The sequence below is a fragment of the Anaerococcus murdochii genome (assembly GCF_019957155.1).
Classification (GTDB): Bacteria; Bacillota; Clostridia; order Tissierellales; family Peptoniphilaceae; genus Anaerococcus; species Anaerococcus murdochii.
On record NZ_JAIPME010000002.1, the window covers coordinates 1,095,761 to 1,153,431 of the forward strand.

At 36.9% G+C, this 57,671-nt stretch carries 56 protein-coding genes, 1 pseudogene and 1 riboswitch (2 of these 58 running past the window's edge); of the genes and pseudogenes, 43 read left to right on the top strand and 14 right to left on the bottom strand.

Annotation, left to right across the window (positions count from 1 at the left end; genetic code table 11):
- Window positions 1-12 carry the 5' portion of a peptide-methionine (R)-S-oxide reductase MsrB gene (gene msrB, locus K8P03_RS05660; protein ID WP_223419166.1) on the bottom strand. The gene continues 426 nt to the left of window position 1, outside the view, so the window shows 12 of its 438 coding nt (coding positions 1-12); it begins with the start codon at window positions 10-12; the stop codon falls past the left edge of the window.
- 105 nt (window positions 13-117) lie between these two features.
- Here msrB and K8P03_RS05665 point away from each other — a divergent pair, with 105 nt between their 5' ends.
- From K8P03_RS05665 to groL, 3 genes are all read left to right on the top strand, one after another.
- Complete coding sequence (locus tag K8P03_RS05665) at window positions 118-1,338, top strand: pyridoxal phosphate-dependent aminotransferase (RefSeq protein WP_223419169.1); 1,221 nt, start codon at window positions 118-120, stop codon at window positions 1,336-1,338.
- A gap of 125 nt (window positions 1,339-1,463) precedes the next feature.
- The gene (locus K8P03_RS05670) at window positions 1,464-1,748 is read left to right on the top strand and encodes a co-chaperone GroES (RefSeq protein WP_223419171.1); all 285 of its coding nucleotides are present in this window, start codon (window positions 1,464-1,466) and stop codon (window positions 1,746-1,748) included.
- A gap of 10 nt (window positions 1,749-1,758) precedes the next feature.
- On the top strand, window positions 1,759-3,375 hold the full coding sequence (gene groL, locus K8P03_RS05675) for a chaperonin GroEL (protein ID WP_223419173.1): 1,617 nt from the start codon (window positions 1,759-1,761) through the stop codon (window positions 3,373-3,375).
- A 523-nt stretch (window positions 3,376-3,898) separates the two neighbouring features.
- On the opposite strand, the pseudogene K8P03_RS11305 reads toward groL, so the two are convergent.
- Window positions 3,899-4,825 (bottom strand): annotated as a pseudogene (locus tag K8P03_RS11305) (lactate/malate family dehydrogenase).
- Window positions 4,826-5,004: 179 nt separating this feature from the next.
- Between K8P03_RS11305 and K8P03_RS05690 the strand changes: the two are divergent.
- The 7 genes from K8P03_RS05690 to K8P03_RS05720 all read left to right on the top strand — a co-directional run bounded on the left by K8P03_RS05690 (window position 5,005) and on the right by K8P03_RS05720 (window position 11,305).
- Window positions 5,005-5,382 carry a GntR family transcriptional regulator gene (locus K8P03_RS05690; RefSeq protein ID WP_223419178.1) on the top strand — a complete coding sequence of 126 codons (378 nt, stop codon included), beginning with the start codon at window positions 5,005-5,007 and terminating at the stop codon, window positions 5,380-5,382.
- The gene (locus K8P03_RS05695; RefSeq protein WP_223419181.1) at window positions 5,375-6,469 is read left to right on the top strand and encodes a DUF5808 domain-containing protein; all 1,095 of its coding nucleotides are present in this window, start codon (window positions 5,375-5,377) and stop codon (window positions 6,467-6,469) included. The genes K8P03_RS05690 and K8P03_RS05695 overlap by 8 nt, the downstream gene beginning before the upstream one ends.
- A gap of 154 nt (window positions 6,470-6,623) precedes the next feature.
- Entirely contained in the window at window positions 6,624-7,778 is a 1,155-nt protein-coding gene (locus K8P03_RS05700) for an NAD(P)-dependent malic enzyme (protein WP_223419183.1), read from the top strand.
- Window positions 7,779-8,027: 249 nt separating this feature from the next.
- Window positions 8,028-8,843 carry a Cof-type HAD-IIB family hydrolase gene (locus K8P03_RS05705; protein ID WP_223419185.1) on the top strand — a complete coding sequence of 272 codons (816 nt, stop codon included), beginning with the start codon at window positions 8,028-8,030 and terminating at the stop codon, window positions 8,841-8,843.
- Entirely contained in the window at window positions 8,836-9,627 is a 792-nt protein-coding gene (locus tag K8P03_RS05710; RefSeq protein ID WP_223419188.1) for an MBL fold metallo-hydrolase, read from the top strand. Before K8P03_RS05705 ends, K8P03_RS05710 begins: the two co-directional genes overlap by 8 nt.
- Window positions 9,624-10,436: a tRNA 2-thiocytidine biosynthesis TtcA family protein gene (locus tag K8P03_RS05715; protein WP_223419190.1), complete on the top strand. Its 813-nt coding sequence runs from the start codon at window positions 9,624-9,626 to the stop codon at window positions 10,434-10,436. The genes K8P03_RS05710 and K8P03_RS05715 overlap by 4 nt, the downstream gene beginning before the upstream one ends.
- Window positions 10,433-11,305: an undecaprenyl-diphosphate phosphatase gene (locus tag K8P03_RS05720; protein ID WP_223419192.1), complete on the top strand. Its 873-nt coding sequence runs from the start codon at window positions 10,433-10,435 to the stop codon at window positions 11,303-11,305. Before K8P03_RS05715 ends, K8P03_RS05720 begins: the two co-directional genes overlap by 4 nt.
- A gap of 138 nt (window positions 11,306-11,443) precedes the next feature.
- On the opposite strand, the gene K8P03_RS05725 is transcribed toward K8P03_RS05720, so the two are convergent.
- Window positions 11,444-12,457, bottom strand: coding sequence for a threonine aldolase family protein (locus tag K8P03_RS05725; RefSeq protein ID WP_223419194.1), 1,014 nt, complete (start codon window positions 12,455-12,457; stop codon window positions 11,444-11,446).
- A gap of 234 nt (window positions 12,458-12,691) precedes the next feature.
- Between K8P03_RS05725 and K8P03_RS05730 the strand changes: the two genes are divergently transcribed.
- From K8P03_RS05730 to K8P03_RS05775, 10 genes are all read left to right on the top strand, one after another.
- Window positions 12,692-12,913, top strand: a complete 222-nt coding sequence (locus tag K8P03_RS05730; RefSeq protein WP_209774891.1) for a FeoA family protein — start codon at window positions 12,692-12,694, stop codon at window positions 12,911-12,913.
- Window positions 12,913-13,140, top strand: coding sequence for a FeoA family protein (locus K8P03_RS05735; RefSeq protein WP_209774890.1), 228 nt, complete (start codon window positions 12,913-12,915; stop codon window positions 13,138-13,140). The genes K8P03_RS05730 and K8P03_RS05735 overlap by 1 nt, the downstream gene beginning before the upstream one ends.
- The gene (gene feoB, locus K8P03_RS05740; protein WP_223419197.1) at window positions 13,137-15,284 is read left to right on the top strand and encodes a ferrous iron transport protein B; all 2,148 of its coding nucleotides are present in this window, start codon (window positions 13,137-13,139) and stop codon (window positions 15,282-15,284) included. Before K8P03_RS05735 ends, feoB begins: the two co-directional genes overlap by 4 nt.
- A 37-nt stretch (window positions 15,285-15,321) precedes the next feature.
- Window positions 15,322-15,471, top strand: a complete 150-nt coding sequence (locus K8P03_RS05745; RefSeq protein ID WP_223419199.1) for a FeoB-associated Cys-rich membrane protein — start codon at window positions 15,322-15,324, stop codon at window positions 15,469-15,471.
- 91 nt (window positions 15,472-15,562) lie between these two features.
- Window positions 15,563-16,495: a TIGR01212 family radical SAM protein gene (locus tag K8P03_RS05750; RefSeq protein ID WP_223419201.1), complete on the top strand. Its 933-nt coding sequence runs from the start codon at window positions 15,563-15,565 to the stop codon at window positions 16,493-16,495.
- The gene (locus K8P03_RS05755; protein WP_223419203.1) at window positions 16,480-17,085 is read left to right on the top strand and encodes an isochorismatase family protein; all 606 of its coding nucleotides are present in this window, start codon (window positions 16,480-16,482) and stop codon (window positions 17,083-17,085) included. The genes K8P03_RS05750 and K8P03_RS05755 overlap by 16 nt, the downstream gene beginning before the upstream one ends.
- Before the next feature lie 9 nt (window positions 17,086-17,094).
- On the top strand, window positions 17,095-17,439 hold the full coding sequence (locus K8P03_RS05760) for a zinc ribbon domain-containing protein YjdM (protein WP_223419205.1): 345 nt from the start codon (window positions 17,095-17,097) through the stop codon (window positions 17,437-17,439).
- Between the two features lie 820 nt (window positions 17,440-18,259).
- Window positions 18,260-20,245 carry a transketolase gene (gene tkt / locus K8P03_RS05765; RefSeq protein WP_223419207.1) on the top strand — a complete coding sequence of 662 codons (1,986 nt, stop codon included), beginning with the start codon at window positions 18,260-18,262 and terminating at the stop codon, window positions 20,243-20,245.
- A 105-nt stretch (window positions 20,246-20,350) separates the two neighbouring features.
- Window positions 20,351-20,932: a DJ-1 family glyoxalase III gene (locus K8P03_RS05770; protein WP_223419209.1), complete on the top strand. Its 582-nt coding sequence runs from the start codon at window positions 20,351-20,353 to the stop codon at window positions 20,930-20,932.
- 3 nt (window positions 20,933-20,935) lie between these two features.
- Entirely contained in the window at window positions 20,936-21,970 is a 1,035-nt protein-coding gene (locus K8P03_RS05775; protein ID WP_223419210.1) for an NAD-dependent epimerase/dehydratase family protein, read from the top strand.
- A gap of 33 nt (window positions 21,971-22,003) precedes the next feature.
- On the opposite strand, the gene gltS is transcribed toward K8P03_RS05775, so the two are convergent.
- On the bottom strand, window positions 22,004-23,182 hold the full coding sequence (gltS, locus tag K8P03_RS05780; RefSeq protein ID WP_223419212.1) for a sodium/glutamate symporter: 1,179 nt from the start codon (window positions 23,180-23,182) through the stop codon (window positions 22,004-22,006).
- A 145-nt stretch (window positions 23,183-23,327) separates the two neighbouring features.
- Here gltS and K8P03_RS05785 point away from each other — a divergent pair, with 145 nt between their 5' ends.
- The 10 genes from K8P03_RS05785 to K8P03_RS05830 all read left to right on the top strand — a co-directional run bounded on the left by K8P03_RS05785 (window position 23,328) and on the right by K8P03_RS05830 (window position 31,881).
- Window positions 23,328-24,479, top strand: coding sequence for a glycosyltransferase (locus tag K8P03_RS05785; protein ID WP_223419215.1), 1,152 nt, complete (start codon window positions 23,328-23,330; stop codon window positions 24,477-24,479).
- The gene (locus tag K8P03_RS05790; protein WP_223419217.1) at window positions 24,446-25,267 is read left to right on the top strand and encodes a glycosyltransferase family 2 protein; all 822 of its coding nucleotides are present in this window, start codon (window positions 24,446-24,448) and stop codon (window positions 25,265-25,267) included. Before K8P03_RS05785 ends, K8P03_RS05790 begins: the two co-directional genes overlap by 34 nt.
- Window positions 25,257-26,225 carry a YveK family protein gene (locus K8P03_RS05795; RefSeq protein ID WP_223419219.1) on the top strand — a complete coding sequence of 323 codons (969 nt, stop codon included), beginning with the start codon at window positions 25,257-25,259 and terminating at the stop codon, window positions 26,223-26,225. The genes K8P03_RS05790 and K8P03_RS05795 overlap by 11 nt, the downstream gene beginning before the upstream one ends.
- A complete protein-coding gene (locus K8P03_RS05800) occupies window positions 26,218-26,874 on the top strand; it encodes a tyrosine-protein kinase family protein (protein ID WP_223419221.1) in 657 nt (218 codons plus the stop codon). Before K8P03_RS05795 ends, K8P03_RS05800 begins: the two co-directional genes overlap by 8 nt.
- Entirely contained in the window at window positions 26,874-27,290 is a 417-nt protein-coding gene (locus K8P03_RS05805) for an SH3 domain-containing protein (RefSeq protein WP_223419224.1), read from the top strand. Before K8P03_RS05800 ends, K8P03_RS05805 begins: the two co-directional genes overlap by 1 nt.
- An 81-nt stretch (window positions 27,291-27,371) precedes the next feature.
- On the top strand, window positions 27,372-27,692 hold the full coding sequence (locus K8P03_RS05810) for a hypothetical protein (protein ID WP_223419226.1): 321 nt from the start codon (window positions 27,372-27,374) through the stop codon (window positions 27,690-27,692).
- Window positions 27,693-27,705: 13 nt separating this feature from the next.
- Entirely contained in the window at window positions 27,706-28,776 is a 1,071-nt protein-coding gene (locus tag K8P03_RS05815) for an ABC transporter ATP-binding protein (RefSeq protein WP_223419228.1), read from the top strand.
- On the top strand, window positions 28,776-29,660 hold the full coding sequence (locus tag K8P03_RS05820; RefSeq protein ID WP_223419231.1) for a carbohydrate ABC transporter permease: 885 nt from the start codon (window positions 28,776-28,778) through the stop codon (window positions 29,658-29,660). Before K8P03_RS05815 ends, K8P03_RS05820 begins: the two co-directional genes overlap by 1 nt.
- A gap of 3 nt (window positions 29,661-29,663) precedes the next feature.
- The gene (locus tag K8P03_RS05825; protein WP_223419233.1) at window positions 29,664-30,482 is read left to right on the top strand and encodes a carbohydrate ABC transporter permease; all 819 of its coding nucleotides are present in this window, start codon (window positions 29,664-29,666) and stop codon (window positions 30,480-30,482) included.
- Between the two features lie 97 nt (window positions 30,483-30,579).
- Window positions 30,580-31,881 carry an extracellular solute-binding protein gene (locus K8P03_RS05830; protein ID WP_223419236.1) on the top strand — a complete coding sequence of 434 codons (1,302 nt, stop codon included), beginning with the start codon at window positions 30,580-30,582 and terminating at the stop codon, window positions 31,879-31,881.
- A 53-nt stretch (window positions 31,882-31,934) separates the two neighbouring features.
- Here the strand turns inward: K8P03_RS05830 and K8P03_RS05835 are convergent, their stop codons facing one another.
- The 3 genes from K8P03_RS05835 to K8P03_RS05845 are packed head-to-tail and all read right to left on the bottom strand — an operon-like array spanning window position 31,935 to window position 36,742.
- The gene (locus K8P03_RS05835) at window positions 31,935-33,701 is read right to left on the bottom strand and encodes an ABC transporter ATP-binding protein (protein WP_223419238.1); all 1,767 of its coding nucleotides are present in this window, start codon (window positions 33,699-33,701) and stop codon (window positions 31,935-31,937) included.
- Complete coding sequence (locus K8P03_RS05840) at window positions 33,691-35,559, bottom strand: ABC transporter ATP-binding protein (protein WP_223419240.1); 1,869 nt, start codon at window positions 35,557-35,559, stop codon at window positions 33,691-33,693. Before K8P03_RS05840 ends, K8P03_RS05835 begins: the two co-directional genes overlap by 11 nt.
- Window positions 35,543-36,742: an ArsR/SmtB family transcription factor gene (locus tag K8P03_RS05845; RefSeq protein ID WP_223419242.1), complete on the bottom strand. Its 1,200-nt coding sequence runs from the start codon at window positions 36,740-36,742 to the stop codon at window positions 35,543-35,545. Before K8P03_RS05845 ends, K8P03_RS05840 begins: the two co-directional genes overlap by 17 nt.
- A gap of 169 nt (window positions 36,743-36,911) precedes the next feature.
- A riboswitch (TPP riboswitch) is annotated at window positions 36,912-37,013 on the top strand.
- Window positions 37,014-37,143: 130 nt separating this feature from the next.
- Between K8P03_RS05845 and cytX the strand changes: the two genes are divergently transcribed.
- Entirely contained in the window at window positions 37,144-38,304 is a 1,161-nt protein-coding gene (cytX, locus tag K8P03_RS05850) for a putative hydroxymethylpyrimidine transporter CytX (protein ID WP_223419245.1), read from the top strand.
- Window positions 38,305-38,343: 39 nt separating this feature from the next.
- On the opposite strand, the gene fic is transcribed toward cytX, so the two are convergent.
- Together fic and tyrS are read right to left on the bottom strand one after the other, a co-directional pair.
- Window positions 38,344-38,910, bottom strand: coding sequence for a protein adenylyltransferase Fic (gene fic, locus K8P03_RS05855; protein WP_223419247.1), 567 nt, complete (start codon window positions 38,908-38,910; stop codon window positions 38,344-38,346).
- A 72-nt stretch (window positions 38,911-38,982) separates the two neighbouring features.
- Entirely contained in the window at window positions 38,983-40,236 is a 1,254-nt protein-coding gene (gene tyrS, locus K8P03_RS05860; protein WP_223419249.1) for a tyrosine--tRNA ligase, read from the bottom strand.
- A 382-nt stretch (window positions 40,237-40,618) separates the two neighbouring features.
- Between tyrS and K8P03_RS05865 the strand changes: the two genes are divergently transcribed.
- Entirely contained in the window at window positions 40,619-41,662 is a 1,044-nt protein-coding gene (locus K8P03_RS05865) for a hypothetical protein (RefSeq protein WP_223419251.1), read from the top strand.
- Window positions 41,663-41,784: 122 nt separating this feature from the next.
- Window positions 41,785-42,303, top strand: a complete 519-nt coding sequence (locus tag K8P03_RS05870; protein WP_223419253.1) for a hypothetical protein — start codon at window positions 41,785-41,787, stop codon at window positions 42,301-42,303.
- 123 nt (window positions 42,304-42,426) lie between these two features.
- On the opposite strand, the gene K8P03_RS05875 is transcribed toward K8P03_RS05870, so the two are convergent.
- Both K8P03_RS05875 and K8P03_RS05880 read right to left on the bottom strand, forming a co-directional pair.
- Complete coding sequence (locus K8P03_RS05875; RefSeq protein WP_223419255.1) at window positions 42,427-42,816, bottom strand: pyridoxamine 5'-phosphate oxidase family protein; 390 nt, start codon at window positions 42,814-42,816, stop codon at window positions 42,427-42,429.
- A 223-nt stretch (window positions 42,817-43,039) separates the two neighbouring features.
- Window positions 43,040-43,930, bottom strand: coding sequence for a helix-turn-helix domain-containing protein (locus tag K8P03_RS05880; protein ID WP_223419257.1), 891 nt, complete (start codon window positions 43,928-43,930; stop codon window positions 43,040-43,042).
- A gap of 278 nt (window positions 43,931-44,208) precedes the next feature.
- Here K8P03_RS05880 and K8P03_RS05885 point away from each other — a divergent pair, with 278 nt between their 5' ends.
- The 7 genes from K8P03_RS05885 to rsmA all read left to right on the top strand — a co-directional run bounded on the left by K8P03_RS05885 (window position 44,209) and on the right by rsmA (window position 51,896).
- Complete coding sequence (locus K8P03_RS05885; protein ID WP_223419259.1) at window positions 44,209-45,282, top strand: hypothetical protein; 1,074 nt, start codon at window positions 44,209-44,211, stop codon at window positions 45,280-45,282.
- A 42-nt stretch (window positions 45,283-45,324) separates the two neighbouring features.
- The gene (locus K8P03_RS05890) at window positions 45,325-46,464 is read left to right on the top strand and encodes a hypothetical protein (protein WP_223419261.1); all 1,140 of its coding nucleotides are present in this window, start codon (window positions 45,325-45,327) and stop codon (window positions 46,462-46,464) included.
- A gap of 157 nt (window positions 46,465-46,621) precedes the next feature.
- A complete protein-coding gene (locus K8P03_RS05895; protein WP_223419263.1) occupies window positions 46,622-47,701 on the top strand; it encodes a glycosyltransferase in 1,080 nt (359 codons plus the stop codon).
- A gap of 121 nt (window positions 47,702-47,822) precedes the next feature.
- Window positions 47,823-49,775: a methionine--tRNA ligase gene (gene metG / locus K8P03_RS05900; RefSeq protein ID WP_223419265.1), complete on the top strand. Its 1,953-nt coding sequence runs from the start codon at window positions 47,823-47,825 to the stop codon at window positions 49,773-49,775.
- Window positions 49,775-50,530 carry a TatD family hydrolase gene (locus K8P03_RS05905; RefSeq protein WP_223419267.1) on the top strand — a complete coding sequence of 252 codons (756 nt, stop codon included), beginning with the start codon at window positions 49,775-49,777 and terminating at the stop codon, window positions 50,528-50,530. The genes metG and K8P03_RS05905 overlap by 1 nt, the downstream gene beginning before the upstream one ends.
- Window positions 50,527-51,057 carry a ribonuclease M5 gene (gene rnmV, locus K8P03_RS05910; RefSeq protein WP_223419270.1) on the top strand — a complete coding sequence of 177 codons (531 nt, stop codon included), beginning with the start codon at window positions 50,527-50,529 and terminating at the stop codon, window positions 51,055-51,057. The genes K8P03_RS05905 and rnmV overlap by 4 nt, the downstream gene beginning before the upstream one ends.
- On the top strand, window positions 51,054-51,896 hold the full coding sequence (rsmA, locus tag K8P03_RS05915; protein ID WP_223419273.1) for a 16S rRNA (adenine(1518)-N(6)/adenine(1519)-N(6))-dimethyltransferase RsmA: 843 nt from the start codon (window positions 51,054-51,056) through the stop codon (window positions 51,894-51,896). The genes rnmV and rsmA overlap by 4 nt, the downstream gene beginning before the upstream one ends.
- Here rsmA and K8P03_RS05920 read toward each other — a convergent pair.
- A complete protein-coding gene (locus K8P03_RS05920) occupies window positions 51,882-52,175 on the bottom strand; it encodes a hypothetical protein (protein ID WP_223419275.1) in 294 nt (97 codons plus the stop codon). The two genes, rsmA and K8P03_RS05920, sit on opposite strands and share 15 nt — an antisense overlap.
- Window positions 52,176-52,305: 130 nt before the next feature.
- On the opposite strand from K8P03_RS05920, the gene K8P03_RS05925 reads away from it, so the two are divergent.
- Window positions 52,306-52,533, top strand: coding sequence for a glutaredoxin family protein (locus tag K8P03_RS05925; protein WP_223419277.1), 228 nt, complete (start codon window positions 52,306-52,308; stop codon window positions 52,531-52,533).
- Between the two features lie 51 nt (window positions 52,534-52,584).
- Here K8P03_RS05925 and K8P03_RS05930 read toward each other — a convergent pair whose 3' ends face one another.
- Complete coding sequence (locus K8P03_RS05930; protein ID WP_223419279.1) at window positions 52,585-54,591, bottom strand: DUF2971 domain-containing protein; 2,007 nt, start codon at window positions 54,589-54,591, stop codon at window positions 52,585-52,587.
- A 75-nt stretch (window positions 54,592-54,666) separates the two neighbouring features.
- Entirely contained in the window at window positions 54,667-55,509 is an 843-nt protein-coding gene (locus K8P03_RS05935) for a hypothetical protein (protein WP_223419281.1), read from the bottom strand.
- Window positions 55,510-55,650: 141 nt separating this feature from the next.
- Between K8P03_RS05935 and ilvA the strand changes: the two genes are divergently transcribed.
- Together ilvA and K8P03_RS05945 are read left to right on the top strand one after the other, a co-directional pair.
- Window positions 55,651-56,835: a threonine ammonia-lyase gene (ilvA, locus tag K8P03_RS05940; protein WP_223419283.1), complete on the top strand. Its 1,185-nt coding sequence runs from the start codon at window positions 55,651-55,653 to the stop codon at window positions 56,833-56,835.
- Window positions 56,832-57,671: the 5' portion of a UDP-N-acetylmuramoyl-L-alanyl-D-glutamate--2,6-diaminopimelate ligase gene (locus tag K8P03_RS05945; protein ID WP_449657921.1), read on the top strand. The gene runs 591 nt beyond the window's last position; 840 of the gene's 1,431 nt are visible here — the first part of the coding sequence; it begins with the start codon at window positions 56,832-56,834; the stop codon falls past the right edge of the window. The genes ilvA and K8P03_RS05945 overlap by 4 nt, the downstream gene beginning before the upstream one ends.

A 57,671-nucleotide genomic window follows, 5' to 3' on the forward strand; every position in this document is an offset into this window, starting at 1 on the left:
ATATTTAGTCATAAAATCTCCTTCTTTTTTTAATTCTTACCCAATTTGCCAAGCAAAAACCAAGTCTTATAAAAAAAAATCGGTATAATAGTATAGAACCTAGTAAAGGAGAAAAGTATGACAATGACTATCAAAAAAAGCGGAAATTCTGGTCCAGATCTCGCTTTTTCAATAAATGCCAAGGTTAAAGCTGCAAAGGCTCAGTTTGGCAAGGAAAATGTAATTAACGCAGTTTTAGGAACCTTAGCCGATGATGAGGGAAATATCATAGCCCTTGATTCTTTTTATAAAAGACTTGAGACCATGGATAGGGGACTAATTGCATCCTATGCCCCAATCGAAGGGGAAAAGGCCTTCAGAGAAACAGTCCTCGACCTTCTTTTTGAAGATAATAGGCCTGATGCCTATATGGAAGTAGTTTCCACACCAGGTGGGACAGGGGCCATCAGAAATGGGATTTTTTCCTATGCTGACATAGGTGATCCTGTTATTTGCCACGATTATTTTTGGCAGCCTTACCAAAAAATGTGCATTGAATTTGATAGGGATTTTAGGACCTACAATTTTTTTACCAAAGACTTTAAATTTGACCTAACTGCCTACAAAGCTTGCCAAGATGAAGCCCTAAAAGACCATGACAGAATGGTATCTATTATTAATTCTCCAGGAAACAACCCAACCGGCTATTCGCTTTCAGATGAGGAATGGGATGATGTTATTAAAATTTCTAGGGGAGCTGTAGAAAATGGCAAGAAAATCACTCTAATCATAGATGTGGCCTACATTGAATTTGCAGGTGATGGAGAACAGAAAAAATTCTTCAAGAAATTTTCAAATCTTCCAGAAAATCTCATGGTCCTTGTTGCCTTTTCTATGTCAAAGGCCTACACAGCCTATGGTCTAAGAAGTGGGGCTGTGGTTGGGATTTCAAGTTCTAAGGAGGAAATTGAAGACTTTAAGGACGCCATGGCTACATCTGCTAGGTGCAATTGGTCAAACGGGGTCCACGCTCCACAGCTAATCTTAGTTGAACTTGCCAAGGACGAAAACAAGGGAGAATACGACAAGGAACTTGCATCTTTAAAGGCCATGCTAAAGGAAAGGGCAGATGTCTTTGTAAAAGAGGCTGCAGATCACAAGATTAATATTATCCCATATTTTGGTGGATTCTTTGCCTTTGTTCCAACTGACAGGGCCTTTGAGATTACAGAAAAACTTGAAAAAGAAAATATCTTCACGATCCCATCCGCCATGGGAATAAGGATCGCCCTTTGCGCAACAAATAAGAAAGATATTGTGAAATTAGTTGAAAGACTAGCCTTTTACATGGATAAATAAGACTTAAATGAAAATACTCTTGAAAAAATAAATCCTATTAGTATACTATAACTAGGAGTTAGCAGTCAAAGAGTATGAGTGCTAACAAAAGCTATTATTATTTTATTTTCACAGGAGGAAATAATATGAACTTAAAACCAATCGGAGATAGAATTGTTATAAAAAAAGCTGAAGCTGAAAAAACTACAGCATCTGGAATCGTCCTTCCAGAAAGTGCTCAAGAAAAACCACAATACGCACAAGTAGTTGCAATCAGCGCTGATATAGAAAATGATGAAAAGAAAAAAGACAACCTAAAAGTTGGCGATAAGGTTATTTATTCACAATACGCTGGCACAGATGTTAAACTTGACGGTGATGAATTTATCGTAGTTAAATACAACGACATCTTGGCAGTAGTAGAAGGTTAAGGAGGAAAAAATGGCAAAAGATATTAAATTCGGTACAGACGCTAGAGACGGTCTCGAAAGAGGTATAGATAAACTTGCAAATGCAGTAAGGGTAACCCTTGGACCAAAGGGCAGAAACGTAGTTCTTGACAAGGCTTACGGTGCACCAACCATCACAAACGACGGTGTGACAATTGCAAGTGAAATTGAATTAGAAGATAGATTTGAAAATATGGGAGCCCAACTTGTAAAAGAAGTTGCAACCAAAACAAATGACGTAGCAGGTGACGGTACAACAACAGCTACAGTCCTCGCTCACTCAATCATCAAAGAAGGCCTTAAGAACCTTGCAGCAGGTGCAAACCCAATTGTTTTAAACAAGGGCCTTAAAAAAGCAACAGACATTGTAGTTGAATATATCAAGGAAAACTCAAAAGAAGTTGAAGACAAGCAAGCAATCGAAAACGTAGGAACAATTTCTTCCCAAGATCACAACATAGGCAAGCTAATCGCTGACGCTATGGAAAAAGTTGGCAACGACGGAGTAATTACAGTTGAAGAATCAAAGACAACTGACACCTACCTTGATCTTGTAGAAGGTATGCAATTTGACAAGGGCTACCTATCACCATACATGGCAACAGACAATGAAAAGATGATAGCAGAACTTGAAGACCCATACATTCTTCTAACAGACAAGAAGATTTCAAACATCCAAGAAATCCTACCACTACTAGAGCAAATCGTTCAAGAATCAAGACCACTTCTAATTATCGCTGATGATGTAGACGGCGAAGCCCTAACAACACTTATCCTAAACAAATTAAGAGGAACCTTCAACGTAGTAGCAGTAAAAGCTCCTGGCTATGGTGACAGAAGAAAGGCCATGCTTGAAGATATAGCAATCCTAACAGGTGGCAAGGTAGTAAGTGAAGACCTTGGTATGGACCTAAAGGAAGCTACAATCGACATGCTTGGATCTGCTAAAAAAGTTAAAGTAGACAAAGATAATACAACAATAGTAGAAGGCAAAGGCGACAAAGATGCCCTAGCTGAAAGAGTTGAAAATATCAGAAACCAAGCAAGCAAAGAAGAAAGCGAATACGAAAAAGAAAAACTTCAAGAAAGACTTGCTAAACTTGCAGGTGGTGTTGCAGTAATCAATGTTGGTGCAGCCACAGAAACAGAAATGCAAGAGAAAAAATACAGGATTGAAGACGCCCTATCAGCAACCAGAGCTGCTGTAGAAGAAGGAATCGTAGCAGGTGGTGGAGTTGTCCTAGTAGGAGCCATTGATAAGGTAGAAGAACTTAGAGAAAGTCTAATAGGCGACGAAAAGACAGGCGCCCTAATCATAGAAAGAGCCCTAGAAGCCCCACTAAGACAAATAGTAGAAAACGCAGGCCTTGATGGATCTGTAATAGTAGAAAAAGTTAAAAACAGCGACAAAGAAGAAGGCTACGACGCCTACGAAAACAAATTCGTAAATATGTTCGAAGCAGGAATCGTAGAACCAACAAAAGTAACCAGATCAGCCCTACAAAACGCAGTAAGCGTAGCAGGAATGATTCTAACAACAGAAGCCGCAGTAGCAGACATCCCAAAAGAAGAACCATCAATGGCAGCACCACAAATGCCAATGTATTAAAGACACGCCTGCCCGGCGCTTAGAGGTCCCTCCACGGAGTGGTCGAGCAAAGCTCGATAGCACGCCCTTCCGGCGAGTAGAGGAGCCCCGCGACTATGTCTAACCCCATTTGTGAAACAAATGGTTGGTAGGCTTGATGCGTAGAAGAGTGGTTCACAGCGAAACTAGAGAGAAATCCGGCTCATGGAGTGGCGCGATAGACAATAAGAAATTGTTGAAAAGTTCTTTCTTGTTAGTATAATGATTGTAACCAAGAAGGATAATATATGCCCATGTAGGCACAAAAAAACCAGGAGTTGCCGCTCCTGGTTTTTTATATTTGGCTAGTTATCGCCTTTGCGTCCGTCTAACCATTTGCAGACGTAGTAAACAACAATTTCTGCCATGACGGATATTAAGAAGGATAAAATAATCTCCATGCAAGCACCTCCTTTCTGTTACCAGAATGGATGCGATAAAATAAGCATTATATCATAATTCAAGCAAAACATAAATAATAAAATACCAGCAACTAATGCCGGCCTTAGCTATACTTATATTTCTCCCTGTTAGCCTTCAAAACTTTTTCGGAATGTTTTAGTCTTTCTAGTTCTTCTTCTGTTAATTTTAGTTTGATGGCTTTTTCCATGCCGTTTTTGCCTAGGACGCATGGGGTAGATAGGTAGATGTCGTCAAGATCATACATGCCTTCCATGAGGGTGGCTACAAGTATTACCTTTTTCCTGTCGTTTACTATGGCGTCGATCATGGAACATACTGTATTTCCAATGCCGCACTGGGTGTGGCCCTTGCCGTCTATTACCCTCCAAGCCTTTTCTCTTACGAGGTTTTCAACGTCATCTCTTGAAAAGCTTGCTGGATTTTATTTTAGGTATTCGTCAAATTGAAGGTTATTGATAAAGATATTTGACCAGGCTACAAATTGGCTTTCGCCATGTTCGCCAAGTACAACTCCCCTTACGTCAGCTGGGTCAATTTCTAAAAGTTTGCATAAGGTTGTATTAAGTCTTGTTGTATCAAGGGCTGTACCAGATCCGATGACTCTTTCCTTTGGAAAACCACTTGCCCTGTAAACTAAATCTGCCATTAAATCGCAAGGATTGCCCACAACTATAAAGATGCCATTAAAACCAGCTGCCACAATTTCTTTGACATAGGCTTCTGTGGCGTCTTTGAACATTTCGTATTCTTCAAGTCTGTCGCGGATGCCGTCAAGACTGCCTGTGGCGGTTACGATTATGTCCCTGTCGGCCATGTCCTTGTAGGATCCCCAGCTCATTTTTACATAGTGTGGGTAGAAGCTTGACGCATCCTCAATATCCATGGCTTGGGCCTTGGCCTTTTCTTCGATTATATCATTGTATTTTATGTCAGAAGCTATTCCCATTCTTGCTGCTGTGTAGCCAACTGCAAAGCCTACAGCTCCTGCACCGATTATTCCTAATTTCATATTTTCACCTCGTCAATATTATAACCCAGAAACAAGAAAATGCATAATTTTTTAACAAAGTCCTTTAAACTTTGTCAGGTAATCCGATTTTTATAAAAATAAAAAAGTTTAATAAAACTATTTACATCTTGCTAGTCTTGTTATATAATATATATAACATATGGAACAAAGGAGGGCTTATGTTTTTAGAAATTGATTTTAAATCTGACTTGCCTATCTATGAGCAAATCAGAAGGGGAATAATTATTGGTCTATCCAAGGGCCAAATAAAGCCAGGTGACAAACTACCTTCTGTAAGGGAGATGGCGGAAAATATTGGGATTAATCTCCACACTGTAAACAAGGCCTACAAGCTTTTAGAGACCGACGGCGTCCTAACCATGGACCGTAGGTTTGGAAGTTTGGTTAGTGGGGGAAATTACCCTATGAAAGATTTTGACAGTGAGAAAATGACATCAGAGCTTGACCTTTTAATTGCTATTGCCAAGCTAAAGGGCCTTAGTGAGGAAGAATTTATAGATCATATTAATAAAAAATGGGAGAATAAAAATGACTGAAGCAAGATTTATAGCAGTAAATTATACATTTGTCCTTGTAATGGTTGGCATAATCCAAGTCTTTGTCCAGACTTTTTCTAAAAAAGGCTACACACTTGGAGTTTCTGTCCCAAAAGATATAGGAGAGACAGAAACCATGAAGCAAATTCTAATAGATTATAAGATAATGACTCTGACTTTGACAATTTTTCTTGGTCTTGTCCAGTATTTTGCCTCCTACCTTACAGAGTCAGTTGGCATAATTACACTCGTCTTTTTTATAAGTATTGCCCTTTTGTCTTTACCTCTAATAATTTACAATAAAAATCTCAAAAATATGACACAGGGGCTAAGCCAAGACAAGAGGAAAATCATCGCCATCGACAACAATGAAGGCAAGGCTGACTTAAGGAAAATAATGGCCATTGCCTACGGAGCATCTCTTTTATTAATAATAGGAGTAAGCTTATTTTTATATATAAATTACGACAAAATTGGCGATAAAATCATTATGCACACTGATTTTGAAGGAAATGTTACAGATATGAGGGATAAAACCTACCTCAATGTATTTTACCCAAGCCTAGTAAGTGCAGGAATGCTTTTGATGTTTTATCTGATAAATCTCATGGTTATTAAGGTTAGGCCAAGGATTTCAAAGGAAAACCCAGAAAAATCTTTGGCAAATAGTAGAAAAGCCCAAAAAGTTTGGACCTATTACTTGGGCCTAAATGCCTTTGTCATGACCTTACTTTTTGAAATCGGAGTTAATTACCTAGCCCTAAAAAATACTAGCATTCCTTTGTATATCCTAACTGGTCTTACAATTATATTATCAATCGGTGGTGTGATTTACCTTGGTATCAAGGTAGGAACTGACGGTTCAAGACTTGATAAGATGGAAGATTTTTCATTTGAGGAAGATGACAAGTATTGGATTTTGGGAGCTGGTTTTTATAACAACCCAGATGATCCAGCAATTTTTGTGCCAAAAAGAGTGGGAGTTGGCTATACAATCAATATAGGTAGGCCTTTGGGCAAGTTTATATTAATTCTAACCTTTTCCATCCTTATCTTTTCTCTAGTTTCCATGTTTATATTTAAATAAAATTCTAATTTCCTCCTTGCGGGTAAAGCAGGGAGGATTTTTTATACAATAATTCATATTCATTATTCATCTTGTTAAATAATTGGTATAAAATTTCACAAATCTATGTTATAATTAGGGAAGAAAAGGATTTTATAGATAGGGAGGAAATCTTATGGATGTTTACGAAATAGCACTCAAAAAACATGAAGAATGGCAAGGCAAGGTTGCAACAGAGGTTAAGGCAAAGGTCTTAAATGCGGAAGACCTAACCTACGCCTACACACCAGGCGTGGCAGAGCCTTGCAGGAAAATCCACGAAGATGAAAGCAAGGCATATGTCTACACTTCAAAGGCAAACACAATCGCAGTTGTTTCTGATGGTTCAGCTGTTCTTGGCCTTGGCAATATCGGACCAAAGGCTGCTATGCCTGTTATGGAAGGTAAGGCTGTACTTTTTAAGGAATTTGGCGATGTAAATGCTGTCCCAATCGTCCTTGACACCCAAGACGCAGATCAAATTATAGAGACAGTCAAAAACATTGCCCCAGGTTTTGGCGGAATCAATCTTGAGGATATTTCTTCACCAAGGTGCGTTTATATAGAAAATAAACTCAAGGAAATCCTTGATATTCCAGTCTTCCACGACGATCAACACGGCACAGCCATTGTAACTGTGGCAGCTTTGATAAATGCCCTAAAGATTGTAAATAAAAAGGTAAGTGACATCAAAGTAGTAATTTCTGGAGCAGGTGCCGCTGGCTATTCTATTACCAAACTTCTTCTAGATTTAGGAGTTAAAAATATCATCGCCTGTGATTCAAAAGGCACAATCAACAAAACCCACCTCGAAGGCTCAAACCCTGTTAAGGCCGAGCTTGCAAAGATAACCAACAAAGACAACCTTGTTGGCAGCCTCAAAGAAGCCATCAAGGGATGCGATGTTTTTGTTGGAGTTTCTGCCCCAGGTGTTATTGACGAGGCTGACATAAAAAATATGGCGGCTGACCCAATTGTCTTTGCCATGGCAAATCCAGTGCCTGAAATCGATCCAGCCCTCGCCAAGGAAGCAGGTGCTGCGGTTGTTGCCACAGGTAGGTCAGATTTCCCTAACCAAATCAACAACGTCCTAGCCTTCCCAGGTATTTTCAGAGGTGCTCTAGATGCCCACGCAGAAGAAATCACAGACTCCATGAAACTTGCCGCAGCAAAGGCTCTTGCAGGTCTTGTAAGCGAAGAGAAACTCTCAGCCGACTACGTAATTCCAGGTGCTTTCGAAGAAGGCGTTGCAGATGCAGTAGCAAAAGCTGTAAAGGCTGAAATCAAGTAGACAAAACTTTAAAAGCAAGAAGGGAAATGTTCGGTTGAAATTTCCTGACACATTTCGTCACCCCCCCGCGCCCTTTCGACGACCGGAGGGAGGAGAAATCTTATAAAGGCAAGACCAAGTAAAATATTGATGTTCAAATATCAGACCACCCCAAGCGGGGTGGCTTTTTATGTCCATTTTTAAATTGAATATAGGCCTAAAACTAGTAAAATAATAGGAGTTTGAGAGAAGAAAAAGAAAGTGGATTTAATGAAAAAAGATATAAAATTAATAGCATTTGACATAGACGGAACAATTATTACCGAGGATCTCAGAGTCCTTGAAGAAACCAAAGAAATAATTAAAGATTTAAAGAAAAGGGGAATCCAAATCGTCCTTTGCACAGGCAGGAGTTTTAACGGATTTTACTGGATAAGGGAAGAGCTGGGCCTTATGGACTTTGACGATTATTCAATCACCTGCACAGGTGCCTTTGTCAGGCAAAACGCCACAGGCAAGGCCCTTATCAAAAAGACTTTATCACCAGGCCAAGCACAGCAAATAGCAGCCAAGCTTGATGACGACAAGATTGACGTCACCATCCACACTAGGGACATCCTTTATAACAAGGCAAGAAAGCCAAATAAATATTTCCTAATAGACAAGTATAAGATGAGGATGCCTTGGCTTAGGTATGAGAATATGGAGGACATCCACGATGACTTGGCCAGGGTTTGCTTTGAAAGCGATATTAAAACCCTTGATGAATTTGAAAAAAGATACAAGGACGACTTCAAAGAAGACTATAAGTATATGAGAAATGACCCAACCATCATTGAAGTCCTAAACAAATATGCTGGCAAGTCTGAAACCCTAGCGGAACTTGCGGATATGCTTGAGATTAAAATGGATGAGGTTATGTATTTTGGCGACGGAGCAAATGATGTCAAATCTTTAGAGGCCGTGGGAGTCGGAGTTGCCATGGGTAATGCTGGCGATGTTACAAAAGAGGCCGCTGATTTTGTAATTGACACCAACGACACACCTGCCATTGCAGAATTTTTGAGAGAATATTTTAATGACTAAATTTGTAGTTTTATCGTCAGGATCTTCTGGAAATTCAGTTTTCATCGAACACGACGGGACAAAAATTTTGGTTGATGCCGGCTTTTCTGGTAGGCAAATCGAAAGACTCCTCGAAAGTGTTGGCGAATCGGCAACAAGACTTGACGGAATTTTCCTAACCCACGAGCACGCCGACCATGCCAAGGGTGCGGCAGTCCTTGCCAAGAGGTTTAAAATCCCACTTTATGCCAACAGGGGGACATGGAAGGCCATCCTTCCCAAGACCAAGAATTTCAAGGAAGAACTCATAGGAGAATTTAAGTCCAACGAGTTTTTAAATTTTAAATCCATGGATATTTATCCGATTTCAACCTACCATGACGCCAACGAGCCGGTAGGTTTTATACTTTACCTAGGCAACAAAAAAATTACGCTGCTCACAGATACAGGTGTGATTGACGATAAGATTGCCTACCAAATCAAGGGGTCTGATATTTATTACCTAGAGGCTAACCACGACCTTGAGGCCCTAAAAATTGGCCCTTATCCCTATAATTTAAAACTCAGGGTCATGGGCAAGATGGGCCATTTGTCAAACGACCAGGCCGCAGAAATCCTAGGTGACGCCCTAGAAGGCAGGGGAGAAGCTGTTTTTCTTTCCCATTTGTCAACCACAAACAACACCGAAGAATTATCCAAAATCACTGTCGAGACCTACCTCAAAGGTCTAGGCCTTGACACCGACAAGGATATATCGCTTGAAGTGTCCAAAAGATACGAACCATCAAGGAAAATCATACTATGACAGACATAAAAGAAATTGAAAAATCACTTATAAAAAAATATAGAAAAGAGCTTTGGTCGCCCTTTATCAAAGCGGTCAAGGAATTTAATTTAATCGAAGAAGGTGATAAGGTAGGAGTTGCCATATCTGGTGGCAAGGATTCACTAATCTTAGCCAAACTTATCGAGGAACTTCACAAACATTCACCGGTCAAATTTGACGTAGAATACCTATGCATGAACCCTGGCTACGACGAAGAAAATTTGAATTTACTAAAAGAAAATCTCGCCTATCTTAAAATCCCAGCCAAGATTTACGACTCTAGAGTCTTTGATATTTCAGAGACCTTGGCCGATGGGGGCAATCCTTGCTATCTTTGCGCGAGGATGAGGAGGGGCTTTCTCTATGCCAAGGCAAAGGAACTTGGTTGTAACAAATTAGCCCTTGGCCACCACTTAAACGACGTAATCGAAACTATCATGATCAACGTCCTCTATGCGGGTAATTACAAGACTATGAAGCCAAAGCTAACCGCCCAAAATTTTGATGATATGCTACTTATAAGACCTCTTTATTATCTGAGGGAAGATGATATCATCAGGTGGAGGGACTTTGCGGAATTAAGGGCCCTTGATTGTGCTTGCACAGTCACCAAATCGAGCGAATCCCACACCAGAAAAAAGGTCAAAGAACTTATAGCAGACCTTAGGAAGGATAATCCAAATGTGGAAATGTCTATCCTAAGATCATCAGAAAATGTCAATTGCGACATGGTCCTAGCCTACCAAATAAAGGGCGAAAAACACTCATTCATGGAGGAATTTAAATGATAATCGACCTATTAAAAGTCCTAATTTTATCAATAGTAGAAGGGGTTACAGAATTTTTGCCCGTTTCATCAACAGGCCACCTTATTCTTGTAAACCAATTTGTAAAACTCGAACCAGAAGGCTTTTCAAACGCCTTTAACGTAATTATCCAGCTAGGAGCCATCCTATCTGTAGTTGTCCTTTACTTTGAAAGGCTCAACCCTTGGACAAAATCAAAGATTAGGCTTCCGAAAAATTACGATGAATTAAATGGCCAATCAAAAGCATATTTTATCCTAAGCCACCCAGATAAAAAAACTATAAATTTGTGGTTTAAGGTCATTGTCGGAGTTCTTCCAGCCATGGTCCTAGGTCTTTTATTTGACGACTTGATTGACCAATACCTTTTTAATCCAATGACCGTAGCCGCCATGCTCCTTGTCTGGGGTCTAATAATAATTTTCGTTGAAAAGAGAAATAAAAATATCAAATACGAATCTTTGGCAGACGTCCCATACACAACAATATTGATGATAGGATTTTTCCAATGCTTGGCCATGGTCCCAGGCACATCAAGATCAGCCGCCACAATCATAGGCGCCATGGTCCTAGGCTTATCTAGGCCTGCCGCTGCAGAATTTTCCTTCTTCCTAGCCATCCCAACCATGCTAGGAGCGACACTTTTAAAACTTGTCAAAAACCTAGGAGGATTTTCGGGAAACCAATGGGCCTTAATCCTAATCGGCATGGTCCTATCCTTTATAGTAGCCTTTGTAGTAATCAAGAAATTCCTAGCCTACGTCAAAAAACACGACTTCATACCATTTGGAATCTATAGGATAATCCTTGCAGTAGTTGTTTTTGCCTATTTTCTAATAGTAAATAAATAAGAATAAATAAAAAACGGTATTTTTGACCTGAATTCCTCCATCCGCATCCCGGATTTTGGTTTTTAGGCCATTATTACCGTTTTTTTATTTCTATAAATTTTATCTTTATAAAGGAAGGGCTTATTATATATTATAAAGCTAAATTTCTTCCAAAAATCCTTTGATTTCCTCTTCTTTTGTTCTGAAAGTAGTTACAAGTCTTATAATTTTTTTGTCTTCTTTTTCTCCGGTTATTTCAAATTGTGCGATTTTTTGCCATTTTTCAAGTTGGTTGTCATCCAAAATTACAAAAATTTGGTTGGATTCGAATGGATAGGCTAATTTGTAGCCTTTTTTATCAAGGCAATCCGCTAAAATTTTTGCCATTTGGTAGGCTTTTTTGGATCCCTTTAGGTAAAAGTCTTGGTCTTTGAAGACTGTCTCCCACATGATTCCAGAAATGAAACCCTTGGCCAGCATAGTGCCTTTTTGTTTGATGAGGTTATTCATATCTTTTTTTAATTCGTTATTTACTACCACTAGGGCTTCGCCAAATAAGAGGCCAGCCTTGGTCCCGCCAAGATAGAAGATGTCGCAAAGCTTGGTTAAATCCTTTAGGTCGTAGTCACATTTTTCTGATGCGAGGGCGGCTGCCATTCTTGCCCCATCTATGAAAAGATAGAGGTCATTTGCCCTGCAATAGGCGTAGATTTCTTCAAGTTCTTTTTTCTTATATAAGGTGCCTAGCTCTGTTGTGTTTGAAATGTAGACTTTTTTTGGGACAGTCATATATTCGGTGGTGAAGGTTTGGTAGGATTTTTTGATTGAATCCTTGGTTAATTTTCCGTTTTCTGCTTCAATTAGTTCGATTTTAAGGCCAGTCGCTTCGATAGATCCTGCTTCGTGACCCTCAATGTGGCCTGTATTGGCGGAAAGGATTGAATCTTGTTGGCGCATGCCAGCTGCAGCCCCAATTATATTTGCTCCTGTACCTCCTGGGAGTAAGTAAATGTCTACATTTTCATCTCCTAGGGCTTTTTTTATGAGTTTTCTGGCATTTTCGCTATGGGGATCTGTCCCGTATCCAGGATTTTTTTCGTCTATGGCTTCTTTTAGGGCATCGAGGATTTGAGGATAGCATATTGAGTTATAATCATTTACAAAAAAATACATATTTCCCTCCTTTTTTTTAGTGCTTGCTACCAATATTATATCAAAAATTGTTTAAAAAATTAAAATAATTATATTATAGAACGCTTTCCAGCAGTATATGAAAAGAGATTGCCAAAATATAACAATAATTATTATCAAATAGTATTGATATTCATTATCCCCTATGATATCATATAGCTATAAAGAGAGGTTTTAACTCGATTTACATATATATATGTGTGGAAAGGAGCTTTTATGCCTATCACATTATGTAGTATTGGTGACTTAGTCGAGGTCATCAAAATAAAAGGTGACGATAAGGTCATCAAACACTTGCAAAACCTAGGTTTTGGCAAGGGACGACAAATTAAAGTACAAAGCTTTGACGGAGTTAATTACATATTTTCTATTGATGATAATAGGTTCGCTCTAAACAAAGATTTGGCAAAAAAAATTATAGTTAGAGAGGTTCAATAATGAGTTTTTTGAATGAAGTGCCTATAAAAAGCACAGTCAGGGTAACCAAGGTGGGCGGAGATGGCCCTACCAAGAGGAGGATTATGGATATGGGTATTACAAAAAATACTGAAATCTATATCAGAAAGGTAGCTCCTTTAGGAGACCCTATACAAATTAATTTAAGAGGATATGAACTAAGCATCAGAAAAGATGACGCAAAGAATATAAGTGTGGAAAAGATATGACATTTAGAGTAGCTTTAGCAGGTAACCCTAACTCAGGAAAAACCACCCTTTTCAACGCCCTAACAGGCTCAAATCAAAGGGTTGGCAACTGGCCAGGTGTTACTGTAGATAAAAAAGAAGGTCTTTTAAAAGGCCACAAAGACATTATTATTGAAGACTTACCAGGAATTTATTCCCTATCTCCATATACTATGGAAGAAGTTGTTTCTAGGGAATACCTCCTTAACGAAAAACCAGATTTAATCATCAACCTAGTTGACGGATCAAACTTGGTAAGAAACCTATACCTTACAAGCCAATTATCAGAGCTTGGTATTCCAATGCTTATATCCCTAAACATGATGGATATAGTAAGAAGCAAGGGAGATCAAATTGATGTTGATGCTTTATCTAAGGAAATAAATGCGCCTATAGTCGAAACTATAGCAGCTAGGGAAAAAGGTATTGACGAATTAATCAAAAAAGTCTTAGAGCTTGTAAAGGGCGGGGAAAAACCAAATACTATGGTTTTCGATGCTGAACTTGAAGACGCTCTAGGAGCAATTTCAGAAGACTTAAAACCAATTGTTGGCGAAGATTTTTCTAGGTATTATGCAATAAAGGCTTTTGAAAGTGATGATGAATCAATGAACCACATCACAATTCCTAGTGATGTTTTAGCTAAGATTGAAAAAATTAGAAATGACTTTGAAGCAAAAGAAGATGATGATTGCGAGTCAATCATTACTACAGGTAGGTATGAGAATTTAGCTGAACTTTCTGATAAGGTTCTAGTAAAGGCTCCTGTAAAACCATCTATAACAGATAAGGTTGATAAGATTGTAACTAGTAGAATCTTAGGTCTACCAATCTTTGCCCTTGTAATGTTTTTGGTATTTTTCGGTGCAGTTTATGAACATTCACCAGGAACTATGGGTACTGATGCAGTTAACGGCTTCTTTGAAGATACACTTACACCAGCAGTTGGTGCTTGGATGGAAGGAGCTAATATAAACCCAGTTCTCCAATCATTAGTTACTGACGGTGCACTTGCAGGTGTGGGAGCAGTACTTGGATTCTTACCACAAATGATGGTTCTATTTGCTCTATTATCAATACTTGAAGATATAGGTTATATGGCAAGGGTTGCCTTCATCATGGACAGACTTTTCAGAAGATTTGGTCTATCAGGTAAATCATTCATCCCAGCCATGGTTGCAACAGGATGTGGTGTACCAGGTGTCCAAGCATCAAGAACAATCGAAAATGAAAGAGATAGAAAGATTACAATCATGACAGCTACTTTCATGCCTTGTTCAGCAAAATTACCAGTAATTGCCCTAATCGTAGGTGCATTTTTCCCAGAACATCGAGCCTTAGTATCATTCTCATTCTATGCGATTGGTATAGCTTCAATTGTATTTTCTGGTATTATCTTAAAGAAATTTAAACAACTTGCTGATGAACCAGCACCATTTATCATGGAGCTTCCTCCATACCACGCACCAAGAGTAAAATCAGTTTTAACTGACGTTTATAACAAGTCTAAGGCCTATGTTAAGAGAGCAGGAACAATAATCTTCCTATCATCTATCATAATTTGGTTCTTAACAAACTTTGACTTCAGATTACAATTGATTGAAGAAAACTCAGAAGGATCAATCATAGCTGTATTAGGTTCTGTAATCGGTGTAATCTTTAGGCCAATAGGATTTGGAAGCTGGCAATCTACAGTTGCAACAATTTCAGGATTCGTTGCAAAAGAGAACGTAGTTTCTACAATGGGCGTTGTTTTAGGCCTTGGTAGTGATGTTGCAGAAGATACACCAGAATTGCTTCAAGCTTTCGGCGCTGCAATAGGAACACCAGTTGCAGGTTATTCATTCTTGCTATTTAACATGCTTTGCATGCCATGTTTCGCAGCAGTAGGTGCTATTAAGACAGAAATGGATGACAATAAGTGGACAGCAATCACTATTGCTTATCAAATGGGCTTTGCCTATATAGTAAGCTTAATCTTCTACCAACTAGCAAGCTTCTTTGCTTATGGTAAATTTGGAATAGGCACAGTACTTGGAATAGTAGCCCTAATATTCTTCATCTACATGGTTATTAGAAAACCATACGTAAGAAAGAATATCGAATACGATAAGTCTTTAGCATAAGAGGAGAAATATTTCTCCATAGAGAAAGAAGGAAATAATGAACTTACAATCATGGATTCTCCTAGCAGTCATACTAGCAGTTTGTACTTATATAGTATATACTAAATTTGTAAAGAAAAGTGACTCATGCGGATGTGGAGAATGCTCAGCTTGTTCTAGCAAGGATAAGAAATCTTGCTGTGATTAATATTTTATAAAATGTATAAAGTAAAAGGCTCTACAACCGTAGGGCCTTTTATTTTAGGGATTTTTGAACCTTTAAGTGGTATATTTATCCTATGAGGATAGAAATTAACAAGAAACGCTACAGGGACTATGATTCCTATATGAAGGAAAAATTTAATAAAAAAATCATCAAATTGCCCTTAGATGGCGGTTTTACCTGTCCAAATAGGGATGGAACTATATCCAAAGAAGGCTGTATTTTTTGCTCAGACGCAGGCTCTGGTGAATGGACTTTTGGGAAAAAATCAATTAGAGAACAAATTTCCCACCAAAAGGCTAGGCTCTCAAAAGAAGGAAGACCAGAAGCCTATCTTGGATATTTTCAAAATTTTACCAACACATATGGAGAACTTTCAAGGCTTAGAAAACTCTATTATGAGGCTTTGACAGCTGATGATATAATAGGACTTGCCATAGCGACCAGGGCGGATTGTTTGTCTGACCAGATCTTAGATTTACTTGAAGAAATCAATGATAAATATTTTCTAATAGTTGAGCTTGGCATGCAGAGTGTAAATGACAAGACTTTGCAAATGATAAATAGGGGTTATGACCATGAAATTTTTGACTCTGGCCTTAAGAAACTAAAGGCTAGGGGAATTAAAGTTCTAGTCCACATGATTGTGGGTCTACCCTTTGAAGGCTATGATGATTATATGAAGACTATTTCTTATATAAATGAAGCAGCGCCATGGGGAATTAAAATCCACAACCTCTATGTAGAGAAAAATTCCAAGCTAGAAAAGTTTTACCTGGAAAATAAGCTCACTTATGGTATGGATATGGATGAATATGTTAAAATAGTGGTAGAGATTCTTAGGAAATTAAGACCAGAGATTGTCATAAATAGGTTAACAGGGGATGGGATAAATGATAAAATCGCCTTTCCACTCTGGTCTAAAAATAAGGCTAAGATTTTAACCAGCATTGATAAGATGATGAAAGATAAAAATTATAGACAGGGGGATTTATGGAAAGAAGAATAGATAAGAGATTTTTTACAAATGCACTTAGCGAAGACGGAACCTATACAGCCAAGGATAGGTCACTTTTGCTAGTAGTTGATATTCAGCCAAAGCTCATGGTAACCATGGAAAAGGGTGAAAGGACAACCAGAAATACTGTTGGCCTTATCAAGGCTTTCAAAAAGTACGGTATGGCAGTTCTTGCAACAGAGCAATATCCAAAGGGCCTTGGAAGGTCTGATGAGGAAATTTTGGCAGAAATTGAAGAGGATAAGATATTTGCAAAGACAAGTTTCAACGCTCTAACTCCAGAAGTTTACGAATTTATCAAGGAAAATAAAATCGAAAAAGTCTTTGTGACAGGGGCAGAAGGCCACATTTGTATCTACCAAACCATTAGAAGCCTTTTAGATATGGGCCTTGATGTATTTTACGTTGATGATGCGATTTCGTCTTATTCTGATGAGCTTAAGAAAATTGCCAGAAAATCCCTAAGAGATATGGGAGCTGTCCTTGTAAATACAGAGCTAGTTCTATTTGACCTTGCCGTTGATAGCAAGGACCCAAATTTCAAATTTGTTTCAAACTTAGTAAAAGAATTAAGAAAGTAGGAGGAAAAAATGACAGATTTACCTAAATGCCCATCTTGTGGTGAAAATTATACCTATAAAGACGGACATATCTATGTCTGTCCGATTTGCTTCCACGAATGGTCCGACAAGGAAGAAGAGGCCGTAGAAAAGGCTAAAGTTACCAGAGATGCTGTATGCAATATCTTAGAAGATGGCGACAATGCAAGTGTTGTAAAGGATTTGAAATTAGGATCTGAAACAATAAAGCAAGGAGCCAAGGTGACTAATATAAAAATTTTGGAAAATCCAGTAAATGGCCACGATATAGATGCCAAGGTAGAAGGCTTTGGGTCTTTGTATTTGAAATCTTCTGTTATAAAAAAGGTTAACTAAGGAGATTACCCTGTAATACAAAGTAGAAAAACTCTCTCTCAATCTACCGCCAAGTAGGTTTGGGGGAGAGTTTTGTTTGTCTTATCCAAGATAAGTTATTTTTTTATTTCATTTTTAAATAACTATTTTATTTACAGTTGAATCTTCGTTCTAAGGGAGAGCCCAGGGGGACTTTCCGCCGCTCTCGGCCGCTGGGCAAATTGTCCCCCCACCGGCTCTTCATTAAACCCTCGGCAAGCCCGTCGGCTCGTGGAGACCTACCCCCTCCAAACGGCTCCTTAGCGGAGGGCGAAAGATGAAGCTTGCCCGTCGGCAAGCTTTTTTTAGTAAGGAGCCTCCTGTTTTAGTTAATTATTATCCAAACTAATTTCTAATCACAGTTTGCTAAAAACTAATAACTCGCTAACGCTCAAACAATTAGTTTTCTTAACGCAATCTGTGATTAGAAATCTTTACTCGGTAAATAAGATAAATGGTTTCGAGGTATCAGATGTTGCCAGGCTCGTTTGTCTTGCCAAAAAAGGTTAAATAGAAAATTAATTTTTAAATTTATTTTCAATACCACAGTGCAATTTCGACAGAAGGAACCTAGTGAGTGACGAGAAATCTCATCAATTAGGTACCAGGTTGTATGGAAGATATTCTTCTTAGTTAATTAAAATTTTGCTATCGTAAATTTTTGCCTAAACCTAGATGGATTTCTTATTTTTGTTAATTTTTTGCTAACTTTTACGTTTGGAATAAGTGGCTTATAAGAGTATAATAGGCTTGAAATTTACTAACGTTTTCTTGGAAAAAATTTGTTATCAAAGGAGATTTAATGTTTAACAAAGATGATTTTAAGGCGGTTAATGCCGTTAGAACCCTTTCCGTTGCTCAAATAGAAAAGGCTAATTCTGGCCACCCTGGCCTTCCTATGGGGGCTAGTCCTATGGCTTATGCCTTATTTAACAAGGTTTTAAAGGCAAATCCTAAAAATCCTAGCTTTTTTGACAGGGATAGGTTTGTTTTATCTGCTGGTCATGGATCTGCTATGCTTTATTCACTTCTTCATTTGTCTGGCTATGACATTTCTATGGATGATTTAAAAAACTTTAGGCAAATAGGATCTATTACTCCAGGTCACCCAGAAGTTGGGATGACTCCTGGTGTTGAGGTTACAACAGGCCCACTTGGCCAAGGTATAGCCCAGGCTGTAGGTCTTGCTGCAGCTGAAAAGCATTTGGCTGCTCTTTATAATAAGGAAGATTTAAAACCAATCGACCACTACACCTACGTTCTTTGCGGTGATGGCGACCTTATGGAGGGCGTTTCCTATGAGGCAATGAGCCTTGCAGGTCATTTGAAACTTGACAAGCTAATTATCCTTCATGATTCAAACGACATTTGCCTTGACGGCGATCTTGATACATCTTTTTCTGAATCTGTAAAAGACAGGGTCCTTGCACAAAATTGGGCCTATGACAGGGTCGAGGATGGGGAAGACTTAGAAGCAATCCTTTCTGCAATCGAAAAGGCCAAAGAAAATGACAAGCCAACCTTAATAGAAGTTAAAACTGTGATTGGTTTTGGCTCTGTAAACCAAGGAACTAACAAGGTTCACGGTGCACCAATAGGAGCTGAAGATTTTGAAACAGTTAAAAAAGCCTATGACTGGAATGCTGAAGATTTTGTAATCTCAGATGACATTTACCAAACTTTCGAAAATGGCATTGCTAAACGTGGCAAAGAAGCCAACGACGCTTGGGATGGCCTTATGAAAGAATATGGTGAAAAATATCCAGAAGACTATAAGGAATTAATGGCTGGAATCAACAGAGAATTACCAGAAAATTTCCTTGACCAAGTTAGAAAATATTCTTATGAAGATAAGGCTCTTGCGACTCGTGCTTCAAGTGGGGAAATCTTACAAGATTTAGCCCAAGTTTCTAGAAATATTTGGGGAGGATCGGCAGATCTTTTCTCATCAAACAAGACAGACATAAAAGACTCCAAGGCATTTAGAGACGAATCTCCAGAAGGCAGAAATATTTGGTATGGTGTTCGTGAATTTGCTATGGCAGCTATTGGTAACGGAATTATGGCCCATGGCGGAACCTTCCACCATGTGTCAACCTTCTTTGTCTTTGCTGATTATCTAAAGGCTGCAGTTAGACTTTCAGCGCTTTCACATTTGCCACTTTCTTATGTGATGACCCACGATTCTGTGGCAGTTGGTGAAGATGGTCCAACTCATGAGCCAATCGAGCAACTTGCAATGCTTAGGGCTATTCCAAATACTGTGGTTATTAGACCAGCAGATGCAAACGAAACCAGACTTGCTTGGAAGGTCGCTCTTGAAAGCAAGGATAGGCCAGTTGTTATTGCCCTTACCCGTCAAAATGTACCAAACCTTAAGGAAACAGAAAACCTTGAGTCAATCGATAAGGGTGCCTACATTATAAAAGATAGTGAAAATCCAGAACTAATCCTAATTGCAACAGGATCTGAAGTGGATCTTGCTCTTGAATCCGCAAAAGTTTTAGAAGAAGAGGGCAAGGCAGTAAGAGTAGTATCTATGCCATCTCAGGAATTATTCAAAGAACAAGATGGGGATTATAGAGAGAAAATATTACCATCTGCAATTAGAAACAGGGTTTCTATAGAAATGGGAACTTCCTTTGGTTGGGGAGCTTTCACAGGTCTTGACGGCCTAAACATCTCAATAGATAGATTTGGTATATCAGGTCCAGGTGGGGATGTTGCTAAAAAACTTGGTTTTAATGTAGAAAACATAGTTAAAGAAATCAAGGATAAATTCTATTAAATATGTAATATAAAGAAAAATCTAAGCTGTGGTCCCCTGGACCATAGCTTTTTTGCTAGAAAATGTATATAATAATAGAAAAGAGTCTTATGAAAGAAGGATTTTATGAAGATATTAGAATTACTTGCAAACGGCAATGAAACAATAGAACTACTTACAGTTGTGGACTATCTTAGAAGGGCAGGAATTGAAATCGACATGGTTTCAACCACTGGCTCAAAAAATCTAAAGACTAGCCATGGAGTTAACTACCAAGCTGACTTTCTCCTTGAAGAAATAAATCCAGCTGACTATGACGGAGTCTACATACCAGGCGGTACTGCTGGTGCGGAAAGTCTTAGAGATAATGAAAAAGTTATTGAAATTGTAAAAGATTTTGATAAGGCAAATAAACTTATAGCAGCTATTTGTGCAGGCCCAATTGTCCTTGATAGGGCAGGAGTTTTGGCAAATAAAAAAGCGACTTCCTTCCCAACTATAAAAGCAGAACTTAAAAACATTGGCCAGTACATTGACGATGAAATAGTTGTGACAGATGGGAACATCACCACAGGCAGGGGAGCTGCTGTGACAAACTATCTAGCCCTTAGACTTGTGGAAATTATCAAGGGTGAGGAAGCAAAGGAAGAGATAAAATACGGCACCCAACACTCAGCTGTTGAAAAATACTTTGATATAAGGTTTTAATCTATGAAAAATGTCAGAAAAATATTTATCCTAGGTGGGGCAAATCTTTTTGGGAAAACCACAATTAGCCATGCCCTGGGCCTTGGCTATGCTGTTAAGGCAGTAGATCTCATAAAGCCAAGAGAATTTGAAAATACAAAGAATCTTGAATTTATATTAGCAGATTTTTTTGCCCTTTCTGATGGTGAGGCCATTAGCCTGATGGAAGATTGCGATAGCTTTATCTATGCAGGTGGGGTTTCTGATTTGACTGTGCCAAGAAAACCTGCTGGCAAATTTTTCTATGAAAAAAATGTTCTCCCAACTGGCAGAGTTGCAAGACTTGCAAAAAAAGCTGGAATCAAAAATTTCCTTCTTTTGGGAGATTATAGGACAGAGATAGGTGAAAAAAATGAAATTTTAAGAAAAAACGCCTACCACAAGGAGCCTTATATCCAAACCAGGCTCATGCAAGAAATGATCGCAAATTTTGAGGGCGAACCTTTTATGAATGTATCTGTCCTAAGGCCAGGCCTTGTAATAGGAAAGACTGATAAATCAATACTCGGAGCCTTAATTAACCTTGCTAGCGTTAATGATAAAATACCGGTCACAGCTGGAGTAATTCCTTTAATATCAGCTGAGTCCCTAGCTAAGGCAGCGATTTACGCCCTTGAGCTAGAAGGTGATAAGAAGACCTACGCAGTTTCAACTTCAAAGATTTCCTACAGAGATTTGTTTAAACTAATTATTGAAGTTATGGGAGAAACTGACGAGAAGACCTTGGTTGATAAGACTTTTGAAGACCTCCTTCCAGCCTACGAAAGAGATGCTAAGCTCACTGAAAAAAGAGGTCTTGAGCATGGCATTAGCCAGGTAAACATGCTAAGGGCAATGACCATGGATTTAAGTTTCAAATCAGACTTTGACCTAGGAAAAGAAGATTTAAATGATAATCTTAAGGAAATGATTAAATTTTACTTAAATGAAGATCAAGAATTAACCGAAGATGAAAAATATAATGAAGCAGAAAATATTATAGAAAATCCTGCAAAATAAAGAAGACTGAAATTTGAAATTTCAGTCTTTTCTTTAGGAAAAATGGTTTATAAAAAATGTTATTACTATTGGATTTGTAAAATTAACTGCGATGGCGAGAACTATTGGGAAGATAAACATCGCCAGGTCTGCTGGGCCTTTTTCCTCGATAATAGCCTCCATATTTGCCATGGCATTTGGAGTTTGACCAAGGCCAACCCCGCAGTGGCCTGCCACCATAACAGCAGCATCGTAGTCACGACCTAAGATATTAAAGGTCACAAGGCTGGTATAAAGAGCTATAAAAATTGCCTGGGCAATTAAAATGATAAGCATAGGTCCAGCAAGACCTAAAATTGCCGAAATATTTAAATTAATAAGGGCTAGGGATAAAAATAGGCTTAGGGAAATATTTCCCACTAGGTCGATATTATCCATATCGAGTGGTTTTTTGAGGGAATCGTAGATATTTCTCACAATGAGGCCTCCAAATTGGCAGCCCACATAGTAAGGGAAATTTACGCCGGTTTTAGCCAGGATTTTGTTGATAAAAGTACCGAGAAAGGCAGCTAGACCGATAATTATAATGGCCTTAGTCAGGGTTTTCTGGTTGGTTAAACTTTTTATATCAAAATTATTTTCCTTTGAAAGGGATCCCTTAGTTACAAGTTTATTTTTGCTGATCAAACGTCTGGCTGTAGGACCACCCACAAGAGATCCTGCCAAAAGGCCAAAGGTTGCGGCGGCGACTCCTATTGTAATATTTGATTCGGCTCCCATTTCTTCCATGATTTTGCCAAAACTTATGGCAGAACCAATCCCACCAGTCATTGAAGTTGACCCCATGGCTATACCGTGGAGAGGGTTTATGCCAAGGACTTTGGCAAGGCTAACCCCAATTATGTTCTGGAGGGGTAGAAGGATTATAATTGCTATTGCAAGTTTTATTCCAAGAGATCCTGATTTTTTGAGCATGGCAAAGGATGCTGAAAGACCTATGGCTGTAAAAAATATATTCATGAAGAAATCTTGGAGGATTTTGTCAAATTCAAGCTTTGCAATTCCACTTTTCTCCAAAATTAAAACTAAGATTGAAATTATTAGGCCACCAATAACAGGGCTAGGTATAAAAAAAGTTCTTAAAAAACTAAATCTATCTTTTAAGAAATTGCCCAGGATAAGGGCAAAAATGGCGAGTCCCAGGCTTTGTAAGATGTCTAATTCTATGGTCATACTTTCCTCTTTTTCCTGATTTTCTGGATACAATCCAAATATTTAGCCTTATTATATTTTTTTTTGCAAAAATAACAATATTTCTGGTCTTTTTCTTGAAAAGTCAATGCATTTTATAATATAATAATAAGATAGGAGAGAAGAGATGAAATTTTTATTTTACTTATCAGGATTTGCCTTATTTTACGCAATGATAGGCTATCCAATAGTGCTTCTCATTTTAGAAAAGTTTATCAAGAGGAAAAACGACCAGGATTATTCCTATAAGCCTTTCGTTTCTGTGATAATTTCTGCCTACAATGAAGAAGATGTAATTGAAAAAAAGCTAGAAAACATCATACAAACTGACTATCCTTCCTATGAGGTCATTATTGCAAATGACGCTTCTAATGACAGGACAGTTGAGATTTGTGAAAAATTTATAAAAGACCATCCAGATTATGACATCAAGGTAAATACAGTAGTTAACCACCTTGGCAAGACCAACGCCCAAAATGAGGCGGTTGAAGCTGCTAAGGGCGAAATTATTGTATTTTCAGATGCTAATTCTATGTTTAAACGAGATGCCATCGACGAACTCGTTTCATATTTTACTGCTGATGACATTGAATATGTTTGCGGGTCCCTAATCTATATGGAAGATGTGGATGTATCTTCTGCTGTTGCAGAAAATACTTACTGGAATTTCGAACTTAAATTAAGAAAAATCGAGTCAAATATAAAGACTATTGTAAATGGCAATGGAGCAATTTATGCCGTTAGAAAGGCCGATTATAGGCACATAGACCTGGTAAATAGCCACGATTATGAATTACCTTTATACGCCGGCCTTAACCACAAAAGGGCCCTTTACAATCCAAAAGCAATTGCAGTTGAAAAAGCAGGCCAAACCACAGCTGACGAGTTTAAGAGAAAGGTGAGGATGCAAAGAAGGATTCTTACTAATATCTTTACAAATCTTAGAAGGCTAAATATTTTCGAATATGGTTGGTTCTCATTTTTCCACTTTGGCCACAAGACTTTGAGGTACATGCAGGCATTTTTCCACATAGTGTTATTTATAGCCAACCTGGCAGTTTTAAATGAAGGAATCTTTTATAAATTATTTTTCCTAGGCCAAGTTGCTTTTTATACCCTTGCTGTAATTGGCCAATTATCAAAGGCAAAAAGCAAGATTTTCTACTTCCCAAGGTATTATTGTGCTATGATGCTAGCCCAAATCCTAGGCGGTTACAAAGAGCTTAAGGGAGGTTCAAAGGCCACTTGGGAGAAGGCAGAGACAACAAGAAAGCTATGAGAGTTGAAGTTTTAATCTCCGCTATGAATGTGGAAGATATAAATTTTTATAAGAAATTTAACCTGGAATGCGACGCTCTTATCATAAACCAGGCGGGTAAAAACGCCTACCAAGAAGTTTATGATGGTGGCAAAAAAATCAGGATGATAACAACAGACACAAAAGGCCTGGCCCGTTCGAGAAACCTAGCCCTTTTAAATTCTACAGCAGATATAGTAATTTTTGCTGATGACGATGAGGTTTTTGAAACCGGATATTTAGAAAGGGTTAAAGATGGATTTATAGAATATCCAGATGTTGATTTTTTCGTCTTTAAGACTATAGTTTACCAAGATGGCAAGGAAATAATTAAGGTTCAAGAAGAAAAAAACTTAAGTTTTTATAATTGCTTGAGGTATGGATCTGTACACTTTGTTTTTAGAAGAGAAGCCCTTGCCAGGGCCAACCTCTACCTACCAGTAATGTTTGGAGCAGGAACAGAATTAGGGTCTGGTGAAGATTCTATTTTCATCCTATCTGCCATTAGAAAAGGGATAAAGGTAAGGACTAACAAAAGCCTAATTGCCAAGGTTTATAACGATGATTCAACCTGGTTTGAAGGATATAATGAAAAGTATTTCTACGACAAGGGAGCCCTAGCTAGGGCACTTTTCCCAAGATTGTACAAACTATATATAGGGTATTTTCTGTATGCGCACCCGGAAATGCTTAGAGAGATAAAAAAAGATAGGGCAAGAGAAATCATGCTTGAGGGTGCTAGAGAATTTGGAGGATATAATGGAAAATAGAAAATCGAAGTTTACAGCCTTCTTATCGTCTATTATAGCCGGCATAATAGTGGCCATGGTCGTGTATTTTGGCCTAAACTTTGCGGGTTATAAGGAATATAGGGCGTCTGCTAAACTTGTAACAACATCAGTAGAAAATTTAAATGAAGAAAACCCTGCGGCAACTTTTGCAGGAACCTTAAATTCTAAGGCAATTAAGGCAAGAACCTTGGAGAATTTAAAGATAGATTGGCCTGAATCTAAACTTGATTCTAAGTTAAGCCTAACACCAATTGCATCTTCACCAATTATTGAAATATCAGTAACTGATACCAATAAATCAAGGGCAGAAGACTTGGCAGATGAGTATGCAGACCTATCTGTGACAGTTATAAATAATATCTACAACACAGGGGCAAATGTTATGGAATATGCCTATCAAAACGCCAATGTTGTCGATAATACAATTAAGTATGCAACTTATGCAGGACTTGCAGGATTTTTAATTTACCTAATTATTTCTCTAGTTAGTGTTAGTCGCCATAACCACAAGCTTAAGAAAAATAAGGCAAAAGACTACAAAAAAGAAGAAAAAAAGGCAAAAAACCAGGTCAAAAAAAACAAAGAAGAAATTGAAGAAGAGGAAATTCTAGAAGAGGACGTGGACTTTGAAGGAGATGATGATTTTGATGAAAAAATCGAAGAAGAAAGTCCAGAAGTCCTTAAAGACCTTGAAGATGAGATAGAAGTCAAGGAAGAAACTAGACCTCTTGAACAAGTAAGTGAAGAAGCTGGCGAAGATTTTGCCGCTACAAGAAAAATCGACAAGGCCGACATAGACAAGGCAAGACAAATCGACGAGGCTAAGGCAGAAGAAGTAGACAAGCTAGATGAAGTTATTGAGGAAGAAAAAGGTGGCAACAAGATTGAGATCTTAGGCAAACTTCCAAAATACCAGAGAGGAGCCCTAGATGTTTAGAAGAAAAAAAGTTGACGAAAAAAGAGAAATCCTCCTCCAAGCCTTTTATAATCTAGAAGATAAGCTAACAAGGAACCTAGGCGTAGACGACGTTGTAATCGCCTTTACAGCCACAGATGATAGGACCATGAAAATGGATTCAATCTACACTATGGCAGGTCATTTGGCCGAAGAAGACGAAAGAGTCCTTGTGATAGATGCTAACTTAAGGGCAGATGAACTTGAAGAAATGAAGGGTTTTTACAACAAAAGAGGTTTTGTAGATTGCCTTTTAGGCGATTTTAGAGCAGACGATGTTCTTGTTAGAGAAAGCGACAACCTTCACCTCCTTATGACAGGTAGAGTTTCTGAGTATGAAGATATGTATCTTGAGCCATCAACAATTACAAATTTCTTTGCAGATTGTAAGGATAGGTACGACTACGTCTTTATCAATACTAAGGAAAATATCGGCATAGCTGAGGCCAATGTATTCTGTGGCTTGGCAGATAAGGCGATAATATTTAGTACAGAAGAAAATTTAAATTCCTACCTCCTTGAAGAATCAACCAGCCAACTTGAAAAGGCCGGTGCTGATATTAAGGGAGTTATAATTTCAGACTATGTTTACGATGATAGTGAACTCGATGACCTTTTTGGAGGTAAATAATGAAAAAAATTAGCGCAATTTTAGCTTTAGGACTTATATTAAGCCTAACAGGCTGCAAGGATGATCCATATACCTCAGTAAGACATCCAGAAAATTCTGGTACAGAAGTGGCTGACGAAGTAAAGCCAAGTGAAAATACAGATGAAAACAAAGAAAATCCTGAAAATTCAGACCAAAGAGAAGTAGGGGAAAAAGAAATAAGTGACCAGGTCAGAGAAGAAATAACTGACGGAGTTGAATTTAGGGTAGAAGACACTGTAAATATGCGTCTTGCCCCATCAGAAAACTCTGCTATTGTTGCCGAAGTTGGCCCAGATGACGAAATTCTAAACCTAGGAGAAACTGAAGGATGGACCAGGGTTACAGTAAATGGCAAGACTGGCTATATCAGATCAGATCTTTTAATTAAAAATTAAAGAAAGGGGTTGTTTATTAACAACCCTACTTTTATGCCAAATTTTATAAAGATATGTTATAATACAAGTAGAGAGGTTTAAATGATTGATATAATAAAAAATATGTTTATGCCAATCTTTGCAGTAGTTGCTGTAATTAGCCTAATTGACTTTCTTTTGGAAGCAAGGAAGCTTTCTGCTTATGTAAGCGCAGTCACAGGCATTGTTGCAGCTATTTCCTTGGTTATATCCATAATAAACCCAAACAGCGATTTGTTTATGCAATTATATTTATTGTTATTTTTATTATCAATATCGCTGGTGATTTTGGCCCTACAAAAGCAAATAGATGCTTTTACTGTTATTGGTATAGCCCTGATGGTTGTAATGTTGTATCTACTATTGAGATTTCCATTAATATGAAAACGAGGAATATATGATTAAAATCAAAAACTTAAAGAAAATTTATGATAACGGTTATGAAGCCCTAAAATCTGTCAACCTTGATATAGAAGATGGGGCCTTGGTGACTCTTCTAGGTCCAAGTGGTTGTGGTAAATCTACAATCCTAAATATCATAGCAGGTATTTTGGACCCAACAGCTGGAGATATAGAATTTGATGGCGAATCAATCGTCAACAAACACCCAAAGGACCGTGATATAGGCATGGTTTTCCAAAACTACGCCCTTTATCCACACATGACCGTCCTTGAAAACATCATTTTTCCCCTAGTTGTAGGTGAAAATAAGATTAAAAAAGAAGAGGCAATTAAGATTGCCCAAAAATACATGGAATTAACTTATATTACTGATATTCAAAACAAAAAACCAAAGGAAATATCAGGTGGCCAACAGCAAAGAGTGGCTATAGCAAGAGCTTTAGTTAAAAATCCAAAAACTCTTTTACTTGACGAACCTCTTTCAAACCTTGATGCAAGATTAAGGCTTTCTATCAGGGAAGAGATTAGAAATATAGTTAAAACTGTTGGGGTTACAACAATTTTCGTAACCCACGACCAGGAAGAAGCCCTATCAATTAGCGATTATATCGCCCTAATGGATAAGGGAGTCATCCAGCAATACGATATTCCACAAAATCTTTATCTTGAACCAGCAAATCTTTTTGTGGCAAAATTTATCGGCAACCCTATTATCAATATCTACGATGTTGAAAATAAGGGGGATGGTTTTGTAAATGGCGATTTAATAATTGAAAAAGAAAAATTAGTAGAAGCTAGAAAAAAATCTGACCTAAGCGGAAATACCTATCAGGTTGGTATTAGGCCTGAGCATTTCAAACTCGACACCAATGGCAATTTAGAAATCAATGTAGAATCTCGTGAGATGATTGGTAGGTATATGATCCTACACTTTACTCTAAACGGACAAGCTTCAAGGATGGTTGTTGATTCTGCCCTTGATATCAATCCGGGCGATAGGATTAAGATCTCAATCGACCACAAGGCAATCTACCTCTTTACAGAAGATGGAGAAAGGGTCTACTAATGAAAAAGAAAATGACCTACAGGGCAGAGACCACCAACAAGGCCTGGCTCTTCCTTTTACCAGCCCTGTTTTTTATACTAATCTTTAACGTTTATCCTTTAATTAGGACCTTTTATATGGCTGTCCACAGCAATAATATCCTAAACCCACAATTTGTTGGTTTATCAAACTTTCCAGCAGTTTTAAATGACAAATTATTTAGGATGGCCATGAAAAACACCCTAATTTATTCAATAACAGTTGTGCCTTTATCTTTGATAATTTCAATGTTTATTGCCTTGATTTTAAATCAGAAGATTATTGGCAACAAGTTTTTTGAGACAATCTTTTTTATACCTTATCTAACCAGCGTTATCGCTGTAGGTATTGTATTTAGGTATTTATTTAACGGCCAATACGGTTTTATCAACCACATGCTTTCCTTTATTGGAATAGGGCCTATAGAATTTTTAAACAATCCTGACTACAATATGCTAGCGGCCATTATCTTTGGTGTTTGGAACGGCCTTGCCTTTAATATCATTGTAATCCTTTCAGGCCTTCGAGGTATTGACCAGGATTACTACAAGATAGCCGACACCTTTGGGGCAAGCGGCTGGGAGCAATTTAAAAAAATTACCCTCCCACAGCTTACAAATATAATTACCTTTTTGTTTTTGACAAGCTTTATTTCAAGCTTTAAGGTTTATAACCAAATTTTCGCCCTCTTTAATGGTAAGGCGGGTGTTGGAAATAGGCTAATTACCGCAGTATTTTATATCTACAAAAAATTCTACGTAGAATACCGCTACGGCCACGCCATGGCGGCTGCTGTAATTTTGTTTTTATTCCTCTTGGTTCTAACCTTTGTCCAAAGAGCAATCATAAGAAAGATAGCGAGGTAGGAGATGAAAAAGATTTTAAAAGGCCTAGCCTTCATATTTATAATCATAATGGCAGCTGTGACCCTTTTTCCATTCCTCTATATGATCTCATCAGCCCTTATGAGCTTTGGAGAAGTAACAGCTATCCCACCAAAACTTTTGCCGGCAGCACCTCAATTTGAAAACTTTAGGGAAGCCATGAAGGCCGCTCCCTTTGCAAGGTATTTCGTAAATACAGTATTTGTTTCCTTGATAAATACCCTCGGTACCCTAGCTACAACAGTTTTAGCAGCCTTTGCCCTAAACTTTATGAACTTTAAGGGCAAAAATATGCTCCAAAACTTTATGCTAGCCCTCTTGATGGTGCCATTTGAGATAATTATCTTTACAAACTACTCAACAATAGCCAAACTTGGCCTTCTTGATACCTATGTTGCCCTTATAATTCCTTTTATGGCCTCAGTATTTTATATTTTCTATCTAAAAGAATTTTTAAAATCTGTTCCAATGGAATTTTATAATGTAGCCAAGGTTGACGGAGCAAGCGACTTTGAATTTATAGGAAAAGTTATGATTCCAATGTGCAAGCAAAATCTTTTCACCATTGGACTTTTAAACTTTATTACAGGTTGGAACTCATTCTTGTGGCCAATCCTTGTTACAAACACCAAGAATATGAGACTTATATCAAATGGTCTTTCAGCCTTTGCCACAGAAGCAGGTCAATTAATCCATCTGCAAATGGCAGCTTCAACCATTACAATCCTTCCAATTCTAATACTTTACTTTATCTTTAGGAAGCAAATCCTAAGGGGAGTATCTTTTGGAGGAATTAAGGGATAAAAATTGATTAAATTATATTTTAAGGGTATATATTTAATGTAAGAATAATAAGTTTGCTTTTATGGGAACTTAGGAAAAAATATTTAAAGGGGAAGAAATGAAGAAAAAATTAACATTACTTGCAGCCTTAGTCCTATCTATAGGAATGTTTTCAGCTTGTGGCAACAATGCCGACAAGAAAGAAGAAGCTCCAAAAGAAGAAGCTAAGGTAGAGGAAAAAGCAGAAGAATCAAAAGAACCTGCCAAAGAAGGTCAAACAGAGGTAGTTTTCTGGCACGCAATGGGCGGTGGCCAAGGCGAAGCTCTTGAAGGCCTTGTAGCAGATTTCGAAAAAGAAAACCCAGATGTTAAAATCACCCTACAACACCAAGGTGGTTATGGCGATCTTAACCAAATCCTAGTTGCAACTATGCAATCTCCAAAAGACCTACCAACAATTACCCAAGCTTATCCAGACTGGATGCTTCAATTTTCCGAAGCTGGTATGGTAGCAGACCTTACAGATAGAGTTAAGGGAGAAGATGGAATTGCAGATTACGAAGACATCTTCCCAGGTGTAAGGGATGAAATCGAACAAGATGGCAAAATCATCGGTATTCCATTCAACAAATCAACAGAAGTTCTATGGTACAACCAAGACCTATTTGATGAACTAGGTCTTAAAAACCCAACAAGCTTTGAAGAGCTAAAAGAAGTTGCTAAAAAAATCAAGGCTGAAAAAGACATTCCTGCTTTTGGTTGGGACTCACTTTCAAACTTCTATGTAACTTACCTTAAAAACAAGGGCATAGAATTTGGTCCAGACCTTGACGTAACTTGCCCAGAATCAATCGAAGCTATTAAATATTACCTAGACGGTATCAAAGAAGGTTATTTTAGAATTGCAGGAACTGACCAATACCTATCAGGCCCATTCGCTAACGAACAATTAGCAGGCTACCTTGGATCAAACGCTGGTGAAGTATATGTTAAAGAAGGCGTTGAAGGCAAATTCAAATACGCAGCCCAAGCATATCCAGCAGACAAGGCAGTTCAACAAGGTACAAACATCTATATGTTTGAAGGTGCTTCTGATGAAGCAAAAGATGCAGCCTTTAGATTCCTAAAATACGTATCAAGCAAGGAAGCTCAAATTAAATTTGGTCTAGCAACAGGCTACATGCCAGCTAGAAAGTCAGCTGTAGAAGATGAAAGCTACAAAAACGCTGATTCAGAAATTCCAAAAATCCTAGGAACAGCAAGTGAAAAATTATTCTCAAGACCACTTGTTCCAGGAAGCCAACAAGCTTACAACGATATTGCAAGCAAACTTGAAGAAATCTTATCAAACCCAGATAGTGATGTAGAAGCAGAAATGAAAGCTTTCGCACCACAATTTGAAGCAGATTTCGCACAATAATAAAGAACAAAACAAAAACTCCCAGCTTGGGAGTTTTTTTGTTGTAGATTTTACTATTCAAAATACTGGGCTTGGGCATTGTAGAGTTTGGAGTAGAGATTATCGTAGGCCATTAAATTCTCGTGGCTATCGAAGGCGGCTGCTTTTCCGCCATCTAGTAATAATATTTTGTCGGTAAACCTTGATGAGCTCATCCTGTGGGAGATGAAGATGGCTGTTTTCCCTCGGGTCATTTCGTTAAAGTGCTCGTAGATTTTGCTTTCTGCTAGGGGATCTAGGGATGCTGTTGGTTCATCTAGGATTAGAAAATCTGCGTCTTGGTAGAGGGCACGAGCTATAGCTAGTTTTTGCTTTTGGCCAAGAGACAGGTCTGTGGCATTTTCGTATATGTCCTTATTTAAATAAGTATTAATCCCACGAGTAAGTTCTTTTATCTTTTGGTCTAGGTCTAGCTGTTTTATAATTTCATCAGTTTTATTTTCGCTAAAAGCCTTATTTGCAATAATATTTTCCTTGATTGTAAAAGGCATAATTGAAAAGTCTTGGAAGACTCCGCTGATTTTCTCATAAAGAGATTTTTTGCTGATTTTTTTGATATTCACACCATTATAAAGGATTTCTCCGCTATCAATATCGAAAAATCTTAGGAGAATCTTTACTATAGTTGTCTTTCCAGCGTTATTCACACCTACAATGGAGATTTTCTCGCCCTTGTTTATCTTAAATGACAAATCGTCTATGATTTTTCTGTCAGATCCTGGGTAGGTAAAGGTCACATTTTTAAATTCAAGGCTCTGGAAATCTTCTGCTATTTCCAAATTTTCTTCCTCATCAGAATCTAGGACGTAGAAGTCATAGAGGGGCTCAAGATTTGCTAGACTCATAATAAAGCCAGCTAGTTCTGAAAACATGGTCTGGAAGGAAGTCATGAAGTTTTCATTTGCACCAATAATTGCTGAAAAGGAACCAAAGGAAATCTGTGGCCCGTATGCGGCTGATAGAGTCCTCATTGCCACATAGGTGTAGGAAACTAGTCTTAAAATAGATTCTAAAAAGATTTTTATAGCTCCCATATTGGCTTCAAAGCCGAATTTATCTTCAAATCCATCCATCATTTGGTCTAAGTATCCTTGAGTTTTTGACTGAAGCATATCTCCTAGGTCAAAAACCCTAATTTCCTTTTGATAGTGGGGACTTGCCATGAGAGAAAAATAATAGGAAAATCTCCTGTTTACATTTACAATCTCTAAGTCAAACTTGCTGGTGTAGGAAGACTCTTTGCCATTTACAAGGATTATTAAAAAGGAAATTAGAATTGAAAAACCAACCAAGTAAGGGGAGAAGGATATGATTACAAGGGCAGTTCCTATCATGGTTGCCACGCTTGTTATTATATCCTTTAGGCATGATAGCAAATTGTGGATTGCTCCCATATTGATAGCGGCGTTGGCCTTTTCCTTAAGATCTAGGGTGTGAGGATTTTCTATGTTTTGGTAGGTCAAATCCATGGCTTTTTTGGCAAGTTCAAAGGTCAAATAATCATTAATTCCCTGTCGTCTTACAAATTCTTCGCGGCTTAGAAGTCTTTCTAAACTTTCAAGAAGGATTTTTCCTATTATTAAAAGTAATACTATTTTAATAAAGTCAGCTGCCGGCCTTGGGTCTGTGATTTGGTTAATAAAAATCATTGGCACGAAGACATTGATTAAGGTTCCCGCCGCAGGTGCCAAGGCATTTAGGATAATTACTGGTATATAAAGAGGATCATTTTTTGCTGTAATTTTCATAAAAAGCCATAGGGCTTTTAGTTTATTTTTCATTCTTTTCCTCCAAATAGTATTTTCTTTGGGATTCGTACATTTCCTTATAGAGCCCATCTTGTTTTAAAAGTTCATCATGAGTTCCATATTCTGTTATTTTCCCACCATCAAGGAGCATGATTTTGTCACAAAACCTGGTGGAAGCTAGCCTGTGGGAGATAAAAATCAGGGTTTTGTTCTTACTAATCTCATCAAGGTCCCTGTAAATTTTCTCTTCCGCTAGGGCATCGAGGGCTGCAGTTGGCTCATCCATTATAAGGGCTCCTGCATTTTCTTTATAAAGGGCACGAGCGATGGCAAGTTTCTGGTTTTCTCCACCGGAGAAAAGTGTCCCATCATCGTGGATATTTCTTGTCATCTGGGTGTCAATGCCTTTTGGTAATTGGTCAAGCTTATATCCTAAACCTGCTTTTTTTAGTGAATCTATAACTCTTTCTCTGTCGATATTTTCATCAGTTGCTGCCACATTTTCTGCAATGGAAACTGCGAGGGGCTCTACATTTTGTAAAACTGTTGCAAAGGCAGCATATCTTTCTTTTAGATCAAGGTCATTAGCGTTTACCCCGTTAATAAAAATTTCTCCTCCCGTTGGTTTATAAAGGCCTAAGATTAGGGAAACTATAGTGGATTTGCCTGCACCATTTACACCAACAATGGCAACTTTCTCCTTTTCCTTAATAGTAAAAGACAGATTTTCTAATACATTTACATCAGATAGGGGATAGGAAAAAGATACGTTTTTAAATTCGATTGACATCGGTCCAGTAATTTTTTTATCACCTACATCTGACTTAAGATCTACCCTAATCATATCAAAGCCATCTGCCACATAGAGTAGGTTTGACCTGGTTTGGGCTATATTTATCACAAGAGTCAAGACAACATTAGAATAAATTGCAACTGATGTGATAAGGAGGGTTAGGTTTTTTAATGTAATTTGGTCTGACAATATTTTTCCTGTTAGGAAATAATAAGCGATGGCTTCTACTCCTACAAGAAGGACTGCAAGGACAGGAGAAAGATACATTTCAGGTTTGATAAAATTTCTTGAAATCTTAATCACATTTCCTACAAGGGGTTTAAAACCATCTATAAATCTGTCTTTGAAAGAAAATACCCTAATATCTTTGGCGAAACGAAAGTCGGATGCTTCTTTGTAATAGGCGTCGGTTTTTCTTTTTACCTTGTTTAATTCGCCCATGTGGGAGTGTCTGTACTTGTCTGTATAAGTCCTAATTGCCAGTTGAATTAGTATCGAAATTATGGCAAAGATAAAAATTAGGGGAGATAGTTTCGCCATAATCACTGATATAATCACAAAGGAAAGGACATTTGCCAAAAGCTTATACATATCGTGATAAATTCCTTCAAGGCCTGTGACATTGTTAGAAAAAGGTTCAAAACCTCTGGAAAATTCTGCCATAAAGAGAGAATTTTCCCCAAGACCGTAGTCCATTTCCATGATAGGACCAGAAGCCTTGATGAAGGTAGATAACCTAGTACCCATATAAGTCGAGTAAGTTCTACGCTCAATCTGGTTTGAAACCATGGAGCAGATAAAAATTATTAGGGCATAGGCTATAATAGTCAAAATCATTGTCCTAAGGTCGGTATTTTTGTTTATGAGATCTACCAAATAATACATAATAAAGGCCTGGATTACTGGAATTAGGCCTGCTGTAATAGGATAAACCATTAATGATAATTTTATTTTTAGATTGTCCTTAAAAGGCTCATAGGCCATTTTTAGAAGGTCAAAATTTGAAAGCTTATCAGCTCTTAGATATGATTTTATGATTTCTTCGTCATTTAGATTTTGAGCTAGGTTTCCTTTTAGGTTTTTAAGATTCTTTTCCATAATTTTCCTCATTTATGTCCTTAGAAAATTCGGTTAATTCTTCTATTACTTTTTCAAAACCAGGACGTCTTAAATAATAATAAGTCTTCCTGCCCTCGATATAGGCACCAATAAAGCCACAAACGTGGAGCTGGCTTATGTGGTAAGAGAGAGTGGCAGGTGTTATATAAAGCTTGTCAGAAAGCTCTTTTGCGTAGTAGTTTTTTTCCTTTAAGAGATCTAGGATGTCAATCCTAGTTGGGTCTCCTAGGATTTTTAGGTATTGGCTTATGTATTTTAGCTTATTTTCTTTTTCGACAAAGTCTTTATTTGAATAAATTCCAAATTTGATAAAGGCATCATTGTAATCTTCTGATATAAATTGAATCATAGTCATATTTGGTGCAAGGATTAGACCATAGATGTTAAAAGGCTCATCTCTTTTGCTTAAAAAACTTGCTAAGCCAACTTGGTCTATTACTTCACTTACCTTTTTGTAGTCATCTTTTTTTATTTTTTCAAAATGGTCCATGAATTCGTCTTGAATTTTTGGGAAATTATTTTCTGAAATCTGGCAAATTTTTTCTAAAAGAGGATAAAGTCTATCGTAGATAGATTTTTTGTTGGAAAAAGACCTTAAAAGTGCCATAGAAAACTTATCTTCGTAGGGTAGACTAGCTATTAGGCTTAGAAAGTCTGATTTTAAAGCTTTTTTTGACCATTCTTTTATAGTTGTAGACTTTAATTCTGGATCATCTATGTCAACACCTATATATCTTAAAAAAGATAGGTTGAAGACTAGGTCAAAGCTCTCATAAGAAAAGTCCTTAATAGAGCTAACATTGATATTTTGGAAAACACCTGCCATAAAAGGCAAATAATTTCCATCGTTTTCTGTAAATATGTAAAAAAGATTTAAAATATCTTCGTTTTGGTCATTGAAAAATTCCTCTAGATAGGGAAGGGATTCCTTTTTTACACTTCTAACAAAGTCTGTATAGGCCTTGTTGTTGTAAAAAGCAGTATCTATTGAGGTTAAATTCATATCCTGGGAGTAATTAAAACCTGGATAAGACTCCTCAAAAGAGAAGAAGTTTTTGTTCTTAGCAGCTAGGTAGTTTGTATAAAGGTAAACCACAAGGCCTGCTTCATTTACAAGTAAGGGCTGTTCTATGAGATTAAAATTATCAAAGTGAGCTTTCATTGTATATCCTTTCTTAGATTTATATCTAATTTTTATTTTTATCTTAGATTTCTATTAACTTAATTATAAGATAAATTACATCTAACATCAATAGTCTTATATTCGATATTAATCTAAGTATAGATCGGGAAAATTTTCCTTGACAAAAATTTGGGAAAGTTTTAAAATATTAGGCATACAAGGGAGTTCTTAAAAGATCTGAGAGGGGGCCTAGCCTCGACCTTACCTGATTTGGATAATGCCAACGTAGGTATGTATATTTTTTATGCATATTTTTTTTTGAACTTATAGGGCAAGCCTTGGCTTGTCCTTTTTTTGTAAATAAGAAAAAGGAGAGATTATGAAAGAGAATATAAATTTATTTGGAGACAGAAATCTTCAAGAGAAGGAAGGAGAAGAAAATGAAAAAAACTTCTAATTTTGAAAACGGCCTGATTTGGTTTGGGGCAGGAGTTTCTATAGCAGAAATTATTACCGGAACGTATTTCGCACCCCTAGGCTTTAAAAAAGGACTTTTGGCCATGGTAATTGGTCACGCTATCGGTGCAATCTTATTATATATGGCAGGTCTTATCGGCGGTAGGACAGAAAAATCAGCCATGGAGACTGTAAAAATGTCCTTTGGCCAAAAAGGCGGACTATTCTTTGCACTTTTAAATGTCCTTCAACTTGTAGGATGGACTGCTATTATGATCTACGATGGAGCAATCTCAAGCTCCCACGTATTTTCTACAGGCCACATAATCTGGGCCCTTGTAATTGGAGCCTTGGTCTTAGTTTGGATAATGATAGGAATTTCCAACCTTGGAAAGCTAAACACAGTTTCCATGACCCTTTTGTTTATCCTTACAATCTTACTTTCTTTTAAGGTTTTTAAGGGAGTAAACTTCAATTCACAAGCGATGCCTGATGCAATGAGCTTTGGCCTTGCCATAGAACTTGCTGTAGCCATGCCACTTTCCTGGTTGCCTTTAATATCTGATTATACAAGAGAGGCAGAAGATCCAAGAGGAGCAACCTTAACATCAACTGTTATATATACCCTTGTTTCCATGTGGATGTATGTAATTGGTATGGGTATGGCCCTTGTCACAGAAGAAAGTGATATAGCCATGATCATGGTAAAATCAGGCTTAGGCCTTGCCGCTATGGTAATTATAATATTGTCAACAGTCACAACTACCTTCCTTGATGCCTATTCAGCAGGTATATCTGCCGAATCTTTGTCAAAGAAGGTTGATGGACAAAAAATCGGAATCATTGTTACAATAATCGGCACAATCGGGGCAATAATTTATCCAATGGACGACATAACCGAATTTTTATACCTAATCGGGTCAGTCTTCGCCCCAATGATAGCTATACAAATCGCTGACTATTTTATTTTGAAAAAAGACGTTACAGAATCTGATATATATTACAAAAACATGGTAATTTGGCTAGTTGGCTTTGTCGCAAATAGGGTATTTCTAAAGATGGACCTCTTTATAGGTTCGACAATTTCATGCATATTGGTAGTAATAATTGTAAAAGTCTTGGCTGAAAAATTAATAAAAGATTAAAAAAAACGAGCCTAGCAAGAATTTTTGCTGGCTCGTTTTTTATTTTATATCTTCTATGGAAATGTCGTAGAGATCTTCGTATAAATAGGACTTGTCGATGCCCTTCATGAAAACTTCCCTGTCAGAAATTTGATCTGTGAGGGCGGATTTTAGGAGGTGGTTGATTTCAAGAGTATTTACAACCGACCTTTCCATGGCAGAAAGATATGCAAATTTGTCTATCTTATCCCAATCAACACACTTGCCTAGGTTCTTCTTTAAAATTAAATCTAGCCAAATCCTTGTGGCCCTGCCATTTCCTTCCCTGAAGGGATGTGCTATGTTCATTTCTACGTATTTATCAATAATTTCGTCAAAGTTTGTTTCTGGCATTTTTTCTATAATTGCAAGGTTTGATTCCAAAAAAAGAAGGGGAGCAAAACGGAAAGAGCCCTTGGCTATATTTACCGTCCTAATTTTTCCTGCAAAGTCGAAAACATCTTGGAAAAGATAGGCGTGGATGCCTTTGAGGGACTTAAAAGTGCCTACTTCAAATTTATCTATGATGCCAAGATCCCAAAGTTCTTTGGCTCGTTTTTTACTTAAATATTCTTCGTTCCTATTCATATTATCACCTAAGCTTATTATACGATTTAAGCGAAAAAAATCCCCCAAAACTAAAGCTTTGGAGGAAATTTCTTAGGCTAGTTCCACCTTGTGGAAGTTTTTCTTGCCTTTTTTGATTATTATTCTATTATCTTCAAAGATTTCTTCTGTTACTTCAAAGGATGGGTCGGTAATTTTTTCGTCGTTGATTGATACTCCGCCTTGTTGGACAATGCGTCTTGCTTCGCCATTTGACTTGGTTAGGCCAACTTCTGTCATAAGGGCTAAAAGACCCTTTGGTAGGTCAGATGCAGAAATTTGTGTTGTTGGCATAGCTGATTCATCACCCTTGCCAGAGAAAAGCGCTTTGGCTGCATCAAGGGCAGCATCTGCTTCTTCCTTGCCATGGACAAGTTTAACAACTTCGTAGGCTAGGATTTCTTTAGCCTTGTTGATTTCTGCTGCTTCTGTTGCTGATCCTAGTTTTCTACATTCAGCTGTAGGTAAGAAGGTAAGTTGAAGTAGGAATTTCTCAACGTCCCTATCATCGACATTTCTCATGTATTGGAACATTTCAAATGGACTTGTTTTTTCCTTATCAAGCCAAACAGCGCCTTTTTGGCTCTTGCCCATCTTAACTCCGTCTGCAGTTGTAAGTAGGGCAAAGGTCATACCGTAGGCGTCGCCTTGTTCGTGTTTTTTAATTAAGTCAACTCCACCGATGATATTTGACCATTGGTCAGACCCACCCATTTCAAGGGTTACACCATTTTCTCTGTACATTTTTAGGAAGTCATAAGATTGTAAAAGCATGTAAGAAAATTCAAAAAATGTTAGACCACCAGCTGCCATCCTGTTCTTGTAGGCATCTTTTTTGATCATTTCATTTACCAAAAATTCGCTTCCCACATCTCTTAAAAATCCAACAAAATTAAGGTCTAAAAGCCAATCTTTGTTATTTAACATTTCTGCTCCGCCCTCATCAGAGAAGTCTAAAAATCTTTGGAATTGCTTGTAGAAGCACTCAGCGTTGTGGTTGATTCTTTCTTCTGTCATTACCTGACGCATGTCGCTTCTTCCTGATGGGTCGCCGATTAGGGTTGTACCGCCACCGAGAAGGGCAACTGGCCTGTGGCCGTAGTTTTGCATACGCATCATTACCATGATTTGGATAAGGTGGCCAACAGTTAGGGAATCTGCTGTAGCATCAAAACCACAGTAGAATTTAACAGATTCTGTTGCAAGTTTCTTCTTTAATTCTTCTTCGTTTGTAGCTTGCTCGTAGTAACCACGGTCAACTAGTTCATCAAAAACATTATCGTATTCTTTTTCGTAAGTAAATTTCATAATTTATCCTTTCTTATAATTTGCTGTAATTTCTATATAAGTGAGAAATCCTATAAAATAAACAGTTCTAGGCCAAAATAGGCACAAAAAAAGAGCATAAAAGCGCAAAGACTTGCGGTACCAGCTTTTTTTATACTCGTTGCCAAACACAGGCAGTTTGGCTTGCCTTAAACAAAATGAAAGTGTAATTTCAAAAAAGCCATCCCAGGCCTTTCCTACTCGAATTCATTGTAAGTTTTTATTTCTATAGGACTATTTAACACTATGGACGAACTTTTGTCAAATAAATCTCACTTTATTGTGGTATTTAATTATTGAAATTACAGATGGGGGGTAAAATGATATTAAGGAAGCACAAGGAAAAATTTAGAAAGGAGAAATTATGAAAAAGAAATTTTTGGCAGGAGCCATTGCCCTTGTATTTTTGATGCCAAGTGCAAATGCCTTTGCCAAGGAAGAAAAAACAGCGGATGAGATCCAATTTAAGGGAGATTATACCTATGAAGACGGAATGTATTTGCCAGCCTTATATCATTTTGGAGTGACAAAGGGTAGACAAGTTCATCCTTTTGGTGGTAGCAAAGTTGGAAAGATTAGCAAAAAAGAGAAAGAAGAGGTTCTTCAAAGGCCAAAAGTTAAGAAATTAATGGCCCTTTATAACTCCTACTACCAAACCATAATAAAGATATACCAATATGGGGACAAACATATGGATAGGTGGAAGGAAGTTAAGACTATGACCGATCCTGTTTATGGTAAGTTTACTAAAAAGAATTGGGTGGATATTTATCAAAATGGGGCCCAGACTCTCCAATTAGTCCGTGATTATTTCGATTCTTTGGGCCTTGCTGATAGTGACTTCACAAATGAAAAGACCTTGAAAATGATCTATAAGCCTGAATTAAGCTTTGAGAAAATTGAGTCTTGCGGGGCAGAAGATACAATTGTTTTTAACCAAGGAATTTCAAGTGCTAAACTAGATGCCCAATCTAGGGAACTTACTGATGCAAATGGCGGAAAGTTAGTAAAGAAACTTGTGGAAAATCTTGATGGATATGAGCTTGGAGAACCAACAGAAGTCTTGGGCAAGTCGAAATCAGGTGCCTATGATCAGAGACTTTTTGTGGAAATTTATTTAACTAGGGATGACTCACAAATCCTCTTTCAGATGGCAGGCAAGGATGAAGAAACCTGGAGCGATTATTCCTTGAAAGATAAAAAAATCTCTAATTTCTATGGCCAAGAAATGCTACTTTCTTCCTATAAAGAGGGAGGTTTATATAGGGCAGAGTTTAAAGATTTGGACAATGAATACCTAGTAGAATCTTCTGGAATTTCTGAAGATGAATTTTTGGTGATTTTAAGGTCCTTTATAGCCAATATTAGAAATGTTTCAGCCTTATCATCTATGAAATTAGAATTCTAGAAATATCTTTCTAGGTTATCAGAAGAGATAATAAATTGGGCATCTCCTGCCTATAAATTCATAGAAATAGACGATAAATTTGCCACAGGCTCATCAATTATGCCCAAAAGAAAAATCCTGATATGGCAGAATTAATTAGGGGAAAAGCTGCAAGGCTTATTGGCAATATGAACCAGGCCTTTGTAATGATGAAGTCTCTGCCCCTTTCCTATGCCAAGGATATGCAGGAAGACAAGGAATTTATCTTTGACTCCATAGATACAGTAAAATCTTGTCTAAAAATAATGGCTGGGCAAATCCAAAGTCTTACTGTAAATAAAGAAAAAATGCTACAGGCATGCAAGATTGGATTTTTGAATGCGACTGACCTGGCAGATTATTTGGTAAAAAAGCAAGTTGCCTTCAGAGACGCCCACCACATAGCAGCAAGGCTTGTAAAATATGCCATAGAAAAAAATCTCACCTTAGAAGACCTTGACCTAGCCACCTATAAAAAAGAATCTGATCTCTTTGAAGAGGATGTTTACGAAGCCATTGACCTAAAAACTTGCCTAAAAAATAGAAAATCCAAAGGTGGGCCAGGGCCAGAAGAAGTCTTAAAGCAAATCGCTTATGTAGAAGGAAAAATTAATCAACTTTGATCTTATAAGGTTAAAATTGGAATTAATTGCAACATAAATCCTAGAAATAAATAAAAAAGTTTGGTGCACGAGAGATAATCTGTGCACCAAACTTTTTTGTAGAACTATTAATAAATATGGGAATTAAACTTCTAATAATTTTCCTGCGATTGGACCTGAATCAAGGGTATAGATTTTTTCTATATCTATGATTACAGCAGCCGCCTTTGGCATTACGCCAGCCTTTTCCTTGGCTAGGTTCATATGCTCATCATCTGTATAAGATTTGGCTGTACCAACAATCCTAAAGCCCTTGTTGTCTTCTCTTTTGACAAAAGCAATAGCAACCTTGCCGTTATTTTTAATATTGGCGTGGTGCTTGCCATCTGTATTTTCGCAATAGATGAGATGTTCATCATCAAGAACCCTCATAGTTCTCTTTGGTCCTATATTAGGATTACCATCCTCATCAACAGTTGCCATATAAGCAAGTTGCTCACCTATTAAATCTTTTATTTCTTGGGTTAATTTCATATTTTCACCTCTTATATATTATTTTCATTTATAGGATAGCATATTTTGGGAGAGTTGTCAATAATGATTATCATTATTAAACGATAAAAACAAATACAATTGTAGTATTAACATCTCAAGCATGGCTACAAATAAAAAATTGAGGACTATAAGATATTTGATAGAAAAAAAGACGAGAATAATTTTTCTCGCCTATCAATTATGGATTATAATAAAACCAATTTTAATATGAAATTATAAAGTTTTTGTCATCATTAGCCTTGGCCTTATAGTTATTTAAAAGCATTTCATATAAATTGGAATTAATTTTCTTTGAAGTTTCCAGTGTCATTTTCACATATTTTTCATAAGGAAAATTAAGGTCATATAAAATGATGGATTTTTGGTAAAGCATGATTGGAGAGATTGGATTTTTATTGTTTGTTGCGATTGATTTGTTGATATAGTAGAGGGCCAGGTAGGATTTGTCTGTGGTATAGTAGGTGCTCGAAATGTTGTGGTATAAAATTGAGTTTAGATTATCGTCATCTATCCTAGAATTTTCGATAAATTTTAAAATCCTTAGCATTTCTGCTTTATTTTTTATATATATGGCATAATTCATTAATAGCCTATAATCAATTATATCATAGGTGTTTGCGGCAAGGTCATTAAAGTCAAAATTCCTTCCTACATTTAAAGCTTCGACGATTAGCGATTTTTTCTTATTTTTATCATCTTTTATTTCAACGCTTTGAAACAACAATCTTAATTTTTTGGCCTTAAGTCTTATAATTTTTCTGTGGCTAGTATTTTCAATTTCGGTTAAAATCCTTATTTCATCAGCCTGAATACTTCCTGGATACCTATCTTTTGAGTTTAGATTTTTTACAAGCTTATTAATCTGGCTAGAATCATCTAATATAAGATACAAGTATTTTTCTACAAGATCTATATTAAATATTTCAGAAAGAATCTCAAGCATGTCCAAATCAAAATCAACCTTTCCATTTTCCATATTTGAAAGGGTTTTGACATTGATAAAAGAACGATAAGAAAGCTCTTCTTGGGTCATATTATTTTTTTGTCTTAGATCTTTTAAAAGTTTTCCAAACTTATAATTATTCCTATTCATATAAACACCATTTTTAATCATATCACATTATCAAGGGAAAGTCCATAGAAAAACAAGACATCCACAGTATCACTTTATTATGGTATAATTATACTAACAATGAGGACAAGAAATATATCATTAAAGGATTCTTAAAATTTTATTGATATTTGAGTTTTAATTAATATATGGAATAAAATGGAGGGTCCAATGAAAAGACTAAGTCCTATGAGATATAAAAATGGAGACTAAAGCTAGGTTTATAAGCTTAAAAATGAAAAAAATAAAAGGAGAATATTATGAAAAAAATTATTGTTGTATCTTTAGCGGCTTTTGCTTTTTTAACAACAAATGCAAGTGCAAGTGAGGGTGTCCAAGTAAATAAATATGTAAATACAGAGACCTACCCAGAGGGAAATACTCTTGAAAATGACCTTAAGAAAGAAAAAGAATATTTAAAGGAAATTTTTGATTTCGACTTTGACCTAGATACTTCTTATGAACTTAGTAAAAAAGATGGTGCAAAAACTTATCTTTATACAGAAGATAGCCTCATGACCGAGGATGGCTTTAATATTTCCTTTAAATATGGGCCATATAGCAAGGAATATGAAAAGGCTATGGGTTTTTATAAGGCAAGTAAGATTCTTGGAATAGACGTTTTTATTTCTAAGGCAAATGAATTTGATGGCGGCAAGGATTCGGTTTTTTCTGCTGATTTTAAATTTGATGGGATTTATTATAAGCTTACAATAAGGACCATTGACGAAGCTCATTTTGTAAAAATCCTTGAAAATGCTCTTACAAAAATATTATATGATAGCCCAAGAGGAGATGCTTCTTCTGAGAATAGGAAGGCTCCTGAATCTAGGAAAAATACTTCATCTGAAAATAGAAAGGATCTTGATTTTAAAGGAGATTCTTCTTATGCAGAAGGGATGTATTTGCCAGAGATGTCAGTTGTGGGAAAGTTCTATTTCAAAAATGGAGAAGCTGTAAACCCATATGGACCAAGCAAGGTTGGTAAGATTTCTAAGACAGAAAAGGAAAAAATCCTTAATGATAAGAGAATGAAAAAATTGATAGGAGCCTACAATAGGTTATACAGGGTGACTATCAACCTCTATAAGTATGGGGAAAATCATATGGATAGGTGGATGGCAGTTAAAAATATGACCGACCCTGTTTTTAATAATATTTCCAAGGAAAAATGGGTCAAGATCTACAAGCTAGCTACCGATAGCCTATTAAATGTGAAATATTATTTTTATTCCAAGGGCCTTGATGATGCTGATTTTACAGACCAAGCGACACTCAAAGCTATTGGCGGCGATACAAGATATGTGCTTGCTTTAAATAAGTATAAGAAATAAAAACAGCCCAGTTTAGTCTGGGCTTGAATTTTAGGAGACTATATGAACAAAAAAATTTTATTTATTCTCTGTACTTGCCTTTGCTTAGTTTCATGTAATAAGGAAGAAAAGGGTCAAGAAAGCAAGGAAGTTACGAAAAATGTGATAGAAATTGACACTACAAAGAAAATGGCAGAGAAAATGACCCTTGATGATAGCGGCGGAGATGACCTAGTTTTTGAAAATCTCTCTTTTGAAGATAAGGATATGGACCAGGTCATGGATTTTTTTAAGGACTATGGAGTTGAATTTGAAAAATCTGACACCTATATTAGGGATTTTGTGGCTTATGCAAAAAATAATATTTATGACGGTGGAGAATTTGGCTATGATTGGACTCCAGAAACTTCTTACGAAGGATCTTATGTTTTTGACAATAGGATGAACCTCATTGCTACAAATCTTGAAGATGGGAAGATGACCGTAGAAGTCTACACCAAGGATAAAGACAAAGAGGTAGAGAAAAATACCATCTTAGATAATATTTCTAATCTAGAAACCTATATTTATGATGATGACAAACTCTATTATGGGGCAGATAGTCTCGATGGAAATTCAATTTTGGGATATTTTAGTCTGGATGATTATAAAAATGAAAGCCTAGTAGTAAATCCTATTAAACTTGATGGAGGAAATGCGACCGGAGATGTCATTACTTTGGTGACAAAATTAGACGATGACGTTGTTTATCAAGTATCCCACTATGAAAATCAAGTTCTTGGAGAAGATAAGCCTTTAAAAAATAAATTAGTATATTTGGCTAATCCTAATAAGGAAATCAATCTTGGAGAAAATAGTTTTGATGTCATAGAAAAGTACGGCGACTATATAATTTGCCATGACAAAACTTACGGTACAGATGAAAAGTATGTCAAAATCTATGACAAGGATTTTAGGCTTTTGTATAAAACAGCAGAACCTATGGATAGGCTTGTAAATATTTCAAAATTAGAAAAAGACGGAAAGACTTATCTGCTCTTATCAGACGGGTTGTGGACTCATTATATAGTTGATGTGGAAGAAAATAAAAATTCCTACCAATTAAATGGGATAAATGCTAAAGATAGGTATTTTTTCTACAGTGATGATAAGTTTGTTATATCAAATGATCATGAATCTTATATAGGTAAAGTAAGAAAATAAGGTCGAAAAGACAAATTTCACCTATAATTTTTGAGACTTTTGTATTTTAAGTTATAATACTTGAGAGTTTAAAAAATTAACTATGGATTGATAGTAAAAATTTTATTGGGATAATTATTATAAGTGAAAGAAGATGATTTGGAGAATGAAGGTTTAGATGATTAGAGTAGTGCATGTTCTGGGAGACTTGTCTGTAGGCGGCGTAGAGAGTTTTATTATGTCGATTTACAGAAGGATAGATAGGGAAAAAATACAATTTGATTTTATAGTGCATAAGTTAGAAAATGATGCCTATCGTGAGGAGATAGAAAGACTTGGTGGAAGGATTTTTATTTTAGACAGGCTTGATTTTAAAAATCCCTTAAAATATATAAGGGACTTAGATGAGATTTTAGAAAATCATAAGGAAATTTCTATACTTCATTGTCATTTTAGGGGAACAGAGGCCCTCATTCTAAAAAAAGCAAAAAAACACGGTCTTATGACCATTTCTCATAACCACGGCGCTCAAAAATATTCTAAATTTAAAAGCCTTATAAGAAGTATTTTCAAAAAAGATGTGATAAAATATTCGGATTTGAAATTTGCTTGTTCAGATGAAGTTGGTAATGAGTTTTATAGTAAGGGAAATTTTATTAAGATTAATAATGGTATAGATCTTGAGAAATACAAATTTGATGAAGATATCCGCCAAAAAATAAGAAGTGAATTATCCCTATCTGATAAGTATGTTCTTATAAATGTAGGCAGCCTTTCAGATATAAAAAACCAAAAATTTTTAATTGGTCTTATGCCAGATCTTTTAGAGAAAAATCCTGATATTAGATTGGTTTTAGTAGGGGATGGACCTAAGAAAAGTGAACTTAAAGATTTATCCAAGGACTTAAGTGTCAAAGACCAAGTTATTTTCCTTGGAAATTCTGATAGGGTAAATGAGTTGCTAATGGCATCAGATATATTTTTATTTCCTTCTCTAAGAGAAGGCCTAGGCATTGCAGCCGTAGAAGCCCAAGCAAGCGGATTAGTTACCTTGCTATCGACAAATGTTCCAAGAGATACAGGGCTAACAAGTAGTGCAAGATTTATTGACCTGGATAGGGAAAAGTGGATTGATCAAATTATTAATAATAAATTAGATAGACAAGACAATATTGATCAGATAAGAAGCAAGGGCTATGATATAAGCGCTAGTGCAAGTGAGCTTTCCAGGATATATAAAAACTTAAGTAAAAAATAAATACAGTATTTTCAAAGTAAGCCCAGCTTCTGCTGGGCCTTTTTGTTTTTCAAGTCAAATTTCGATTTTTGAGAGCCTTTGAAGTATGATAAAAGGAGAATTATTTTTAGGAGATGACTAGATGACTAATAAGAAACCTTATTATATTACAACACCAATATATTATCCAAACTCCAATTTACATATAGGAAATACCTATACTTCTATAATTGCAGACGTTTTAAAAAGGTATAAGACTCTTTTGGGCTACGACGCCTACCTCGTAACAGGTACTGATGAGCACGGCCAAAAGATTATGGAATCTGCCCACGCTCACGGCAAAGAGCCTCAAGAATTTGTAGACAAAATCGCAACTGAGACCATCAAATTATGGGAAAAGCTTGATATAAACTACGACACCTTTATAAGATCTACTGGTAAACAACACGAAAAAGACGTAGTAGATATTTTCAACAAACTTTATGAGCAAGGCGATATTTATAAGGGAGAATACAAGGGATATTACTGCACACCTTGTGAAACTTTTTGGACCGAAAGCCAGTTAGAAGATGGAAAGTGCCCTGATTGTGGTAGGGACGTTAATTACCAAGAAGAGGAAACTTATTTCTTTAGATTATCCAAATATGCAGATAAACTCAAAGAACTATTCAAAGACCACCCAGAATTTCTTGAGCCTGCCTTCAGACAAAAGGAAATGCTTAATAACTTTATAAACAAGGGACTTGAAGACCTTTCTGTAACTAGAACTTCCTTTGACTGGGGAGTTGACGTGCCATTTGATAATAAGCACGTGGTTTATGTGTGGATTGATGCCCTTTCTTGCTATCTTTCTGCTATTGGCTATGGGGATGATAAGGAGAAATTTGAAAGATATTGGCCAGCTAGCGTTCATTTAATCGGTAAGGACATAGTGAGATTTCACACTATAATTTGGCCAGCACTTTTAATGGCCCTTGACCTTCCACTTCCAGAAAAAGTTTTTGCCCACGGTTGGATTTTGTTTGAAAACGACAAGATGAGCAAGTCTAAGGGTAATATCATGTATCCAGAGCCACTTGTAGAACTTTACGGCAACGACGCCCTTAAATACTTCATGCTAAGAGAATTTAACTTTGGATCTGACGGGGACTTTTCATCAAAGAAATTTATGGAAAGATATAACTCAGACCTTGTAAATGACCTCGGTAACCTTGTTTCAAGAACAACTTCAATGATTTCAAAATACAATGGTGGAGTGATTGAAAAGGGCACTGAAGAAGGTCAATTTGACGATGAATTAATCGCCCTTGCCAAGGAAACCTACACAAGATTTACAGAATTGATGGATTCTTTCAAATTCAACGAAGCTCTTGAAACAATTTGGAAGTTAATCCGTCGTGCCAATAAATATGTAGACGAAACTGAGCCATGGATCCTAGGCCGCGATGAGGAAAATCTTCCAAGATTAAACAGGGTTTTATATAACCTTGCAGAGACTTTAAGAATTGTCGCCCAACTAATAGAGCCAACCATGAAGGATACTACAAAATTAATCCTAGAAAAACTTGGCACAGATAACAAGGGCTTTGAATCTGCTAAGGAATTTGGTCTTCTAGAAGAAGGTTCAAAGGTATCTAAGGGCAAAAACCTCTTTGATAGGCTAGATGTAGATGAAGAATTAGTAAAACTTCACGATAAAAACAACGCCCTTATCCAAGAAAGACTTGCTGATAAAAAAGAAGAAGAACCAGCAGCAGAAGAAGAGGCTAAGCCAGAAATAGCTTACGAAGATTTCACCAAACTTGACCTAGTGGTAGGAAAAATTATCGAAGCAAATGACCATCCAAATGCTGATAAGCTCCTAGTTTTCAAGGTGGACATCGGATCTGAAATAAGAACAATTGTATCAGGCATCAAGAAATGGTACAAGGCAGAAGATTTAATCGGCAAAAATGTAATCGTGGTTAAAAATCTAGCTCCAAGAAAGATGCGCGGCATCGAATCCCAAGGCATGCTCCTTGCGGCAGATTTTGGTGAAGATTTGACCATGATTTCAACACTCGCCGACATCAAGCCAGGAAGCAAGGTTTCTTAATGAATTTAATTGATTCACACGCCCATTTAACAAGCGAAGAATTTAACGAAGACAGGCTCTTTATCCTAAGAGACCTGTCTAATTTCTCTATAGAAGCTGTGGTAAATCCGGGGACAAACCTTGAAAATTCAAGGGAAAATGTAAGGCTTGCCAAGGAATTTAAAAACTTCTATGCCCAGGTAGGAATTCATCCTTCAGATGTGGAAGAAATGGGAGAAGAAGACCTATCAGAGATTGAAAAACTCGCAGAAGACGCTGTAGCAATCGGGGAAATTGGCCTTGATTATTATTGGACAACAGAGACCAAAGACCTACAGAAAAAAGTTTTTATTGCCCAACTCGATATAGCAAGGAGACTCGGAAAACCAGTTGTAATCCACAATAGGGAAGCGACCGAAGATATAATGGAGATTTTGGCAAATTATAAGGACTTAAAGGTTCAAATCCACTGTTTTTCTACAAGCGAAGAAACTCTTAAAATCTTTATGGATTGGGGATTTTATATTTCAATAGGCGGAGTTGTGACCTATGGCAATGGCCTAAATGAAAAGGCTGCCGCAGCCCTTGTTCCAATTGAAAGATTAATGCTTGAAACTGACAGTCCTTACCTTACCCCAGATCCTTATAGGGGAATGAGAAATGACCCTCGAAAGATTATCGAAGTTGCAAGAAAAATTGCGGAAATTAGGGGAATGAAATTGTCGAAAGTTGCCAAGTGGACAAGTAAAAATGCTAGGGAGTTTTTTGGCCTATGATAAAAGAGACAATTGTAGTTGAAGGAAAAGACGATATAGCCAATGTCAAAAGGGCGGTAGACTGCGAAATGATTGCGACAAATGGGCTCGGTTTTGGCAAAGATTTAATAAATAGGCTCATAGAGATTAACGATAGGTGCGGGATAATTATCCTAACTGACCCAGACTATGCAGGAAAAAGAATCAGGGCAAGGCTTGCCCGCCACATCCCTACTGCAAAGCACGCCTACATTGACAGAAAAAAAGCTATCAAAAAGGGCGACCTGGGTGTGGAAAATGCTGATCCAGAAGTAATCATCGATGCCCTAAAAAGAGCCAAGGCTCAAGAAACCACTCGCAGGGATGAATTTACCATGGCAGATCTTGTGAAAAATGGTCTATCAATCGGCGAAGGCTCTCGAGAAAAAAGAGCCAAACTTGGCGAATTATTAGGGATTGGCTATTATAATTCCAAGGGACTTTTGGCCAAGCTAAATTCCTTTGGGGTAAGCCGAGAAGAATTTGAAAGGGCGGTAAAATCCTTATGAGAAAATTATATTCACCAAAGGTTGTAAAAGACATAATCGACCTCTACGGCTTTAGGTTTTCTAAATCTTTGGGCCAAAACTTTTTGATTGACAAAAATTTCGTCGATAAAATCGTAGATGGGGCTGACATTGCTGGCAAAAACGTAATTGAAGTTGGTCCTGGAATTGGGACAATCTCCTACGAAATGGCCAAAACTTGCAAAAAGCTCGTCCTAATAGAAATTGACGATAGCCTAATTCCAATCCTTGAAGAAAATATGTCCGACTTTGACAATGTAGAAATCATCCACCAAGACATTTTAAAAACTGATTTAAAAGAAATCCAAGACAAGTATTTTGGCGGAGAAGCCTTTGAGTTTGTGTCAAATCTGCCTTATTATATCACAACTCCAATTATAGAAAAAATCTTTGAAGAAGACCTTGATTGCCACTCTATGACCATCATGGTCCAAAAGGAAGTGGCAGACAGGATGCTTGCTACGGAAAAAGACAAGGACTATTCATCTTTGTCTGTCTTTGTAAAATATTATTCTGAGGCCAGGCTTTTAACCAAGGTACCAAAATCAGTCTTTATGCCTCAGCCAAAGATAGATTCGGCTGTTCTAAGGCTTGATTTAAGAATTTATGACGAAAATGTAAATAAAGAAAAAATATTTGCCTTAGTTAAGGCGGGTTTCCTAAAAAGACGCAAAACCATTCTAAATTCACTATCTGCGGTGGCAGAAAAAGATGATTTGAAAAAAGTTTTTGAAAAAACTGGTCTTAAGGAAAATCTCAGGGCAGAAAATCTTTCCCTTGATGATTATATAAAAATTGCAGATGAATTAGAAAATTTTTAGGCTAGAAGGGTCATAGAGCTCTTGATCTATGACTTCTTCTAGGCTTTTTTCTTTGATTTTTATTTTATCTAGAGATTCGAGAAGGGTCTTCCTATCGTCAAAATCAGCAAGGAAAGTATTGGTAAACTCGCCTTTTTGATTGGTAGAAAAAACCCATGCATTTTCGTGATTTTCATCTCCTAAATTATTTATAGAACAATTTATGTCATCAAAGATAAATTCAATTTCATGGCCGATTTTAAGTAGGTCCTTTAGTTTATTGTAGCTAATATCATCCATCTTTGCCTCCCAAGTTTTATTATTTTTATTTAGGGTATATTTATTATCTAGGATTTTGTCCTAAAATTATTATATATTATTTTCAAAAATTGGGTATAAATAAGTTAGAGAAAAAAGAAAGAGGGAATAAATGCACGATATTACAATTTATACATCAAATACTTGCGTATTTTGCAAGGCAGCTAAACAATATTTTAAGGAAAACAACATCGAATACACAGAAAAAAACATCGATGAAGATAAGGAAGCTGTAAATTACCTTATCGAAAAGGGTTACAGGGGAGTGCCTGTAATCAATATCGACGGCGAAGACGTTGTTGGTTTTGATAAGGAAGTTATCGAAGCGAAACTTAAATAAAAAAATCAGACCTGGATAACCAGGTCTTTTGTTTTGGAAATTTTCTACAGATTATCTGTATTTGATGTTGGAATTTACAGTTTCTATGTCTTTACCTAGGCAATATTTGATATAAGGAACTAGATAGTCCTTGTCGATTGCCTTTGGACCAAAGATTAGTCTTTGGTATCTTAATTCGTAGTCTGTAAGGTAGGTTCCCAAAAATGGAAGAGGGAAGTTTGGATTGTGGAATTTTATTTCCTTGAAATGGCAACGGGAATCGTCCTCATCAAGGTCAAGGACAATCCTGTATTCACCCTCATAGGCGTAGGCATCTTTCTTGAAATAATAGGAAATTTTATCAAGTTTTAAGAAAATTTCGTTGTTAAAGGTCCTTAAAAGTTGGCTTTTGTTGGACGCATCTTTTTTATAAATTTCTACAATTTTTCCTATATAGGCCTCGTAGTCTACTTTTAATTTCTTTAATAGACCGTTGATTTCATCGGACTTTTCGTTGTAATTAATGGCCTTATCTCCTATATAAAAGACTTTGACAAGCCTAACCATATCGTCATTTATGATTGACTTTATAAATTCTTTGGAAAACTCAAGGAAAACTCCCTTGGTGTCATCGGCATACTGCTTCCACATTGGAAGAGAATCTGCCATTGCCGATGCGGAAAGGAGGTAGATTTTGTTGTTGCCGTAGTTATTTAGGTTTATAAAATCCTCGTTGCCGTCGTTTAAATATTCAAAAAGGGCCTTGCCCTCCATTGGGTCATTTAGCATCCTAGCGTTGGTAAGCCTTAGCTTGTTCCTATAGATTTGGTCGACCTCCTCGATATCAGCGTCAATTAGATAACCTAAGCTGTCAAGGGAAGTGTAGTGGCCAATTGATAGCTTGTTTTCGGCATTTTTGAGGTTTTCATAGTCAGAAGGTTTGACTGTCAAAAGGTCAATAAGTTCCTCTATATCATAGGAAATGGCTTCTTCGTAGGCTCTGAGATTGTCTTCTTCTTGAGGCAAAATTTTATAAAAATTATTTAGTTTTTCAAAAATATTTAGGCTATCCCTAAATTCATATTCTAGAGGTGATAAGTATTCCTTATAAAAATCCTTGCTCTTCGCTTGGCTTTCAAAGTGGAGATTTCCAAGAACTTCAAGGGCCTGGTTTATAAATTCATAGATAATATTTATCTCAGGATCTTTTTTTATTTTCTTATTTATCGACGCGAAAATTTTAAAAATTTCTTCGGTTTTGCCAAAATCATTTAGGACGTTGGCAATTTTAAGGAAGGAAAGGTTGAAACCATCAAATTCCCTTAGGAGAGAATCCTTAATTATTGTATGGTAGCCCATGTTCTTGCCTGTGAAATAGTCACTTTTCTTTAAAATCAGATCATTTAGGCTAGTTAAAATCTCCCTGGTCTTTTTCTTTCCTAAAAAATTCACCATATTTAGGTAATAGGAAGGGTTTGAAAAGACTGAAATGTAGGAAGATAGGTCTTTTATCTGGTCATTTGATAAGGAAATGAGGCCTTCTTTTTCATTAAAATCTTCCTTCAATAAGTCATAGGCCCTATATTTAAGGCCCGAAATTTCTCTAGAATCTTTAAAACTTAGGTCTTCCTTGTATAATTTTATGTCGCCGAGTTTTAATTTTTCTTTTTGATTTGATCCAGAAAGGTAGGATACGTGGAATTTGGTATTGAACTTGTAGTCTATATCCTCGCTCATCTTTAAAAACAAAGACTCTTTGTAGATAGGAATTAGGTCTTTAAGGGCTGATTTGTTTTCATAAAAATTGAAGGATGTACCTTCCTTTAGGATTTTATCCTTGATTATAAGAGGAGATTTGCCGATAAAACCTATAAATTCATTGATTTTAAAGATTAAAATCCCATCAAGGTCTTTAAAAAAATTTGCTTTTAAGGCTGGTTCTTGGAGGATTTTTCTTAAAAAAATTTCGTCATAGGAATAAACTTTGGCAAATACCACTTCCTTGTTTATTTTATTTTCTTTTACATACTCTGGATCGTCCTTTAGAAGGTCGATTAGGATTTTTTCTAAATTTTCCATCTTTGCTCCATTCTTGATATTACTATACTAACAAAAAATATTTTTCATAAAAAAAAGCCCGCAAGGCTTGCGGGTCTAGTAAATATCGATTGATTGGACGGTGCCATTAAGGGCGTTTAATTTGATTGTATAGCCGTCGTTTGTTTTTAGATAATAGGCTTTGATTGTGGCTGAATCGTTTTTAGGGTCTTCTGTTAAAGCCTCTCCGAAATTCTTTTTTATGTCATAAACTGAATCTTCAAGCTTAATTCCCATGGTCTCAAAGTCCCTATTATTATTTATGACTGAGGCTGTAAGCTCTTTGATTACTGTATTTTCAATTTTTTCTTTGTCAGTATCAAGGTCGTAAAAGGCTTCCAAAAGGTAAAATTCCCTATAAACTTCGTTGTTAATCCCGTCTGTAAACCAGGTTGGCTTAGGCTCAAAAGAGTCTCCGACTCTTGAAATTGTAGCAACAAGCTTGCCGTCCTTTTCATTTAAAGAGTAGGTGAAACCATTTTTCTTGAAATCAGCAAGGCTAAGAGGGAATTTATAAAGTTCTCCCTCGATAATAAATGAAGAATCCCTCTTAAATTTGGTTGAATTGCCCTTTTTTGGTGCTGTTGTTACATAGGGATTTTGGGCAGGTTCTAAGGCCTTTTCTGTGGTTACTAAAATCGGATATGTAAAGGCCATAATAAGGTTTAGCATGGCGAGCAGAAGGATTTTATTTCCAAAGTGCTTATTTACCCCATCTATAAGGGCGATGATGGCGCCGATTGTGCCTAAGCCAGCGCAAAGCATGGAAGCAAACATAAGTGGCCTATCAAAACCAAATATATTAATATAAGAATACCTAAAGATAAAAGAAATTATTAGGACCAATAAACCGATGATTAGGGTTGCTTGGTAGATTTTTTTCTTGTCTATAAATTTCATATTTTTTCCTCGTTTTTTCGAAATCTTCACAATATTCTACACTTTTCTTAAAAAAATTACAATTCCGTGTTATAATTAAAATAGATAAGTGGGTTTACGAAAACCAGCTTAAATCTGTACTTAATTTTAAAAGGGGGACATATGTTCGATTTTAAACAAGCGAAGGCAAGAGTTGACGAGGTAATCAATCCTACACATTTAATTTATTCTGAGGTTTTTTCTGATTCATCAAATAATAACGTGTACATAAAGCCAGAAAACCTTCAAAAAACTGGTTCCTTCAAGCTAAGGGGAGCCTACAACAAATTGTCCAAATTAGACAAGGAAGCAGCAGATAAGGGAATTATTACAGCGTCTGCCGGCAACCACGCCCAAGGGGTGGCATTTTCTGCCCAAAAACTAGGCATGAAAGCTGTAATTTGTATGCCAGAGCATACTCCAATGATTAAAGTCGACGGTACTTTAAAATACGGAGCAGAAGTTGTTCTCTATGGGGCAAGCTTTGATGAATGTAAGGAACACGCCCTAAAACTTGCTGAAGAAAAAGGCTATACCTTCATCCCTCCTTTTGATGACCTAGACGTTATCGAAGGCCAGGGTACAATCGGTCTTGAAATTGTTGAAGAGCTTAAGTATGTCGACTACGTTTTGGTTCCAGTTGGCGGCGGTGGCCTTATTTCAGGTGTGGCTAAGTGCCTAAAGCAAATTTCACCACTAATCAAGGTAATTGGTGTTGAACCTTATTCTGCAAGGAGCATGAAAGAAGCCATCAAGCAAGGCCATATAGTCACCCTTGAAGGAGTTGACACAATCGCAGATGGTACAGCAGTTGCAACGGTTGGTAAGGCAAACTATGAGATTTGTAAGGATAATGTGGACGATTGGATTACAGTTACTGACGAAGAAATCCTCATGGCCTTTATCAAATTAATCGAAAAACACAAGCTAATTGCAGAACCATCAGGTATTCTTCCACTAGCAGCCCTTGATAAACTTAATTTCTTTAATAAAAATGTTGTCTGCCTAGTTTCTGGCGGCAATATCGATATGTCCTTTATTTCTCAACTAATTAACAGGGGTCTATATGAAACAGGACGTATCACAAGAATCGAAGTTGAGCTTCCAAATATACCAGGTAAGCTTCAAGGACTTCTAACAGAAATTGCCCAAACCAAGGCAAATGTCATTTCTATCGAGCACGACGGCTTTAAAGAAGCAAGCAGGTTTAAGAATATAAACGTAGTTCTAACCCTTGAAACCAACGGTATGGACCACGTTAAGAAAATCAGAGAAGTAATAGGCAAGAAGGGATATATCATACATTGATGAAACTAAGTGACTTAGTTAAGAAAATAAAATATTTAGAAATAAAACACGGAGCAGATTTTGAAATAAGGGAAGTTACTAATAATTCTCAAAAGGTGGGAGAAAACTATATCTTTGTAGCAGTTAAGGGATCTATTTTTGATGGCCACAAATATATTGACGAAGCAATCGAAAAGGGTGCCAAGGCTGTTATTCACACAGAAGAAGTGGAATATAGGGATGGGATCACCTATTTGAAGGTCGAAGACCCTAGGGAAACTTTGGCAGAAATTTCTAACCTAATTACAGACTTTCCATCAGAAAAATTAAATGTAATCGGAGTTACAGGCACAAATGGAAAAACCACTACATCAAAATTAATTGCCTATTTAATTGAAAAAATCTTTGGCCCTTGCGCCAACATCGGCACTGATGGGGCAAATGTAGGTGGGGAAATTATTGAAACTTCAAATACAACTCCAGATATAACTGAAATTAATAAGGTTTTAGAAAAGTGTCTTGAAAAGGGAATTAATTATGTGACCCTTGAAGCATCTAGCCATGGCCTAGTCCAAAAAAGACTCTCTGGTCTTCGCTTTAAAGTAGGAATTTTTAACAACCTTTCAACCGAACATCTCGATTACCACAAGACTATGGATGAGTATTTCAAGGCCAAGATGATTCTTTTTGAAAATTCAGAAATTACAATAGCAAATATAGATGATCCTTGGGGCGAAAAAGCTGTAAAACTCTACGAAAACACCCTCACCTTTGGAAAGTCTGAAAGGGCCAACATCAGAGCGACAGATGTGACAAAGACAAGTGAGGGAATTTCCTTTAAGGTTGACGGCGTTGAC

Bases quoted from the DNA above. Each gene is read 5' to 3' on its own strand.
- K8P03_RS05665 (WP_223419169.1), top strand. From the start codon at position 118: ATGACAATGACTATCAAAAAAAGCGGAAATTCTGGTCCAGATCTCGCT.
- K8P03_RS05670 (WP_223419171.1), top strand. From the start codon at position 1,464: ATGAACTTAAAACCAATCGGAGATAGAATTGTTATAAAAAAAGCTGAA.
- groL (WP_223419173.1), top strand. From the start codon at position 1,759: ATGGCAAAAGATATTAAATTCGGTACAGACGCTAGAGACGGTCTCGAA.
- K8P03_RS05690 (WP_223419178.1), top strand. From the start codon at position 5,005: ATGTTTTTAGAAATTGATTTTAAATCTGACTTGCCTATCTATGAGCAA.
- K8P03_RS05695 (WP_223419181.1), top strand. From the start codon at position 5,375: ATGACTGAAGCAAGATTTATAGCAGTAAATTATACATTTGTCCTTGTA.
- K8P03_RS05700 (WP_223419183.1), top strand. From the start codon at position 6,624: ATGGATGTTTACGAAATAGCACTCAAAAAACATGAAGAATGGCAAGGC.
- K8P03_RS05705 (WP_223419185.1), top strand. From the start codon at position 8,028: ATGAAAAAAGATATAAAATTAATAGCATTTGACATAGACGGAACAATT.
- K8P03_RS05710 (WP_223419188.1), top strand. From the start codon at position 8,836: ATGACTAAATTTGTAGTTTTATCGTCAGGATCTTCTGGAAATTCAGTT.
- K8P03_RS05715 (WP_223419190.1), top strand. From the start codon at position 9,624: ATGACAGACATAAAAGAAATTGAAAAATCACTTATAAAAAAATATAGA.
- K8P03_RS05720 (WP_223419192.1), top strand. From the start codon at position 10,433: ATGATAATCGACCTATTAAAAGTCCTAATTTTATCAATAGTAGAAGGG.
- K8P03_RS05725 (WP_223419194.1), bottom strand. From the start codon at position 12,457: ATGTATTTTTTTGTAAATGATTATAACTCAATATGCTATCCTCAAATC.
- K8P03_RS05730 (WP_209774891.1), top strand. From the start codon at position 12,692: ATGCCTATCACATTATGTAGTATTGGTGACTTAGTCGAGGTCATCAAA.
- K8P03_RS05735 (WP_209774890.1), top strand. From the start codon at position 12,913: ATGAGTTTTTTGAATGAAGTGCCTATAAAAAGCACAGTCAGGGTAACC.
- feoB (WP_223419197.1), top strand. From the start codon at position 13,137: ATGACATTTAGAGTAGCTTTAGCAGGTAACCCTAACTCAGGAAAAACC.
- K8P03_RS05745 (WP_223419199.1), top strand. From the start codon at position 15,322: ATGAACTTACAATCATGGATTCTCCTAGCAGTCATACTAGCAGTTTGT.
- K8P03_RS05750 (WP_223419201.1), top strand. From the start codon at position 15,563: ATGAGGATAGAAATTAACAAGAAACGCTACAGGGACTATGATTCCTAT.
- K8P03_RS05755 (WP_223419203.1), top strand. From the start codon at position 16,480: ATGGAAAGAAGAATAGATAAGAGATTTTTTACAAATGCACTTAGCGAA.
- K8P03_RS05760 (WP_223419205.1), top strand. From the start codon at position 17,095: ATGACAGATTTACCTAAATGCCCATCTTGTGGTGAAAATTATACCTAT.
- tkt (WP_223419207.1), top strand. From the start codon at position 18,260: ATGTTTAACAAAGATGATTTTAAGGCGGTTAATGCCGTTAGAACCCTT.
- K8P03_RS05770 (WP_223419209.1), top strand. From the start codon at position 20,351: ATGAAGATATTAGAATTACTTGCAAACGGCAATGAAACAATAGAACTA.
- K8P03_RS05775 (WP_223419210.1), top strand. From the start codon at position 20,936: ATGAAAAATGTCAGAAAAATATTTATCCTAGGTGGGGCAAATCTTTTT.
- gltS (WP_223419212.1), bottom strand. From the start codon at position 23,182: ATGACCATAGAATTAGACATCTTACAAAGCCTGGGACTCGCCATTTTT.
- K8P03_RS05785 (WP_223419215.1), top strand. From the start codon at position 23,328: ATGAAATTTTTATTTTACTTATCAGGATTTGCCTTATTTTACGCAATG.
- K8P03_RS05795 (WP_223419219.1), top strand. From the start codon at position 25,257: ATGGAAAATAGAAAATCGAAGTTTACAGCCTTCTTATCGTCTATTATA.
- K8P03_RS05800 (WP_223419221.1), top strand. From the start codon at position 26,218: ATGTTTAGAAGAAAAAAAGTTGACGAAAAAAGAGAAATCCTCCTCCAA.
- K8P03_RS05805 (WP_223419224.1), top strand. From the start codon at position 26,874: ATGAAAAAAATTAGCGCAATTTTAGCTTTAGGACTTATATTAAGCCTA.
- K8P03_RS05810 (WP_223419226.1), top strand. From the start codon at position 27,372: ATGATTGATATAATAAAAAATATGTTTATGCCAATCTTTGCAGTAGTT.
- K8P03_RS05815 (WP_223419228.1), top strand. From the start codon at position 27,706: ATGATTAAAATCAAAAACTTAAAGAAAATTTATGATAACGGTTATGAA.
- K8P03_RS05820 (WP_223419231.1), top strand. From the start codon at position 28,776: ATGAAAAAGAAAATGACCTACAGGGCAGAGACCACCAACAAGGCCTGG.
- K8P03_RS05825 (WP_223419233.1), top strand. From the start codon at position 29,664: ATGAAAAAGATTTTAAAAGGCCTAGCCTTCATATTTATAATCATAATG.
- K8P03_RS05830 (WP_223419236.1), top strand. From the start codon at position 30,580: ATGAAGAAAAAATTAACATTACTTGCAGCCTTAGTCCTATCTATAGGA.
- K8P03_RS05835 (WP_223419238.1), bottom strand. From the start codon at position 33,701: ATGAAAAATAAACTAAAAGCCCTATGGCTTTTTATGAAAATTACAGCA.
- K8P03_RS05840 (WP_223419240.1), bottom strand. From the start codon at position 35,559: ATGGAAAAGAATCTTAAAAACCTAAAAGGAAACCTAGCTCAAAATCTA.
- K8P03_RS05845 (WP_223419242.1), bottom strand. From the start codon at position 36,742: ATGAAAGCTCACTTTGATAATTTTAATCTCATAGAACAGCCCTTACTT.
- cytX (WP_223419245.1), top strand. From the start codon at position 37,144: ATGAAAAAAACTTCTAATTTTGAAAACGGCCTGATTTGGTTTGGGGCA.
- fic (WP_223419247.1), bottom strand. From the start codon at position 38,910: ATGAATAGGAACGAAGAATATTTAAGTAAAAAACGAGCCAAAGAACTT.
- tyrS (WP_223419249.1), bottom strand. From the start codon at position 40,236: ATGAAATTTACTTACGAAAAAGAATACGATAATGTTTTTGATGAACTA.
- K8P03_RS05865 (WP_223419251.1), top strand. From the start codon at position 40,619: ATGAAAAAGAAATTTTTGGCAGGAGCCATTGCCCTTGTATTTTTGATG.
- K8P03_RS05870 (WP_223419253.1), top strand. From the start codon at position 41,785: ATGGCAGAATTAATTAGGGGAAAAGCTGCAAGGCTTATTGGCAATATG.
- K8P03_RS05875 (WP_223419255.1), bottom strand. From the start codon at position 42,816: ATGAAATTAACCCAAGAAATAAAAGATTTAATAGGTGAGCAACTTGCT.
- K8P03_RS05880 (WP_223419257.1), bottom strand. From the start codon at position 43,930: ATGAATAGGAATAATTATAAGTTTGGAAAACTTTTAAAAGATCTAAGA.
- K8P03_RS05885 (WP_223419259.1), top strand. From the start codon at position 44,209: ATGAAAAAAATTATTGTTGTATCTTTAGCGGCTTTTGCTTTTTTAACA.
- K8P03_RS05890 (WP_223419261.1), top strand. From the start codon at position 45,325: ATGAACAAAAAAATTTTATTTATTCTCTGTACTTGCCTTTGCTTAGTT.
- K8P03_RS05895 (WP_223419263.1), top strand. From the start codon at position 46,622: ATGATTAGAGTAGTGCATGTTCTGGGAGACTTGTCTGTAGGCGGCGTA.
- metG (WP_223419265.1), top strand. From the start codon at position 47,823: ATGACTAATAAGAAACCTTATTATATTACAACACCAATATATTATCCA.
- K8P03_RS05905 (WP_223419267.1), top strand. From the start codon at position 49,775: ATGAATTTAATTGATTCACACGCCCATTTAACAAGCGAAGAATTTAAC.
- rnmV (WP_223419270.1), top strand. From the start codon at position 50,527: ATGATAAAAGAGACAATTGTAGTTGAAGGAAAAGACGATATAGCCAAT.
- rsmA (WP_223419273.1), top strand. From the start codon at position 51,054: ATGAGAAAATTATATTCACCAAAGGTTGTAAAAGACATAATCGACCTC.
- K8P03_RS05920 (WP_223419275.1), bottom strand. From the start codon at position 52,175: ATGGATGATATTAGCTACAATAAACTAAAGGACCTACTTAAAATCGGC.
- K8P03_RS05925 (WP_223419277.1), top strand. From the start codon at position 52,306: ATGCACGATATTACAATTTATACATCAAATACTTGCGTATTTTGCAAG.
- K8P03_RS05930 (WP_223419279.1), bottom strand. From the start codon at position 54,591: ATGGAAAATTTAGAAAAAATCCTAATCGACCTTCTAAAGGACGATCCA.
- K8P03_RS05935 (WP_223419281.1), bottom strand. From the start codon at position 55,509: ATGAAATTTATAGACAAGAAAAAAATCTACCAAGCAACCCTAATCATC.
- ilvA (WP_223419283.1), top strand. From the start codon at position 55,651: ATGTTCGATTTTAAACAAGCGAAGGCAAGAGTTGACGAGGTAATCAAT.